Genomic DNA, 56,721 nt, shown 5'->3' with positions numbered 1-56,721 from the left:
GGTGGTCAGCAGCGCCTTGGGCAGGAACAGCACCGCCCGGACGCCGCCGTAGGGCGACCTGGTGTCCACGGACACCGAGAAGCCGTAGCGGGCGGCCAGCACGCCGATCACCGCGAAGCCGAACTGCGGCGGGTCGCCGAGCCGGTTGATGTCCAGGTTCTCGCCGCCCTCCAGCCGCTCGACGGCGACCGAGACCTCCAGCTCGTCCATGCCGACACCCGCGTCGTCGATGACGATCGTGGTGCCGTTGTGCGCGGGACGCAGGCTGACCTCGACCGAGGTGTTCGGCTGCGAGTGCCGGGTGGCGTTGTCGAGCAGTTCGGCGACCGCGAGCACCACCGGTTCCACCGCCCGGCTGATCACGTCGATGTCAGGGCCGGTGCCGATCTCGACCCGCTGGTAGTCGCGGATACGGGACTTGGCGCCGCGCAGCACGTCGATCAGCGGCGAGGCCGCGCGCTGCCGGCCTGGCCAGGAGCCGCAGAGCACCGCGATGGCCTGCGCGCGGCGGCCGAACTGCGAGTTGGCGTGGTCGATCTCCATCAGGTCCTGCAGGACGTTGGCGTTGTCGTGCCGGTCCTGCATGTCGGAGATGGACAGCTGCTGCTCGTTCGCCAGCGCCTGGACCGAGCGCATCGCCGCTTTCAGGGTGGCCTTGGCCGACTGGTCGGCCCGCACTCTTGCCTTCTCGACGGTGCCGACGAAGCGGTGCACGACCTGGTCCATCCGGTCCGCGAAGGCGGACCCGGCGAGCCGCGGATCGCGCAGCCCCTGCTGCGGCCGCCGGCCGCCCAGCTCCACGGCGGGCAGCCGGACGTCGACCAGGTGCGCGATCTCCGCCTCGCGGGCCCGCACGTCCGCCTCGCGGTCGTGCAGCTGGCGCTGGGTGGCGGCGAGCTGTTTGCGGAGGCGGGCCGACACGACCGCCTGCCGGACCCACAGGACGAGGGCCGCGAGCGCGACGACGGCGACAGGCCAGAACACCACACCCGATATGTGACTTGTCATCAGATCCTCAGGAACTCGGGGAGGCCGATCAGACCGGGGCAGCCCATCGGATCCCGGCACGTACGGGACGCACCGGAATGCGCACAACGGTCGGCGTGGTCAAAACCCGACGCGCGCGCCCGCCGTGGGAAGGGATTGCCTGATCATCCTAGCCATCCGACGGAGGGACAAGAGCACTCTGGTGGAGGAGTTGTGACGTCTCGTCAGGCGCTCCGCGCCCCCGTACGGGGACTCCTCGCAGGTCCGCGCGATCGCCGGGGGCGCAATTCCCGCACGGCGCCGGGCGCGCGACGGGCGGATTCCGCTGGACTTCTCCCCGCCGCCCGCCGCTTTTGGGCTCATTCGCACTCTTTCCCGTGCCGTTCACGGCCTGCGCGGCGGGCCGGCCGGAACCGCGGGCCCCTCCCCACCGCGGCCGCTCCGGCACCCGGCGCGGGGTCCGGCGGGCGGTCAGGGAAGTTGATACGAACCTCAAATTTCATATCCCACGTGCTCGATCGACCACAAGAATTTACACCCACAGCGGAATCGGCCGCCGATGAACCGTTGATCCTCCTCGGGTGCGTCGCTACGATTGCCGCGACAGCTGGCCGGAGAGAACCTCTGACCCAGGTCATAGAGATCCAGTGCGCCACCGGAAAGCGGAAGCAGCAACTCCGCTGACTGCCGGCGAATGCGTCGCCGATGCCTCGACCAGGCATCCGGCGCCCCGGATGAGCAGGCAGAAGCCATCGACGCTGTCGATGTCCGATGCCCTCTCCGCGGTGCGGGTTCGGCGGCCCGTCCTTTCACGAACAATGCATTTCGCCTCTCACCGGTTGACGGGGAAAGGCGGGCGAGGACGGTGCCGATTCCTCACCGGCGCGCAGGAAAAGAGCCGGCTGGGTCTCCGTGAGGTCCGCAGAGCCGATCGGCCGTTCGCCGGGTGAGCCTCCCGCCACCGGCGGACGGCCGGTCGCTGTGCTCCGCGACTCGGGGCCGGTGATCGCGCTCGCGCCCCTGCCGGGGAGGTCGGCGAGACGGCAGGGCGGGCAGCGGCCCACGGCCGGCGGGCTACTCGACGGCCGCCTCGACCGCGTCCGCGAAGCCGGGGTTGCTGAGCAGGATGCCGCCGTCCACCGGGAGCGTCACGCCGGTGGTCCAGGCCGCGTCGGGCGACGCGAGGAAGGTGACGGCGCCGGCGATGTCGGCGGGCTCACCGATCCGGCCGAGCGGATAGAGCGGCGCGGCTGCGGCCAGCACGGACTCCTTGCCCTCCCAGGCCGGCGTCCGGATGGTCCCGGGGGCCACCAGGTTGACCCGCACACCGCTGGGAGCGGCGTGCACCGCCAGCGTGCGCGTCAGCGACATCAGGCCCGCTTTGGCCGCGCTGTAGGAGTGGTTGCCGAAGTAGGAGATGCCGTTGACCGAGCCGATGTTGACCACCGCGCCCCGCCGGCCGGGCGCGGCGGCCAGGTGCGGCAGCGCGGCCCTGGTGCAGCGCATCGCGCCGACCAGGGTGACGTCGAGGTCGAGCCGCCACTCGTCGTCGTCCTCGTCGGTGAAGTCGGGCCGGTGCTCGCCGCACCGGTAGGCGTTGTTGACCAGCACGTCGAGCGTCCCGAAGGCGTCCACCGCCTGCGCCACGGCCGCGTCCACCGACTTGCGGTCGGCGACGTCGCACCCGCACGACTCGGCCCGGCCGCCCGCCGCACGGATCGAGGCGGCGGTCCGCGCGCCCCCCTGCTCGTCGATGTCGGCGATCAGCACTGCGGCACCCTCGGCGGCGAACCGCCGGGCCGTCGCCTCGCCGATACCGCGTGCGCCGCCCGTGACGATCACACCGAAGTCCTCGAAACGTCCTCGCATCCGGTCAGCGTATGCACTCCTTGAGCGCCCTGACCAGGGCCTGGGCGCGCGGGTCCGCGGTGACGTTGCGCTGCATCCCGTTGGTGACGTAGCCGAACCCGATACCCGTACCCGGATCGGCGAAGGCCAGGCTGCCGCCGCGACCCGGGTGCCCGAAGGATCCGGGGGCCAGCAGCGGCGAGGCCGGGCCGTGCAGCATGTAGCCGAGCCCGAAGAGCGTGTTGACCACCAGCACCTGGTCGGGGCCGTCCGACTCCGGCGTCCTGGCGGCGGTCAGCGTCGCGGGTGCGAACAGCCGCGGGCCGTCCTGCACCTCGCCGACCAGCGCCGCGTAGAAGCGCGCGAGCGACCGGGCGGTGGCGATGCCGCCGGACGCCGCCAGCTCCCCCGCCCGATACGCCGGGTCGTTCTCGTCGGGCAGCGGGGTGATCGCGGCGAACGCCCGCCGAGTGAGCGAGTCCGGATCGGCGTAGGCGTCGTGGACCGACTGCTTCGCCCGGGTGCGCAGCCCGCCGGAGACCGCGGGTGGGGGCACCTCGATGTCGGCGATCCTGCCGACCTGTCCCACCCGGTCGGCGGGCAGGCCTATCCACAGGTCGAGGCCGAGCAGCCGGGTGATCTCCTCGGCCACGAAGCGACCGATCGACCGCCCGGAAGCGCGTTGCACCAGCTCACCGGCCAGCCAGCTGAAGGTCTGCGCGTGATAGCCGTGTGCCGCGCCCGGCGTGAAGAGCGGCCGCTGCGCGGCCACCGCGCGCGGCCCCGAGACCCCGTCGAGCGCCTGCTCGGGGGTGAGCGGCACGTCGAGCGCGGGCACCCCGACCCGGTGCGCGAGCACCTCCCGTACCGTCACCCGGTCCTTGCCGTGCGCCTTGAACTCCGGCCAGTACGCCCCGACCGGCGCGTCGAGATCCAGCTGCCCGCGCTGGTGGAGCAGCAGCAGGCAGGCCGACGCGACGCCCTTGGTCGCGGACCGAACGGTCTGCGCGGTGTCCTCCCGCCACGGGCCGCCCCCGTCGGGCGCCGCGGTGCCGCCCCACAGGTCGACGACCTTCCGCCCCTCGCGGTAGACCGCGACTGCCGCGCCCCGGTCCCCGCGCCGGGTGAAATTGCCCGCGAAGGCGGTGCGGACCGGCTCGTACCCCGGCTCCACCGACCCGTGCACCTCGGTGACGTCCATGAATCCGCCCCCCTCCTTGGTCCCGACCGTCTCGACCCTTCCACCTCCATGGTGCACGAGGGGTGTGACAGCCGGGCACCGGCCCGTGGTCCCGCCGCGTGAACGTGCCCGCACCCGGCCTGCCGCGGCCGGGTGCGGGCATGCGGCGGGCCCGCGACGGGACCGCGGTCCGGGTCGGCTGACCCGGTGCGGCCCCGTGCGGGCCCGGTGGGGGGATCCGCTGTTCGCGTACTACGAAAGCGGCGGGTAGGCGTTGGCGATGAGCTGGTGGAACTGGGCCGAGAACCAGTGGCCCGCCAGCGGCGCGTTGGACAGTGCGCCCGTCGCGTTGTTGCCGTTGCGCGCGTTGCCACCGTAGGTCGGGTCGCACATCCGGTCGAAGCCCTTGCCCTCGTCGTTGCTGACGACCTGGCTCGCACCGTCCGACTCACCCGGAGGCTTGACCCACACGTAGGCGTCGATGCCCGTCGCGGGAGCGGCGGTCGGCCGTGCGCCGATGCCCGCACCCGTCTGGTTGCACCAGTTGCCCGCGTGGATGCGACGGTCGATGCGGCCGCCGTTCACGTAGGTGTCCACGCTGGTCGTGGCACCCGGTCCGGTGGGACGGGCAGTGCCGCCCCAGCCGTTGCGGGAGGTGTCGATCAGCATGCCGAGGCTGGAACTGAAGCCGAGCGAGACCAGCTTGTCCCGCAGGCCCTGGGCGTAGGACTGCTCGTCCACGTAGTAGTTCCAGTCCACCCACTTGGACTGCCGCACGGTGGTGCCGTTGACGTTGTCCGTGATCTTGAAGTAGGGCTCGACGGTCGCACCGTAGTTCGCGGTGTTGACGATGAAGCCCTGGACGTCCCCGACGTTGGCGCCGTTCGTCGTGGCGACCTTGTAGAACTCCTGCGCGGCCGGGCCGAGGTTGGTGTCCCAGCCGAGCCAGGCGTGGTGGCCGGCGTCGATGTAGTTGTAGGTGTTGCCGATCGCGCCCAGCTTCGAGAGCGCGTAGCTGACGCCCTTCTCGTAGTTGCCGTTCGCCTTCATCGTCGCGCACGCGTCGGTGGAACCGTCGGTGCCACCCGCGTTGGTGGTCAGGTTGGGCAGCGAGTCGGGCTCGACGATGTTGACGATGCGCAGCCCCGAGTACGCCGAGTTGCCCTCCAGCGCGGCGATCGGGTCGATGTAGTCGGTCTGGTAACGGCCGATGTCCGTCGGGCCCAGCTCACCGTTGGAGGCGAGGGCGGAGCAGTCGCGTCCCGGAAGGTCGTAGATGACCAGTTCGATGGTCAGCGGCTGGCCGGCGGCCTGCTGCACCGCGGCGTCCAGGTGGGCCTTGAGGCCCATGCCGCCGTTCACACCGTTGATCGCGGCGATCCGGTCGAGCCACACAGCGGTCGACTGGTGGGCGATCGAGGAACCGCCGTCCCCGGCAGCCAGCGCGGACCACTCGGAGTTGACGTAGCCCTTGGCGCCCACATACGGGTTGTCGACCCGCTGGCCGGGCGGCGGGGTGGTGCCACCCGTCGAGCCGCCGGTGGTGCTGCCGCCGGTCGTGCTGCCGCCGGTGGTGCTACCGCCAGTGGTGCTGCCGCCGGTCGTGGTGCCACCTGTGGTGGTACCGCCGGTCGTGGTGCCACCTGTGGTGCTGCCACCAGTCGTAGTACCGCCGGTGCTGCCACTGCCACCGCATGCGACACCGTTCAGGGTGAACGCCGTCGGCGAGGTGTTGGTGCCGCTGTACGACCCGTTGAAGCCGAAGGTCGCCGTCCCGCCGGTCGCCACCGCGCCGTTGTAGGACAGGCTGGCCGCGCTGACGGCCTTGCCCGACTGGGTGACGGTCGCGTTCCACGACTGGGTGATCTGCTGGTTGCCGGCGAAGTTCCAGCCGAGCTTCCAGCTGGTCAGCGCCGGGCCGGTGTTGGTGATCGTCACCTGCGTGGTGAAGCCGGTGTCCCACTGGCTCACGTTGTAGGCGACCGAGCACCCGGCCGTGGCCGCCGAGGCGGACGTGGTGCTGAGCGCAGCGGCCACACCGCCTGACGCGACGACCATCAGGCCTGCGGCGAACGCCGCGGTTCTGCGTCGGACTATCGGGACTGCCATGTGCGAACGACCTCCATTGGGGGGATGGGCCTTCGAAGGTGCTCCGAGAGGCCATGGGAGGTGGTGCGGTGATTCATTGTTCGGTTACACGCTCTTAACGTGGGAGCGCTCCCATAGTGCGGAGCCCTCTGGCTCCTGTCAATGCTTGAAGCACGACAACGCGCCCCGCGCCAGGCCGCGTTAGCCGCTGCCCCCGCTATCCCCCCAGGTCACCGCGTCCTTTACCGGGAAAGGCACTCCCCCTACCGGTCCGCGGTGCGGTGATGCCCCAGGACTATGCCGTGGCCAGCGCCGCGGCCCTCCCCGCCGCGCGCCCGGAGAATATGCACCCGCCGAGAAACGTGCCCTCCAGTGACCGATACCCGTGCATCCCGCCGCCGCCGAAGCCCGCGGCCTCCCCCGCCGCGTACAGCCCGCCCAGCGGCTCGCCGCGCCCGCCGGCGCCGGGCCCCGGCGCGCCCGCGGCGCCCGGCGGCAGCAGCACCCGCCCGTCCAGATCGGTCTCCAGCCCGCCCAGCGACTTCCGCGTGAGGATGTTCAGCCGCACGGCGATCAGCGGCCCGGCCTTCGGGTCGAGCAGCCGGTGCGGCGACGCGGTACGTATCAGCTTGTCCCCGATGTAGTTCCGCGCCCCGCGAATTGCCGTGACCTGCAGATCCTTGGTGTATGTATTCGCTATCTCCCGATCCCTCGCCTCGATTTCGCGACGCAACGCGTCCTCGTCGACCAGGCCTTCCCCGGTCAGCGCGTTCATGCCCCGCACCAGTGCACCGAGTTCGCGCTCCACGACGAAGTCGGCTCCGTTCCGCTTGAACGCCTCGACCGGCCCGGGCGCGCCAGGCAACGCGCGTTTGAGCACCTCGCGCACGCTTCGCCCGGTGAGGTCCGGATTCTGCTCGGAGCCGGAAAGGGCGAACTCCTTCTCGATGATCTTCTGCGTGAGGACGAACCAGGTGTATTCATGGCCGGTACGCATGATGTGTTCGAGCGTGCCGAGCGTGTCGAAGCCGGGGAAATAGGGTACGGGCAGCCGCTTTCCCGTCGCGTCGAGCCACAGCGACGAGGGACCGGGCAGAATGCGGATCCCGTGCCTGGCCCAGATCGGATTCCAGTTCTCGATGCCCTCGGTGTAGTGCCACATACGGTCGCCGTTGATCCCGGAGGCGCCCGCCGATTCCGCGACACCCAGCATCAGTCCGTCGACATGCGCCGGGACGCCGGAGAGCAGCTTCTTCGGGGGCGTCCCGAGCCGGTCCGGCCAGGCGGCACGCACCAGGTCGTGGTTGCCGCCGATGCCGCCGCTGGTGACGATGACCGCCTGCGCCCTGAGCGCGAATTCACCCGCCACCTCGCGCGAACTGGCCGTGCCGCGTGCCGCGTCGCTGGCCGCCAGCACCTCACCGGTCACGCCGTCGACGGCGCCGCCGGCGGTGCTCAGGCCGGTCACCCGGTGCCGGAAGCGCAGTTCGACGCGCCCCTGGGCGACGGCCTCCCGCACCCGGCGCTCGAACGGCTCGACGACCCCGGGACCCGTACCCCAGGTGATGTGGAACCGCGGCACCGAATTGCCGGGGCCGGTCGCCAGGAAGCCGCCGCGCTCGGCCCAGCCGACCACCGGGAAGAGCCGCAGACCCTGCTCGCGCAGCCAGGCCCGCTTCTCACCGGACGCGAAGTCGACGTAGGCCTGCGCCCATTGCCGCGGCCAGTGGTCCTCGGGCCGGTCGAAACCGGCTGTTCCCAGCCAGTCCTGGAGCGCCAGCTCCGTACTGTCCTTGATGCGCATCCGGCGCTGCTCGGGTGAGTCCACGAAGAACAGCCCGCCGAACGACCAGAACGCCTGGCCGCCGAGCGACGCCTCCGGCTCCTGGTCGACCAGGATCACCTTCCGCCCGGCATCCGCCAGTTCGGCGGTGGCCACCAGTCCCGCGAGACCCGCACCCACCACGACGACGTCCGCGTCCAGTGCCATCCGCCCGCCTCCTGCTCCCCGCGCCCAATACCCCGACCTACTCGGTGGTAATGCACGTTACGCGAGCCGACCCCGCCAGGTCAGCGCCCCGGCACGACCGCACGCGGCCGCCCCTTCATCGTCGGGTGCCGCGACACGTCCGGCTCATCGGATGATCAGCTGCCATCTCATCTCACCGTCGTGCCACTCGTCCGTGGCGGTCAGCCCGGCCGCCGCGGCCACCGCGGCGGACGCCAGGTGGTCGGGGTGGACATGCGCCACCACCGCCGTCACCCCCCGCGTGCCGAGCCAGCCGACCAGCCCGCGTGCGGCCTCGGTCGCGATCCGCCGTCCCTGCCACGGCGTGCCCACCACCCACGCGATCTCCGCCCGCTCGCCGGCGACCGTCGCCTGCACCGTCCCGGTCAGACAATCCGCGGAACGCAGCCGCACCACCCAGTTGCACCACGACACCCCGGGGTCGCCCGACCCGGCGACCAGCCGCTCGTACCGGGCCCGCAGCTCCTCCGCGCTCTGCGGGGCGCCCCCGATGAAGGCGTGCAGCGCCGGGTCGTCCAGCACCCGGGCCATTTCCCCGGCATGGTGCGCGGCCAACGGCAGCAGCGTCAGCCGCCGCGTCGTGATGACCTCCGCTGCCACGTCCTGCAACCCTGCCTCCCGGTCACCGGCGCCCGACGATGACCGCCGGGCCTGGACGGGACCGTACGCCCCCGCCGCCGTCGCGGCCGCGCCGCCCGGCGGCCGGCGGGTGTGCGGGGGCACTCCGGGGGCGCACAGGGGTGAAAAGTTGCTGGCGTTGCGGGCGCCCCGAACCATGGGTGGGGTGAGCGACGGCGCGTACCTCAGGTTCCCGCACCTCCACGGCGACATGCTCTGCTTCGCCGCGGAGGACGACATCTGGGTGGCCCCGCTCGGCCCGCCGGGCGGGGCTCCCGGACGTGCGTGGCGGGTGACGGCGGACCGTACGCGGGTCGGGCCGCCACGGCTGTCACCCGACGGGGCGACGATCGCCTTCACGACCTGGCGGAGCCTGGACCCCGAGGTGTATCTGGTGCCGTCCGAGGGCGGCACCTCTCGGCGGCTGACGTACTGGGGCAGCGCAGACACCAGGGTGTGCTCATGGACCCCCGACGGCAGCGTGCTCGCGGTGTCCTCGCACGGGCAGGCGTTCTCCTACTTCACCTGGGCGCACAGCGTGCCCGTCGAATGCGGCCCGGGCGGGCCGCTGCCCTGGGGGCCGGTGTCGGACATCGCCGTGCACGACGACCAGGACGCGGACGGCGAGCGCCGCACCCTGCTGCTGACGGGGACGCCGCCGCACGAGCCGCACGCCTGGAAGCGCTACCGCGGCGGCGCGACCGGGCGGCTGTGGCTGCACGGCGAGCGCCTGGTGCCGGACATCGGCGGGCACCTCGCCGCGCCGATGTTCGTCGCCGGCCGGGTCGCCTTCCTGTCCGACCACGAGGGCATCGGCAACCTCTACTCCTGCCTTCCCGACGGCACCGACCTGCGCCGCCACACCGACCACGCCGACTTCTACGCCCGCAACGCCGCCACCGACGGCGTGCGCGTCGTCTACCAGTGCGCGGGCGACCTGTGGCTGGTCGAGGACCTGACCGCGCCGGACGCGGTTCCGCGGCGCCTCGACATGCGCCTGGGCGGGGCCCGCAGCGGCCGCCGCCACTACCAGGTGCCGTCCGCCGCCAATGTCGACAGCCTGGCCATCGACCCCTCCGGCCGCGCCAGCGCCATGTGCGTCCGCGGCAGCCTGTACTGGCTCACCCACCGGGACGGCCCGGCCCGCACCATCGCCGACGCCGCGGGCGCGCGCGTCCGGCTGCCCGAGATGCTGGGTGACACCGGGCTGGTCGGCTACGTGACCGACGCCGAGGGCGAGGACGGCATCGAGCTGGCCCACCTTCCTGGCCGCGCCTCCCGCGCCCTGAGCCGCGGCCCGCAGTCGGCGGCCGACGCGGCGGTCGCGGCCGTCGCCATGGATGCCGCCCTGGACACCACGGGTCCGTCGGGCGCGCCCGCGGACGCGGCGGCGGACACGGTTCCGGTGGCCGGCGCGCGGTCACGTACGGCGGGGGGCGATGATCGTATTCCGCCGGGCGATGATCGTACGGATGCGGGCGATGATCGTACGGCCAGAACCGGCTCCACCCGCGTGGCCTACGTCGACGGCGTCATCACCGTCGACACCGGTGGCGCCGACACCGGCCCGCCGCCCGGCGACACCTCCGACGCGGTCACCCGGCTGGCCGTGGGCCGCCTCGGCCGCGTCCTGGAGCTGGTCTCGGCGCCGGACGGCCGCACCCTGGCGGTGGCCTCGCACGACGGCCGCCTGCTGCTGGTGACCTCCGGCGTGGCCGCCGACATGTCAGAAGGCGGCGCGACCCGCTACGACGACACCGACACCGATGTCGACACCGAGGAACAGCAACCACCCGGCACGGTGAACGAGCTGATCCGCTCCACCAACGGCCCCGTCCGTGACATCGCCTTCTCCCCCGACTCGGCCTGGCTGACCTGGTCCCATCCCGGCGTCGGCCGCTCCCTGCGCTCGATCAAGATCGCCCGTCTGTCCGACCAGACGATCATCGACGTCACCAACGGCCGCTTCGAGGACGAGCAGCCGGTCTTCACCGGTGACGGCCGCTATCTGGCCTTCCTGTCCTGGCGCGGTTTCGACCCGGTCTACGACGTCCATACCGGCGACCTGTCCTTCCCGCTGGGCTGCCGCCCGTATCTGGTCCCGCTCAACTCGGCCACGCCGTCGCCCTTCGCCCTGCCCGTCGACGGCGGCCCGGTCGGCAGCGCGAGCGGCAGCGGACTCGACCCGGGCGAGAGCGGCGCCGGCAGCGAGGGCCCGGTCGTCGTCGAGGCGGAGGGTCTGGCCAGCCGGGTGACGCCCTTCCCGGTGCCCGCCTCGAAGTACTCGTCGCTCGAACCGGTGCGGGGCGGCCTGGTCTGGATGCGCTGGCCGATCTCCGGCGCCCTGGGCGAGACCTTCGTCAACCCCACCGACCCCTCCTCCCGCCCCAGCCTGGAGTTCTTCAACCTCGGCAAGTCCAAGAAGACCGAACTGGTCCACCACATGGACTGGTACGCCGTCAGCGGCGACGGCCAGCGCCTCGCGGTGTACGACCAGGGGGAACTGGCGGTACTGCCCGCCACCGAACGCGGCGACGACGAGACCACCGTCTATGTCGACATGCGCCGCATCCTGCACGAGGTCGACCCGGGCGCCGAATGGCGGCAGTCGTACGCGGAGGCGGGCCGCCTGATCCGCGACTACTTCTGGGCGCCCGACATGTGCGGTGTCGACTGGCCGGCCGTCCTCGACCAGTACCGCCCGCTGGTGGAGCGGGTCGCCACGCCGGACGAGTTCGCCGACCTGCTCCGCGAGGTGCTGGGCGAACTCGGCACCTCTCACGCCTATGTCGCCGCCGCCCGCCGCAACGAGGGGCCGCCGCACTATCAGCGCCCCATCGGCCTGCTCGGTGCCGACTTCCAGCACAACAAGGACGGCACCTGGACGGTGGTCCGCATCCTGCCGGGCGACTCGTCGGACTCCAAGGCCCGCTCCCCGCTGGCGGGCACCGGGATCCGCGAGGGCGCCCTCCTCACCCACGTCGACGGCCGGCCGGTGGATCCGCACGCGGGCCCCTTCCCGCTGCTCGCGGGGGCCGGCGGCACCACCGTGGAGCTGACCTTCCGCCCGCCCGGCGGCCGTGGCGCGCCCCGCCGCATCGCCGTCGTCCCGCTCATCGACGACCGGCCGCTGCGTTACCAGCACTGGGTCGCCAGGCGCCGCAAGGTCGTCCGCCGGCTCAGCGGCGGCCGGTGCGGTTATCTGCACATCCCGGACCTGGGCGGCTCGGGCTGGGCGCAGTTCAACCGCGACCTGCGCAAGGAGGTCGCCTACGACGCGCTGCTGGTCGACGTCCGCGGCAACGCCGGCGGCAACATCAGTGAGCTCGTCATCGAGAAACTCACCCGCACCGTCCTGGGCTGGGACCTCACCCGCAATGCCCAGCCCGTCTCCTACGCGAGCAACGCGCCCCGCGGCCCGGTGGTCGCCATCGCCGACGAGGCCACCTCCTCCGACGGCGACATGATCACCGCGGCGTTCAAACTCCTCGGCCTCGGCCCGGTGGTGGGCCTGCGCACCTGGGGCGGCGTGGTCGGCATGACCGGCCGCCACCGCCTCGGCGACGGGACGGTCATCACCGTGCCGATGAACGCCGCCTGGTTCGACGCCTACGGCTGGTCGGTCGAGAACCACGGCGTGGCGCCCGACATCGAATGCCTGCGTACGCCGCTGGACTGGGCGGAGGGCCGGCACGGGCAGCTCGACGTCGCCGTACGCACCGCGCTGACGCTGCTCTCCCAGCACCCCGCGGCGACCCCTCCCGACCTCTCCAGCCGCCCGGACCGGGCCAGGCCACCGCTCCCCCCGCGCTCGCACCCGATGTCGCCCTGAGGGGCGTCCGCCGCCTCGGCTGGCCGCCCGCGCCGCGGACGTGGCAGCCTGCCCGCAATGGAGACTCACAGCAGCGGTGGTGCGCAGGCGTCGTGGCCACGGTCGGTGGACGAGGCCCTGGCCGAGCAGGAGCGGATCCGCGGCCTCGCGGATCTCACCTCACCTGGGCCCGCGCCGGGCCGTGTACGGCTGGTCGCCGGCGTGGACGTCTCCTACGCCACGCAAGGCGACGCCCTCGTCGCGGCGGCCGTGGTCCTGGACGCCGGGACGCTGGAACCCGTCGAGGTCGCCGTGGTGGAGGGGACGGTGACCTTCCCGTACGTGCCGGGACTGCTGGCGTTCCGTGAACTGCCCTCCGTGGTGGCGGCGCTGGAGAAGCTGACCCGTACGCCGGATCTCCTGGTCTGCGACGGCTACGGCATCGCGCACCCGCGCCGGGCCGGACTGGCCGTGCATCTGGGAGTGCTGACCGGACTGCCGTGCTTCGGTGTGGCGAAGACGCCGTTCGTTTTCCGCCACCCTGACGTCGGCGAAGCGCGCGGCGCCTCGGCCCCGTTGACGTCGGAGAACGGCGAGGTCGTGGGCCGGGCGGTGCGGACGCAGCCGGGCGTCAAGCCGGTGTTCGTCTCGGTGGGCCACGCGATCGGCCTGGACCACGCCTGCGCCCATACCCTGCGGCTCGCCCCGCGGTATCGCCTTCCGGAGACGACCCGCACGGCCGACCACATCAGCCGCGAGCGACTGCGCGCGATCCTCCGGTAGGAGTCCGCCACCGCAGAGTAGAAGGGGCGCCCCGAAGGACACCCCTTCCCTGTGTCACGGTATTAGCGCGACCATCTCAAGGCGCGACGTCAGCTCCAGTCGTCCTGGGGCTCGTCGGTCGAGTCCTCGCCCATACGCCGACGAGCCTGCTCCTGGCCACGCTGGGCCTGCTCGTCGAGGCGACCGCCGGAGCGCTCCGGGGTCTCCTGCCCGGCGCGCTGCCTGCCCTCGTCGGCCTGCTCGGAGCCCTGACGGCGGGCACCCTTGGCCTTCTCGGCGTACTCGCTCGCCTTGTTCCTGATGTCGTCCATACCGCCCATGATTACTCCTCCTGGAGTGTGTGGGGATGCGGCCTCGACCAGACTTACACGGGGTGACAACCAGCGCATCCCGGGGCAATCAACTGCCAATCACCGCAGGTCAGAGCCACTTGGCCGTTACGGAACGTGATGGTCGGCGGCGCGGGCCGCCTCGTCCGCGGCCCCGCCCGCCCCGACCAGGCCCCGGCGCGTGCCGCCCTGCCGGGCCAGCGCCGGTGCCGCCCGCCGCATCTCCCGCCGCCCGAGCGCGCCGCCGATGACCGACGGCAGCCCGCCCCGTACCGACTGCATGCCGCGCAGCCACCACTGGGCGTAGACATGCGGCGAACGCCGCGCGATGCCCGCGGCGATCCGGTCCACGGCCGGCTCCAGCGGATAGGTGCGGTTGGCCGGCCACGGCAGCCGGCCGCGCAACTCCCGCAGCGCCTCGTCCTGGTCGGCGCCGCGCACCATGTCGGTGTCGGTCCAGCTGAGATATCCCACGCCCACGGTGACGCCCAGGTGGCCGACTTCCGCGCGCAGGCTGTGCGCGAACGCCTCCACCCCCGACTTGCTCGCGCAGTACGCCGCCATCATGGGCGCCGGGGTGAGCGCGGCGAGCGAGGCGATCTGCAGCAGATAGCCGCGGGATTCCAGCAGCGCCGGCAGGAAGGCTCGGGCGGTGGCGATGCTGCCCAGCAAGTTGACCTGGATGACCCGGTCGAAGGCGTCGGGGTCGGAGTCGAGGAAGGGACCGCCGGTCGCCACACCGGCGTTGGCCACCACGACGTCGATCCGGCCGAAGTGCGCGAGCACGTCGGCGGCGACCTGCGCCATGGCGGCGCGGTCGGTGACGTCGGCGGTCCAGCAGGCGGCGTCGTCACCCAGCGACGCGGTGACCTTCTTGAGTTCGTCGGGCTCCAGCCCGACCAGCGCCAGCCGGGCGCCGCGTGCGGCGAGTTTGCGGGCCAGCAACTCGCCGACCCCGCGGGCGGCGCCGGTCACCACCACGACCTGTCCGCGTACCGATGTCGGGCTCATGCGCTCTTCTCCTCTGCCAGGGGGTCGCCTTGTCCCGCGCCACCGTCGCTGTCGGCTACGGGAAGCGGCGCGGCTTCGTCGGCGGCGAGCGACCGGATGACGGACGCCACAGCCGCCGGGTCCTCGATCGGCGTCATATGGCCGAGGCCTGGCAGTTCGGTCAGGCCGACGCAGCGCGGGAGCGCCGCCGCGATGCCGCGGGAGTGCACCTTCGGGGTGAGCTTGTCGTGGGTGCCGACCAGGACGGCCGTCGGCGCGTCCACCGCGGCGATCTCCGCGTCCAGGTCGAGGACGGCCAGCACCCGCCCCCAGGACGCCCGTTGCCTGGCCTTGCACGCCTGCACGATCCGCGCGGTGAACGCCGCCTGCTCCCTGGTCGGGGCGGTCCCCAGGACGCCGTAGGCGAAGGCGGCGCGGGACATCGGGGTGACGGGCCCGAGCGGCAGCCGCGAGGTCAGCAACTGCCGGTGGAAGACCCGTCGCAGCCAGCGCGGCGAGAACCGCGGCGGCAGGACCTCGGTCATACCGAGCAGCCGCCCGCTGCCGGTGCTGGCCAGCAGCACGGCGGACGTGCGGCTGCGTACGGCTGCCCGCCCGGATGCCGCCATGATCGTCATACCGCCCATGGAGTGCCCGGCGAGCACCGCCCGTTCGCCCTCCCGCAGCGTCGCTTCCAGTACGGCTTCCAGATCATCGGCCAGTACGCCGGTGCTGTAACCCTTGCGGGTGAGCGGTGCCGCGCTGCGACCGTGGCCGCGCTGGTCGTAGGCGATCACCCGGAAATCGGATGAGAGCAGCCGTACCACCGGCGCCCAGAAGAGGATCGAACACGTCCAGCCGTGCGCGAGGACCACCGTCGGACCGTCGGTGCGGCCGAATTCCTCGACATGGATACGGGTTCCGTCGGCCGACGCCACCTGCAGCGTCCGCCGGGCGGGCACCGCCTCGTAAGGGAGCGTCATGACGCGACCTCCGCCCGGATCGTACGATCGTCGCCCACCGGCGGCGCGTCACCCGTGGCGGGAGCGATCAGATCGTATTCCGAGATCCTCAGCTGCCTGGTCGCACGGCGGAACTCCGCCGTGGTGCCCGGCCATGCCGTGGTGTTGCGCCCGTTCGCGTCCAGATACCAGCTCTTGCAGCCGCCGGTGTTCCAGACCGTGCGGGCGGCACGGCGCTGCATCTCCTCGTTCCACGCGCGCACTGCCGCGGGTTTCGCGTCCAGTGCCGCGGCGCCGGTCCGCGCGAGGGTGCGCAGGTAGTCGGCGACGTAATTGAGCGACGATTCGATCATCAGGATCATCGAGCTGTTCCCCAGGCCGGTGTTGGGTCCGATGATGAGCAGCAGGTTGGGGAAGCCGTCGACCGTGCAGCCGCGTAGCGCCGCCATGCCGCCCTTCCAGTGCTCGGCCAGCGTGCGCCCGTCGGCGCCGACGACCCGGTCGCCGATCGGCAGGTCGGTGACATGGAAGCCGGTACCGAAGACGATGGCGTCGACCTCCCGCTCGGTCCCGTCCGCGGTGACCACCGACGACCCGCGCACCTCGGTGAGGGCCGAGGTGACGACCTCCGTATTGGGCTGCGCGAGCGCCGGGTAATAGGTGTTGGACAGCAGGATCCGCTTGCAGCCGATGGTGTAGTCCGGGGTGAGCCGGGCACGCAGCGCCGGATCCTTGACCGACCGCCGCAAATGGCTGCGGGCGATGCGTTCCGCGGCCTTCATCAGGCCGGGCCGCTTGACGAAGGCGCCCACCTGGAACTCCCTGATCAGCCAGAGCAGCCCGCGCCTGGCCTTGGCGGTGCTCGGCACCCGGTCGTGCAGCCAGCGCTCCGCGCCGCTCACCGGCCGGTCGACGCGCGGCATCACCCACGGCGGTGTGCGCTGGATGACCGTCAGACTGCCGACCTCGGGCTGGATGGACGGCACGATCTGGACCGCCGACGCCCCGGTGCCGACCACGGCGACGCGCTTGCCCTTCAGGTCGTAGTCGTGGTCCCAGCGCGAGGAGTGGAAGACCCTCCCGGGGAAGTCCTCGATGCCGGGGATGTGGGGGGTCTTCGGGTCCGACAGCGGGCCGGTCGCCGATACCAGGACCTCGGCGGTCCAGTTCCCCGCTGTGGTGGTCACCTCCCAGCGCCGCGCGGCACCGTCCCAGCGCGCCCTGGTCACCTCCGCGCCGAAACGCAGATGCGGACGCAGTCCGAAGGTGTCGGTGACGTGCTCCAGGTAGGCCCGGATGTGCTGCTGCCCGGAGAAGGCGCGCGGCCAGTCCGGGTTGGGGGCAAAGGAGAACGAGTAGAGGTGCGAGGGCACGTCGCAGGCGCATCCCGGGTAGCTGTTGTCGCGCCAGGTGCCGCCGACGGCGTCGGCCCGCTCCAGGATCACGAAGTCGGTGATCCCCTCGCGCCGCAGTCTCACCGCGGCTCCCAGACCGCCGAATCCGGAGCCGATCACCGCCACCCGCACGTGTTCGGGCTTGTCGTCGCCCATGGCACCGCCCTTCCCTTCCGCCGGCCTGTCCACAGCCGGGGACCGCAACCGGTCCCGCGCCCGCCGTCCACCATGCCATTAATCACTGGCATTGTTGGGACTCTAGGGCACCGCAGGTTACCTGCGGTAGGGGGCGGGCCGAATTCGCCTCCCGACCCCTTGCCCGACGCGCTGCCCGGGCCATGCGCGGGAGGCGCTCGCCATGCGCCGGGCACGGGCGGCGCGCGGAGCGGCGATGTGCGCCGCCCGCACGAGAAACGCGGTCAGATGTCGGACAAGGAGCGCCGCACCAGGATGAGGCCACTTACGCCAGCACATAGGCTGGGCGGGTGAACGACCGCGTGGACGACACAGGCACAGCGGATTACGCCGGCGCACGCTCCGGCGGACAGCCCGGCGCACGCGAATACCGGGTCGAGGAGCTCGCGGAAGCGGCCGGTATACCGGTCAGAACCCTGCGCTTCTACCGCGAGCGCCGCCTGCTCCCGCCGCCGCGGCGCGACGGTCGTATCGCCTGGTATTCCGACAGCCATCTCGCCAGACTGCGGACGATCGCCGCACTGCTGGAACGCGGCCACACCCTCGGCGGCATCGCCGAGCTGATCACCGCCTGGGAGAACGGCCGCACGCTGAACGGCGTCGCCGAACTCCTGGGGGTCGGCGACACCCTCGCCGCCCCCTGGTCGGACGAGACTCCCGTCGTCCTGACGCCACAGGAACTGGCCGACTACTTCGGCGAGGACGCCAGCCCGGAGAATCTGACCGCGGCCCTGGAAATCGGTTACATCTCCGTCGCTGGTGAAAGCGCACTGCACACCAGCCGCCGCCTGCTCGACGTGTCGGCCGCGCTGGTACGCGAGGGCGTACCGCTGGCCGCGGTCCTGGCCGCGGGCCGCGAGGTGCGCGGCCACGTCGACGCCATCGCCGAAGTCTTCACCCAGGTCGTCAAGACCCACGTCCTGGGACCGCTGGACGACGTGGCCCCCGAGCAGGCCCAGCGCATCTCCGACGCCATGCAGCGCCTGCGCCCACTGGCCAAGGACATCGTCGACGCCGAGATGTCGCTGGCCATGGAGCGCCGGGTGCGCACCGAGATCGACGGGTGGCTGCGCCGCCAGGCGGCCGCCACGGGCCCCGGGGCCGGCCCGCCGCACCCGGAGGTCTCCGACGCACGCCAGGTCCCGCAGCGCCCGGACAGGGACGACTGACGCCCGCGTATCGCGAGCGCCACGCCCGGCGACCTGCAAGAGTGGAAAACAGCGACCCCTGGGAGGTGTCCCCCGTGCAACAGCCCCACGACGCCAGCGCGGAGCAGGCCATACTCGACCGCATCAGCAAGATGGTCGCCGACGAGAAGGTCCTTCGCGACCTGCTCGCCGACGCCGGACCCGAAGGCGCGGACGAACGCGAACGCCTGACCGCACTGGAACACGAACTCGACCAGTGCTGGGACCTGCTGCGGCAGCGCCGCGCCCTGTCCGAGGCGGGCGAGGACCCCGGTTCCGCCCGCGTCCGCCCCTCATCGACGGTGGAGGGCTACCGCTCGTGACGAATTCCGGCGCAATGGACGACGGCGCGACGGTGAGCGTGGCCGACGCACCGCAGGCCCACCGCTACGAGGCCAGGATCGGCGACGACCTGGCCGGTACGGCCTCCTACATGCGGACACCCGACTTGATCGCTTTCGTGCACACGGAAGTCGACGACGCCCACGAGGGCCGCGGTATCGGGTCGGCGCTGGCACGTACCGCCCTGGACGACGCCCGCGCCCAGGGGCTGCGGGTGGTGGCGATCTGCCCGTTCATCTCCGGATGGATCGACAGGCACCCGGAATACGCCGATCTGCAGTTCGTACCGGAGAGCAGCGTCTCCGACTGACAGCCCGCACCGCGCTCCCACTTCGATGTCGTTTTCTCGCCAGACCAGGACGGTGACGAGGAGCGATGCTGGTGGGGTGCATACGGACTTCGACGCCTGCGTACGTGCCGTCCAGTCGAAGGACGCCCGATTCGACGGGTGGTTCTTCACGGCGGTGCTGACCACCCGCATCTACTGCCGGCCGAGCTGCCCGGTGGTGCCGCCCAAGGTCGAGAACATGACCTTCTACCCGAGCGCCGCCGCCGCGCAGCAGGCCGGCTTCCGCGCCTGCAAGAGGTGCCGGCCCGACGCGAGCCCCGGCTCACCGCAGTGGAACGAGCGCGCCGACCTGGTCGCCCGCGCCATGCGGCTGATCGCCGACGGCGTGGTCGACCGCGACGGCGTTCCCGGGCTCGCCACCCGGCTCGGCTACAGCGCCCGCCAGGTCGAGCGCCAACTGCTCGCCGAGCTCGGCGCGGGACCGCTCGCCCTGGCCCGCGCCCAGCGCGCCCAGACCGCGCGGCTGCTGATCGAGACCACCGCCATGCCGATGGGCGAGATCGCCTTCGCCGCGGGCTTCGCCAGCATCCGTACCTTCAACGACACCGTCCGCGAGGTCTTCGCCCTCGCGCCCGGCGAGCTGCGCGCCAGGGTCGCCAAGGGCCGCCCCGCGGCCACCGCGGGCTCCATCGCGCTGCGGCTGCCCTTCCGCCGCCCCCTCACCCCGGACAACCTGTTCGGCCACCTCGCGGCCACCGGGGTCCCCGGCGTCGAGGAGTGGCGCGCCGGCGCCTACCGCCGCACCCTGCGGCTGCCGCACGGCGCCGGGATCGTCGAGCTGCGGCCGGAAAGCGATCACATCGGCTGCCGGCTGTGGCTCACCGACTGGCGCGACCTCGCCCAGGCCATCAGCCGCTGCCGCCGGCTGCTCGACCTGGACGCCGACCCCCTGGCGGTGGACGCGCCGCTCGCGGCCGACCCGGTGCTCGCGCCGCTGGTCGCGAAGTCTCCGGGCCGCCGCGTGCCCCGGGTCACGGACGGGGCGGAATTCGCCGTCCGCGCGGTGCTCGGGCAGCAGATCTCCACGGCTGCCGCCCGCACGCACGCCGGGCGTCTGGTGGCGGCTTACGGCGAGCCCGTCGAGGACCCGGCCGGCGGCCTGACCCACCTCTTCCCGTCCTCCGCCGCGCTGGCCGGTCACGATCCGGCGGAGCTGGCGATGCCGCAGACCCGCAGGGACACCCTGGCGGCGCTGCTGGGCGCCCTGGAGGGCGGCGACCTCGACCTGGACGTCGGCAGCGACTGGCAGCGCGCGCGGGCGCAGCTGGCGGCACTGCCGGGCTTCGGGCCGTGGACGGTCGAGACGATCGCCATGCGCGCGCTCGGCGACCCCGACGCCTTCCTGCCGACCGACCTGGGCGTCCGCCACGCCGCCCGCGACCTCGGCCTGCCCGCCACACCGGCGGCACTGACCCGCCATGCCGCGGCCTGGCAGCCGTGGCGTGCCTACGCGACGCAATACCTGTGGGCGACGGGCGATCATCCGATCAACGTCTTGCCCACCCACCACCCTCAACCGGAAGGCGCTTCACGATGACGACGGCGGCTCGTACGACCACGGCTGCGACCCTCACCGCAGCCGCTCATACGATCATGGACAGCCCGATCGGCCCGCTCACCCTCGTCACCCGTGAGGGTGGCCTGGCGGGCCTCTACATGACGCAACACCGGCACATCCCGTCGCAGGACACCTTCGGCCCGCAGGTCGCCGTCACCGACGTCCCGGTCCTCGCCCGCACCGCCGAGCAGCTGACCGCGTACTTCGCCGGTGAGGCCACCGACTTCGACATCGACTTGTCGACAACCGGCACGCCGTTCCAGCGTCGGGTCTGGGCGGGCCTGCGCGACATCCCCTACGGCGAGACCGTCTCCTACGGCGAACTCGCCGCAGCCCTCGGCCAACCCACCGCCTCCCGGGCGGTCGGCCTGGCCAACGGCAGGAACCCGATCAGCATCATCGTGCCCTGCCACCGGGTCGTCGGCGCCGACGGCAGCATGACCGGCTACGGCGGCGGCCTGGAGCGCAAGCGCTGGCTGCTGAGCTTCGAGCGCGGCGCCCAGCAGCCCGTTCTGAGCTGACCTCAGCTCCGCGCGGCACAGCGTCGCAGGTCCCCGGGAGCGGGGCGTCAATCCGACGCCCCGCAACTCACCCCTCGGCCAGGGCGGCGGTCATCGGCTCATGTGACGCGCCGAGATCGCTGCCGCGGTCACCGCCGTTGCTCGCGGAGCCGCCCGACCGCCGACGCCACCAGCCGTAACCGGCCAGCGCGACGAGTCCGAGCAGCGACACCCCGGCGACGGCCTCACCCTGGTGCAGCCCGGGCGGGGTGAAGGAGCAGGAGATGGACGTGGCGCTGCCGTCTGCGGGCAGCGGCACGGCCAGCAGCCCCAGATACGACCGTCCGGCGTGGACGCCGCCGTTACCCGCGGAGCACTGCCACCCGGTGATGGCCGGCGCCGCGACCACGGCGAATCCTCGCGAACCCTGCGGCAGTTGCGCGCTGATCCCGTCGTCCGTGACGTGCTCCGAGGTCGCGGCGGCCGCAGCGATCTGGCGTTCGGCGGTTGCCAGCTTGCCCATGTTGAGGCAGCCGACGGCGTCGGTGCCGAACGTGCTGGTCTCCAGGACGCGCATCGACAGCGACACATGACCGCCGGCCGGCACGTCGCCGACATGCTCGGCCGCGGCGCGCCGGGACGTCAGGCGTCCCGTGAAGCGGATGTTGGGCCCGCCGGGCACCTGCACATGACTGAACACGCTCGGCGTGTACAGGTAGACCTGATCACCCGCCGGGCAGTTCGCTTCGAGCTTGTAGGTGCTCCCCTTGGGGTCGGCGTAACCGCCCGCCACATGGAAGCGGTCGCCGTCCGGCGGTATCAGGTTGCCGTGCCCGTCGTGCAGGGTGATCGGGCCCGGCGTGTCGTAGACGGTGTGGCCGAGCAGCAGTTCCTGGTTGCGGTAAGGCGAGTCTCCGTAGTGCGCTGCGGGCTGGGCGGGGTGCACTGTGACCAGCGGCGGCACCTGCTGCCGGGTGATCGTCGACGGGATCTTCGTCTGCGGATTGCCGGGCTCGTGCGGGTCCAGCGGCTGGTGGGACCGCGCGCCGACGGAGAAGATCACATCGGTGACCGGGCTGTCGAGACTCTGCAGCGACCGGCCGTGCGAGGTCCAGCCGCCACCGAGCGAGGCCAGCGTGTAGGTCCATATGTCAGGCGTCAGGCTGCTGTAGTACGCGGCTCCCTGCCCGCCGACCATGAGCGGGTCGTTGGCGACGGTCTGCTCGCGACCCGGGTCGGTGCGGTAGTCGGGCCAGCTGTCGGCCGAGGCGATCGCGGCTTCCTGGGAGTCCTGGCGGCTGCCCCACGGGGCGTAGTCGTCGATGAGTTCGATGCGCTTACGGTCCGACCAGGCGTTGGTGAAGGCCGACTGTCCGATCTGCACACCGATCAGGGCGACGACCGCGACCACCACCAGAACCCTGCTCCGCACCAGCTCCGCTCGCCTCAGCAGCAGCAGTGCGCCGACCGCCAGGACCAGGCCGACGCCCAGCAGCGGGTATGTGCCACGGCTGATGACACCGTCATCGGCCCCGACCGCTGCCACCACCGCCACGACGCCCATGACCCCGACGCCCCAGGCGATCTGCCGCAGCTTCGGCAGGCCGTGCGCGAGTCCGATCCAGGCCGCGATGATCATCATCCCGCTGAGCACGAAGGTCTGCCGGAAAGCACTGCCGTTGGGAGTGGCGAACGCGTGCCACGCCAAGTGCGTCGGCTTCCACTGCATCGACACCGTCACCGCGAGTACAAGCCCCGTCCACACCAGCCGCGTCCGCCGCGGCACGTTCGGATGGAAGGGCAACACGAAGGCGAGCAACAGTGCGGCCGTGTCGAGATACAGCGCCGGCGTGGCAAAGGTGAACGTACCGGGCAGCAGACGACCGAAGATGTCCGACCAGGCCACGGGGTGGAACTCCTGGACCGAGCCCGGGTACGCCAGCTTCGTGCCCTTGACGATCGTCAGCAGCAGCGGGGCGGTCAGCCCGATACCGATCACCATGGACCGCGACGCACGGCCGATCGACGTCAGCCAGTCCCGCCGGGTCGCGCCGGGCTCCATCAGCAGCAGGGCGATCAGCACCAGGGCCGATCCGAGCGTGGCCATGTACGCGATGTAGAAGTTCGCCGTCCAGCCGAGCGCGACCACGACGACGGACAGGAAGGGCCGCCGCCCCGTCCGCGCCCATTCCACGACCATGCAGAAGAGCGGGAAGGCGATCAGACCGTCCAGCCACATGGTGTTGTACGACCCCGCTGCGACCGTCCAGCCGCACATCGCGTATGACGCGCCGAGCAGCCCGGCGGCCCACCAGTGCCCGCGCCGCAGCGTCAGCAGCAGACATGCCATGGCCGCTGCCGCCGCACCGATTTTCATCACCGTGATGACGTAGACGGCGAGGTCGATGCGGTCCCGCGGGAAGACCCCGACCAGCAGGGCGAACGGGCTGGAGAGGTACGTGCCGAGGTCCGGCAGGAAGCTGGTGCCATAACCGGACTGCCAGTTCAGCAGCAGCCCGCCGTCGGCTTTCCCGTGCAGCAGGTCCCACAGATGCGCGTGGTAGGGGACGAACTGGTTACCGAGGTCATTGATGCTGCGGGTGTGCTTCCCGAACGGGTAATTGTGCGCCAACGCATCGCCGACGCAGAAGGCGAGCACTGCGGAGAACGTGCCGAGCAGCGCCGCCCGCAACCGGTTGGTAGCGCCAAGGGGGGATTGCTGTACGGCCATCTGTAGATATCCCCCGCTGCCCGATCCTGGTGATGTCGCCAGATCGTAGGCAGGTATGCCCATCGGTATGGTGGCGACCATTGGGCGAGCAGGTGAACAGGGAGCGCCCTGCAGGTGGTCCGCGCATCAAGTACGGATCCATACGACTGGGCGCCCACCCGATCGGGTGAGGGATCAGTCAGATCATCGCCGGCTCATCCCAGCGGTGTACGCCTCCGGTGACGACCGCATACACGGGACCGTCACGGTGACTTACGACAAGCCGAGGGCAGGGACCACCACGGCGTCGATGAATCTGTGGCTGTACTCAGGGTCGGCGTCGATGCCCTCGAGAATGGGGCGTGCCATCGCGCACCCGAACAGCATGTGGGGGATGTAGTTGCTCGCCGGGTTGTCGGCGGCCAGCTCGCCACGGTCCACGGCGCGCCGCACCAGGACGCGGAAACTGTCCAGCTCCGGTTCGATCAGCAATTCCCGCAGGGCACGGAAAAGGTCTTCGTTCCGGAAGGCGGCATGCGCGAGTCCGCGCATGAGCTCCTGGTCGCGCTTGGACTCGTCCTCGTCGTGGCACCGGATGAGCTCGTGCAGGTCGCCGACGATCGAACCGGTGTCGATGTCCGCGAGCGAGACCGGCTTGGAGTGCCGCAGTGCCGTCGCGACGAGTTCCGGCTTGCCCTTCCACTGACGGTAGAGGGTGGCTTTGCTCGAGCGCGTACGGGCGGCGACGGCGTCCATCGTCAGTGCCTCGTAGCCGACCTCCCGCAGGAGCTCGACCACGGCCTCGTACAGCTCCCGCTCGCGCTCGGGGGTCAGGCGGGTACGACGCCCGGCGGATGCCTGAGCTGTCATGTCCTGTCCTCCGAATCCTCTGCTTGGCGGGCACAGCGTAGGACCGCGTCCTGTGAGCGGCCGCCCTCGCCGGATGCGACGCGCCGAGCCCACCATCGAAACGATGTCGTACACCTAGAGAGTAGACGACCCACGATCGAAACGCCACCGTTTCGATCGTGGGGTCGTATCACTCACCCGCAGCGCAACCGCGCAGACCGCCGGGCGGCACACCCCGACGTACATTGCGCAGGCTTCCGAAAAGTCACCCGTACGGTGCCGCCCAGCACGTCGGGACGACGGCGACCGCCTCAGGCCGGCAGCGCGAGAGTGTGGCCGGTGTGTTCGACCTTGGCCCGCAGGTAGCGGACGTTGGCATCGGAGACGTGCACGCCGGTCGGCACCCGCTCGGCCACCCGCGTACCGAGCCGCGCCAACTGCCGCGCCTTGTCGGGATTGTTGCTCAGCAGCCGGATCGCACCCACCCCGAGCGCGTTCAGCATCTGGGCCGCGGCCGCGTAGTCACGCTCGTCCTCGCCGCGGCCGAGAGCGAGGTTGGCCTCGTACGTGTCCATGCCGTCGTCCTGCAGCGCATAGGCGTCGAGTTTCGCGTAGAGACCGATGCCGCGGCCCTCCTGGCGCAGATAGAGGAGGTAGCCGCCGCGTTCGCCGATACGCTCCAGGGCCTCTCGCAACTGCGGGCCGCAGTCGCAACGCTGGGAGCCGAAGACATCGCCGGTCAGGCACTCCGAATGCGGCCGCACGAGCGGCACCGCCGCGTTCTCGTAGTCACCGATGCCGAGTGCCAGATGTTCCTTGCCGTCGACCAGACCGGTGAACGTGAAGACATCCACGGTGGTCGCCCACCCGTCGGGGAACCGCAGCGGAACCCGCACCTTGGTGCGGACACCAGCGGCGGGCGGTACGACGGACACCGCTGCGGGCACTGGACTTGCGTCTGCCGACATATCGACTCCCTCGTAAGATCTTGAAAACTCAAGCTCTTACGACTGCCGGAATATTTCCGCACCAACGAGTGGCGCACGTCACACGCCCGGCCCAACAGGCGCCTGGCGGGCCCGAATCGCACGCCGGAGATCGCAGCGAGCGGTCCTCACACCAGGCAGACATGCGGCTTGCTCGGCACGGCACAAGATCCCGATGACGGAGGAGATCCACACACCCACTGTCCGAGGCGGCGAAGAAGACACACAGCAGAGGCCCAGAAAGCATCTGTGACGGCACGATCGGAAGTAGTCACCGAACCTCACCGCTATAGGACAAGCAAAAGCCCCTAGCGGATTTCACCACTAGGGGCCTTGAGCTGCGGTGGACCTGAGGGGATTCGAACCCCTGACCCCCTCGATGCGAACGAGGTGCGCTACCGGACTGCGCCACAGGCCCTTGCAACGAAGGAAACTCTAGCATCCCGGCACGGGTGGTCGTGAACGCGATATCGGCTGGCAGGAGGGCTACTCGTTCGCCGCACGCGGGCGGTCCGGGTCCGCGTACTGGTCGAAGAGCGGGGTCCGGGTGGTACGCGGACGGGGATGTCCCGTGGGCGCCACAGGAGGCGCGGTGGGCTCGGGGGAAGGCGTCGTGCCCGACCGGGCCGAGCTCCAGGTGTCGGGCGCGCCGAGGTCGACGCCGCCGCTCGTGCGCGGAGCCACCGGAGCCGTGACATAGGTGGGCAGCGGCACTGGTACGGGGTCCCAGCCGTCGTCGGCCGACTGCTGGGCGCGCTGCTGGTCGACCCACTCGGCGTGGTCCGTCTGCTCGACCAGCGCCCTGCGGTCGGCCGTACGCGGCGACGGCGCGGGCACCACGGGTACGGGCGGCGCGGCGTCCTCGGCGGGCGCGGCAGGCAGCTCGGCACGCCCACGGTCCTGGCGGGCGCGGTCAGGTCGCGCACGCAGGCGCCTGGCGGCTTCCGCGGCATGGCGCTGGTCCAGGCGCACCTCGTAGCGCCGGCGCTCCTGGCGGCGCATCTGCCCGATGTAGACCGTCAGCAGAGCGGCCGGGATCACCGGCGCCCAGAGCAGCGCGACACCGCCCACTGCTGCGGCGACGGCGCCGACGGTGAAGACCAGGAAGAGCATCGTGGTCGTACGGCGTCGCCGGGCCAGCACCTTGGCGCGGGGGTCCGGCCGGGCCGCACCGGGGGCTGCCGTACGGTCGCGGCCGCCGGCGGGGCGCACCTCGGTCGCGGGCACAGCAAGGCCGCGGACGTCAACGACGTCCGCGGGGTCGAGGTCGTCGTCCTCGACGTCGCCGTTACCGGGCTCGACGTTCTCAGCTCGCGCTTTCGCGACACGCCGCTCCATCGCCGCCCGCCCGGACAGCAGCCGGATGGCGGTACTGAAGCGTTCCGTCGGACGCGCTTCGTTGAGCTCGTCCTGCCTACGGAGCCACATCGGCACCAGGTAGGCAGCCCAGGCCCCGACGATGACTGCGTAGATGAGGCCACTACTGCTCACGCGCTACACGGTAGGGGGAACGGAGACACGCCATACGGAATTTGGCCCGGTGTGTCGCACGATCTGGCTGATAAGCCGAGATTTTTTTGCGATAGGCTTCATTTTCGAACAATTGTCTTATTTTTGAGATGCACCGGGCTTCGCCTGACGCCAGCGGCTGAGCAGCCCCTCGGGTACTTCCTCGGCGGTCAGCGCGTAGACCAGGTGGTCACGCCAGCCGCCGTCGATATGGAGATAGCGCGGGCGGAGCCCTTCCTCGCGGAAGCCGAGCTTTTCCGCGACCCGGCGGCTCGGTCCGTTCTCGGGTCGAATGCACACCTCGACGCGGTGCAGTCCGACCCGCCGGAAGCAATGGTCGACGGCGAGCGCGACGGATGTCGGCATCACCCCGCGGCCGGCTACTGCCTCGTCGACCCAGTAGCCGATGTGCGCCGAGCACATCGATCCCCAGGTGATGCCAGCGACGGTGAGTTGGCCGGCCAGGCGGCCCTGGTAGTCGATGACGAACGGCAGCATGCGGCCGGCGCTCGCCTCGTTGCGCAGATGGCGCACCATTTGTCGATATGTGGGCCGCTGCGCGATATGACCGGGCGGCGCGGGCGGCACGGTCGCCTCCCAGGGGCGCAACCAGTCGCGGTTGCGCCGGTTGACTTCACGCCAGGCCCGTTGGTCGCGCATCCTGATCGGGCGGAGGGTGATGTCACCGTCCACCAGTTCCGTCGGCCAGGACCCGTTCAGCTCGGTCTCCCAGGGACTGATGGTTTCGAAGGTGCGGAAGTCGGATGATCGCCGCCCCGAATCTGATCAACGGCGTGCGTCAGCAGAGGGGTGAGCACCGCCAGCCCGTCCTTGACGCCGCCGGTCGACCCGGGGAGGTTCACGACCAAGGTGCGCCCCGCCACCCCGGCGAGACCGCGGGAGAGCGCCGCGGTCGGCACCTTCTCCCGGCCGGCGGCTCGGATCGCCTCCGCGATACCGGGGATCTCGTAGTCCAGCACTTGCCGGGTCACCTCGGGCGTCCGGTCGGTCGGTGAGATCCCGGTGCCCCCGGTGGTGACCACCACGTCGTAACCGGCCGCGGCCGCCGCCCGCAGCGCCTCACCGACGGGCTCACCGTCCAGGACGGCCTGTGGCCCGTCGACGGCGAATCCGAGGTCCTGAAGAGCGGCGACGATCAGCGGCCCGCCGCGATCCTCGTAGACGCCGGCCGCCGCGCGGTTGGACGCGGTCACGGCGAGCGCCCGCATCCCGGTGTGACCGCCGGTCATGACCGGTGCCAGTCGCCGGACTTGCCACCGGTCTTGTCCTCGACCCGCACGTCGGTGATGACCGCCGCCTTGTCGACGGCTTTCACCATGTCGACAACGGTGAGGGCGGCCACGCTGACAGCGGTCAGCGCCTCCATTTCCACGCCGGTGCGCTCGGTGGTCTTCACCGTGGCGATGATCTCCACGGCGTCCTCCGCGACGACAAGGTCGACGGTGACTCCTGAGACGGCCAGCGGGTGGCACAGCGGGACGAGCTCGGGTGTGCGCTTGGCGCCCATGATGCCGGCGATCCTTGCTGTGGCAATTGCGTCGCCTTTGGGCATGCCTGCGCCACGCAACAGTTGAACGACCTCAGGACTGACCAGGACCCGCCCGCTCGCACGGGCGGTGCGTGCGGTCACGTCCTTCGCGGAGACGTCGACCATACGGGCCGCGCCTGCCTCGTCGAGGTGGGGTAGGTGATGCTGCGCGCTGCTCATCGTTCTCCCGGTGCGGTCTCTAGGGCAGACACCGTACCGGCAGCCGCGACTCCCCGCCCCGGGACCCTGCGTGCACCCGGCGGGAGCGCTAGTCCAGCACCACCACATCCACCTCGCTGCCGGCCTCCATCGAGGTCACGGCCTCGGGGACGACGATCAGAGCGTTGGCGTGCGCGAGGGCCGCGACCAGGTGCGATCCGGCGCCGCCTACGGGGGTGACCGAGCCCGACGTCCGGTCGTAGCGGCCGCGCAGGAACTGGCGCCGCCCTTCCGGCGACCCGTCGATCGAGGTCACGCACGCGGCCCGTACGACGTCCCGGTGCACGGATTCGGCGCCCATCAGCGTCCGGATGGCGGGGCGGACGAAGAGTTCGAACGAGACGTAGGCGCTCACCGGATTGCCGGGCAGGGCAAGCAGCGGGATCCGGTCGGGGCCGATCCGGCCGAAGCCCTGCGGTTTGCCCGGCTGCATTGCGAGCTTGCGGAATTCGACGTGCCCGGAACCTCCGCCCGAACTCTCCTCGGTGTCGTTGATCGCACCGCCGAGCGAGGACAGCGCTTCCTTTACGACGTCGTAGGCGCCGACGCTCACACCGCCCGTGGTGACGATGATGTCGGCGCGGACCATCTGGTCCTCGATGGCGGCACGCAGCGTCTCGACCTCGTCGACAACCGCGCCGACGCGAAAGGCGATGGCTCCGGCATCGCGGGCGGCGGCGGTGAGGACGAAGCTGTTGGAGTCGTGGATGCGGCCCGGCAGGAGCTCCTCACCCGGCTGGACCAATTCGCTGCCGGTGGACACGACGACAACTCGCGGGCGGGGCCTGACGGTGACGGTGCCACGGCCGATTGCTGCCAGCAGGCCGATCTGCGGGGGGCCGAGGACCGTGCCGGCAGCGAGCGCGAGCTCGCCCGCCGCGACATCGCTGCCGCGGGCCCGTACGAACTGCCCCTCCTTGGCGCCCTGGTGCACGCGTACCTCGCCGCCGGCGCCGGCCGGGTCGACACTGTGCGCGGCCATGGTGCTGGCCGGTCCGCCGCCGGTGCCGCCGTCGGTCCACTCGACGGGGACGACGGCCTCCGCGCCGGGCGGCAGCGGAGCGCCGGTCATGATCCTGGCGGCCTGACCGGGGCCGACCGCGGGCAGCGCGTCGCTGCCCGCCGCCACATCGCCGATCACTTCGAGGACGGCGGGATGTTCAAGCGTCGCCGCTTCGGTGTCCGCGACACGTACCGCGTAGCCGTCCATGGAGCTGTTCTCGAAGGGGGGCAGCGCCACCGGCACGGTGACGTCCTCGACCAGGACACAGCCCTGGGCTTCGAGCAGTTGCAGCTCGATCGCCTCCAGCGGGGTCAGTTGACCCAGGATGCTGTCCAGGTGTTCGGTGACGGACCACAGCCGGTCGGCGCCATGACTCACTCTTGCATCTCCTCGGTGACGTACGAACGCAGCCAGGCCCGGAAGTCCGGCCCCAGATCTTCACGCTCGCATGCCAGTCGGACAATCGCACGGAGGTAGTCGCCACGGTCGCCGGTGTCGTACCGGCGGCCGGTGAAGACGACGCCGTGTACGGGGCCGCCGGCGTCGTCCCGGTGGCAGAGGTCGCGCAGCGCGTCGGTCAGCTGGATCTCGTCGTTCCGGCCGGGAACGACCTTCCTGATGGCGTCGAAGATCGCCGGGTCCAGGACGTATCGGCCGATGATCGCGTAATTGGACGGCGCCTGTTCTGGCTCAGGCTTCTCGATCAGATCGGTGACTCGTACGACATCACTGTCGGTGGTGGGCACTATGGCAGCGGCACCGTAGAGGTGGATCTGCTCGGGTGCGACCTCCATGAGTGCGATCACGCTGCCGCCGTACTGCGCCTGCACGTCGATCATCCGGGCGAGCAGCCGGTCGCGGGGGTCGATCAGGTCGTCGCCGAGGAGCACGGCGAACGGCTGGTCCCCCACGTGCGGTTCCGCACACAGCACCGCATGGCCCAGGCCCTTCGGGTCGCCCTGGCGCACGTAGTGCATGGTGGCCAAGTCGCTCGACTCGCGCACCCTCGCGAGCCGGGACTTGTCACCCTTGCGGGTGAGCGTCTCCTCCAGCTCGTAGTTGCGGTCGAAGTGATCTTCCAGCGGGCGCTTGTTACGACCGGTGATCATAAGAACGTCGGACAACTGCGCCGAGACGGCTTCCTCGACCACGTACTGGATCGCCGGTTTGTCCACCACAGGGAGCATCTCCTTGGGTGTGGCCTTCGTCGCCGGCAGGAAGCGGGTGCCGAGGCCGGCTGCTGGGATCACAGCCTTGCTGATCCGGGTACGTGTCTGCGTCATGCGCTACACCATAGCGTTCGCCTATGCGCGGAAGATGAGGTACCGATCCATCACAGCTGGTATACAACGGTCGTGGATGGTATGAGCGGGATTCGGACGCAGAAAGCGAAGCTCCGGGCACAAATCCTGCGCACCAGAGCAGCGTTGACCGCCGACGAGCGTGAGGCCGCGGCAGCCGCGCTGATGGAGAGGGTACGCGCCCTGCCTGGTCGCCCTGACACGGCGACCGTTGCCGCGTACGTCTCCATGGGCACGGAACCCGGCACACGCCCTCTCATCGGCGCCATGCAGAACGCGGGGAGCCGCGTGCTGCTGCCGGTCCTACTGCCCGACAACGACCTGGACTGGGCCGAATACCGCAGCCCCGACGCCCTGGTACGCACCGAACGCGGGCTGTTCGAGCCGACGGGCCCGCGGCTCGGGCCTGACGCCGTCACGCAGGCCCGGCTGATATTGCTGCCCGGTCTTGCCGCGGACGCTCACGGAGTGCGCCTGGGCCGCGGCGGCGGCTCGTACGACCGCGTGCTCGATCGCGTCGAGAGAGCCGGCACGCGCCCCGAGGTCGTCGTACTTCTCTACGCGCACGAGGTGATCGCGTCGGTTCCGAAGGAACCGCACGACCACCTCGTGGACGCCGCGATCACCCCTGAGGGGCTGCATCGCTTTCGCTCGTGACGTCTGCCGTCGCAGTGACCCGGCATCCGGGCAGATCTGCGATTCCCCGCACCATGTACGCCGGGTTACGGGGTCAGCGCCATCTTTGCCTTGGCTTCCTGGTCCACGCGCTCATCGGAGAAATACCAGGGCAAGAGCTCGTTGTCGGCCCATTTCTGGGTCTGGTCGGTGTAGTGCGGGTCGTATGCGTGGCCTGAGGCCCCGGTGAGGTTGATCCACCTGGACTTGTCGAAGTCCTGGAGGTTGACGATCATCCGCATGGAGGGCACCCAGTTGACGTCGTATCCGCCCGCCGCGTTCCAGCCGGTCGCGTCCACCGCGGCCTCGCCGCCGCTGAGCTGCCACGGACCTCGGTTGAGTAGCCACTTGATCACGCCCGGGCCGTCCGTGCCGAGGGTCTGGTTCTTCAGGTCGAGCTTGTGCAACCGACCCCAGCTCCAGGTGTTTATGTCCTTGCCCAGATTCGCGGTGAGCTCATAGCGGGCGTCCTTCATGGCCTGCTCGAGCAATTCGTCACGGGTGCTGTGGTGGGCCTTGTTCGTGTCCGTGCCGAAGAAGGCGGTGGTGGACATCGTCCACCAGGCGTTGGTCTGGTCGGGGAGGATGTCGCGCATCACCTCGAACCAGCGGTCACCGCCGTCCGGCTGCGCCTCGGCAGGGTCGCGCTCGCCGCATTCCTCGACGGTGTCGACACCCTTGCCGTCGAGATTGTCGACCGGCCCTGTCTGGCCGACGGGTGGCACCCGCAAGCACTGGCCCTCGGGGCGCAGCTCCTTCGGCAGCTTGTTGCCGAAGGCGAGCTTCAGCACATTGCGCCACACTGCGTTGAAATACGCAGCGGCGGCGGAGTCGGCGTCCTGGTTGTAGTCCCAGCCTTCGAGCAGTTTCTGTGCGTTACGCACATAACTGTTCTTGTCGTTAGAAATGTCGACTTTCAGGAGGTACGGAACGAGCAGCTTGGCGATCTCGCTGCTGTCGTCGCCCTGCATCGCCTGCATGTCGTCCATCGAGACCTTGCCGCCGTCCTTGATCTTGGAGGCGATGAGGTCGTTGATGCGCTGGCTGCGGGTGCCGTATCCCCAGTCCTGGGTGAGCAGGAACGGATACTTGCTCTGGTCGATGACCGCCTGATTCGCCGTCACGATGTACCCGCGAGGGGGGTTGTACTCGTACGGCATGGACTTGAACGGGATGCTCTTCTTTTCCCAGTCGTAGTGCGAGTCCCAGCCGGGCACCGGATAGGTGCCGTCGTCGTCGGTCGCGCGGATCGGCACCTGCCCGGGTGCCTGGTAACCGATGTTGCCCTTGACGTCGGCGTAGATCAGATTCTGCGACGGGACCGCGAAGTCGGCCGCGGCGTCACGGAAGTGGTCGAAGTCGGTCGCCCTGTCGAGTTCGAAGACGGCATCCATGGTCTTCGAAGGAGTGAGTGCCGTCCATTTGAGGGCGACCGCGTATCCGGCGTTGACACCGCCGGGGGCATCCGTGACTGGTGCGGTCTGCCCCACGTCACGGATCTCGTCGCTACGGTCGGAGATGAGCGGACCGTTGTTGGTGCTCCGTACGGTGATCACGCGGTTCTTGCCGCCCGCGACCTTGATGACTTCCTTGCGCGTCGTGAACGGCTTCTGCTTGCCATCGACGAGGTAGGTGCTCGCGGTCACCTTCTCCAGGTAGAGATCGGTGACGTCCGCTCCCAGGTTGGTCATGCCCCAGGCGATGTCCTGGTTGTGGCCTATGACGACTCCAGGCATACCGGAGAAGGTGTAGCCGACCACGTCGTAAGGACAGGCGTTGTTCACCGTGCGGCAGTGCAGACCCATCTGGTACCACAGCGAGGGCAATTGCGGCGCCAGGTGCGGGTCGTTGGCCAACAGCGGTTTGCCCGTGGTGGTGTAGGCGCCGGACACCACCCACGAGTTGGAGCCGATGCCGCTACCGGTCGGGCCGAGCATCGCCGGCATCTGGTCGATGATCTGCGAGATGCCCGCGAGCTGGCTGTCGACGGTGCTGCTCAGCCCCTGCGGACCGGACGAGTTCGCCGGGGCGTAGTCACCGGTGACCGAGTCGACGGAGCCCGCGTCGACGATCGGCTGATTCCGGTCGTAGGGGTAGGCGGGATAGAGCTGCTTGATCTGCGCCTGGCTGAGGCGGCTCGTCATGAGCGCACGATCGATTTCGTCCTGCATGTTGCCGCGCAGATCCCACGCCATCGCCTTGAGCCAGGCCACCGAGTCGACGGGCGTCCACAGCTCAGGCTTGTAGTGGTTGGTGAGCTTCAGCGCTGCGTACTCGACGGAGAGGGCGGCGCCACTGTGGTCGTTGAGGTATGCGTTGACGCCGTCACTGTAGGCCTTCAGGTACTCCTTGGTGGTGGCGTCGAGCTTGGTGTTGTACTCCTCCTGCGCGATGCCGTGCCAGTTCAGGGTGCGCAGGAAGGCGTCCGTCTCGACCTGCCCCTTGCCGAACATCTCCGACAGCCGCCCCGACGTGAGATGGCGGCGCACGTCCATCTCGTAGAAGCGGTCCTGCGCCTGGACGTAGCCCTGGGCGCGGAAGAGGTCCTGCGGGGTGTCCGCGTAGATCTGCGGGATGCCGTAGGCGTCACGCTTGACGTCGACCGGCGCGGACAGACCGTCGAGCTTGAGCGAGCCGGATGTCTGTGGGAACGAGGCACGCACCGTACTGACGCTCCAGTACGAGCCGAAGCCGATGCCCGCCACGAGCAGCAGCACGATCGTGATCACGATGTAGCGGACGCGGCGGGACTTCTTCCGTGCGGGCATCGCTGTCCTTCGAGGGGCAGGGCGGACCAGATGATCAAGGTGCTCGTTGTGCAAGGGCAACCATAGGCGCATGCCTTGTGGGGCCAGGACTCGGAGTCCGGCCAGCCATAAGGTGGACCATGCAACGTCAAGAGAAGGTAAAATATTAGACTAGGCAACAAAGTTGAAAGGATCGGGCCCCTGACTGTCCACCACCTGAATGAGATCCTGCTGGTCGGCGCGGCAGTGCTGCTCGTCGCCGTCGTGGCCGTCCGCCTGGCCTCCAGGAGCGGCTTGCCGACCCTGCTCATCTATCTCGGCATCGGCGTCGCCATCGGACAGGACGGCGTGTTCGGCTTCACCTTCGACGACGTCGAGCTGACCCAAGTGCTCGGCTACGCCGCACTTGTGGTGATCCTCGCCGAGGGCGGACTCGGTACGAAGTGGCATGAGATCAAACCGGTGATGCCCATCGCCGCCGTCCTGTCGACGGTCGGCGTCCTTGTGAGCGTGTTCATCACCGCTGGCGCGGCACATTACGCGGTGGGGCTCGACTGGCGGCAGTCGCTGATCATCGGAGCGGTGGTGTCGTCGACCGACGCCGCCGCGGTGTTCTCCGTGCTGCGCAATGTGTCGCTGCCCAAGCGGGTGACCGGGGTGCTGGAGGCCGAGTCCGGATTCAACGACGCGCCCGTCGTGATCATGGTTGTCGCTTTCTCCGCGACCGGGCCCATCGACTCCTGGTACTACCTGCTCGGCGAGATCCTCCTTGAACTGACGATCGGGGCCGCCGTCGGGCTCGCCGTGGGCTGGGTCGGCGCCTACGGGCTCAAGCACGTCGCCCTCCCGGCTTCCGGCCTCTACCCGATTGCCGTGATGGCCATCGCGGTGGCTGCCTACGCGGCCGGCGCCATGGCGCACGGCTCCGGCTTTCTCGCCGTCTACATCGCCTCGCTCATTCTCGGTAATGCGAAGCTCCCACACCGGCCGGCGACCCGGGGCTTCGCGGAGGGGCTGGGCTGGATCGCCCAGATCGGCCTGTTCGTGCTGCTCGGCTTGCTGGTGACGCCGCACGAGTTGGGTGACGACGTCGTGCCCGCTCTGATCATCGGCCTGTTCCTCACCGCGCTCGCACGGCCCGCGGAGGTCGTGATCAGCCTGTTGCCCTTCCGCATCCCGTGGCGCGAACAGGCGCTGATGTCGTGGGCGGGGCTGCGCGGGGCGGTACCGATCGTTTTGGCCACCATCCCGATGGTCACCGGGGTGGGTGACAGTCGCAGGATCTTCAATATCGTCTTCGTACTGGTGATTTTCTACACCCTGGTGCAGGGCCCGACGCTGCCGTGGCTGGCGCGGCGGCTCCATCTCGGCGCGGGCAGCGGCCCGGCGGATCTGGGTATCGAATCGGCGCCTCTCGAGCGGCTGCGCGGTCATCTGCTCTCCGTGGCCATTCCGGAGGGTTCGCGTATGCACGGCGTCGAGGTGAACGAGTTGCGGCTTCCGACCGGGTCCGCGGTCACCCTCGTCGTGCGAGACGGCGCCAGCTTCGTGCCCCTGCCGTCGACGACCCTGCGGCGGGGTGACGAGCTGCTCGTCGTCGCCACCGACCCGGTGCGGGACGCCGCGGAGGACCGTCTGCGGGCCGTCGGACGCGGTGGCAAGCTCGCGGGCTGGCTCGGGCAGCGCGAAGGGCAACGCCAGGTGTGAAAACGCCAGGGTGAAGGAGCGATCGGACCAGGACGAGGCGCCGGCAAAGCCGCGTAGCATGGTGCGGTATTTGTCGAGCACAACCTCTGTCTGACGCAGAGCCGGCGCGGAACACCGCGCTGAGCGGACGGCTCTCGGCGTGATGGCACGGCTTTGCACCGCCACCGCGCTACCAGACAGCAGAAAGACCAGGCTGTGGCATCCACGGTGCCCACCTCCCCGTCCACCTTGCCTTCCCCGGAGGACAGCACTGCCCGAGCGCCGGGTTACCGGCAACTGCTGGGCACGCCGGGAGTATGGGCGTTCGTCCTCCCGGGGTTCGCCGCACGGCAGCCCTTCGCGATGCTCACGATCAGCATCGTGCTCCTCGTTGAACACACCACAGGCTCCTTCGGGACGGCCGGAGCCGTTGCGGCGGTGACGGGCGTGGCCATGGCGGTCTGCTCGCCGCGTGGCGGCCGACTGGCCGACCGGTTCGGGCAGCGCGCAGTCCTGGTGCCCGGCATCGCCTTGCATGCCGCCTCCGTCAGCGCTCTAGTGGCGCTTGGACTGGCGCACGTGCCCGTCTGGGTGCTCTTCGCGGCGGCGGTGCCGACCGGGGCGACCGTGCCGCAGATCGGACCGATGGTGCGTTCGCGCTGGGCCGTGACCCTGGACGGCCTCTCTCCCGGCAGGTCGCCGCTCATGCAGACCGCGGCGGCCTTCGAATCGGTGACCGACGAGTTCACCTTCGTCATCGGACCGGTTCTCGCCACGGCACTGTGCACGGGAGTGCACCCGGCGGCCGGGCTCATCGCCGAGGCAGCGCTGACGCTTGCGGGAGGAAGTCTTTTCGCTGTGCAACGGAAGACCGCCCCCGTCCCGCACCGCATGGGCGCAGGCAGCGCTCGGCGCAGCGCGTCGGCGTTGTCCATCCCTGGCGTCCGCGCGCTGGTCATCGCGTTCCTCGGCATCGGTGCCGTTTTCGGCGGCATGCAGGTGTCGATCACCGCATTCACCAAGGAAGCCGGTCACCCGGGCCTCAGCGGCGTGGTCTACGGCATCTTCGCGGCGGCCAACATGCTGGCGGGCGTGGTCTACGGCGCCGTCACATGGCGACGCAGCCCCCGCCTGCGCCTGCTGGCCGCATACACGGCATTGGCACTCGCCTGCGGGCCACTGTGGGCCGTGCAAGCCCTGCCGGTGCTCGGCGTACTCGGCCTGGTGGTCGGGCTGTGCATCGCGCCGGCGCTGATCACCGGCTACACCTTGGTAGACGCGCTGGTGCCGTCCTCCGCTCGGACCGAGGCCTTTACCTGGCTGACAGGCGCCGTCGCGCTCGGGCAGGCGGCAGCGGTCACCGTCGCGGGTCTGCTGGCCGATCGCGCTGGAGCGCATGCCGGCTTCACCGTGCCCCTGACCGGCACAGTCGTCGCGCTCGTGATGCTCGTGGGGCTGCGCCGCCACCTGGTGCCGGGGCAGCGGGGTGTAGTGGCGTCGGGTGTGATCGGTCACCGTCGGGGGGTCACGGTGGACTGACGCACGGAAATGCTGCACTATTGAGCGTCGTTAGCACTCATTGAGTGAGAGTGCCAGGAGGAGCTAGTGCCGACGTATCAGTACCAGTGCACCGAGTGCGGCGAGGGCCTTGAGGTGGTGCAGAAGTTCAGCGATGACGCGCTGAGCGTGTGCCCCAACTGCAGCGGACGACTGCGCAAGGTGTTCTCCGCCGTGGGCGTGGTCTTCAAGGGCTCCGGCTTCTACCGGACCGACAGCCGCAGCTCCTCGTCCAGCACCGCGCCTGCTGCCAAAACCGGCAGTGCGGGCGCGGACAGCAAGTCGGGGGGAAGCTCGGCATCGGGCTCGTCCGAGTCCTCCTCGTCGAGCTCGTCCGGCTCGTCGTCCACGTCGAGCAGTTCGTCGGCCGCCTGAGGCCATTGGCAACGAACTGCCGCATCCGCTGAACCCTACGAACCTCCGTCGCTTGGACGACGGGGGTTCGTCGTGTTCCCCGCCCGGCCTAAGGTGATCATCATGGTGCAGAGCAGCGACGCGACCCAGGAGCAGGCCGAGATCGGCGTGATCGGCGGGTCGGGCTTCTATTCATTCCTAGACGACGTGACCGAGATCACGGTCGACACCCCCTACGGGCCGGCCAGCGACTCCCTCTTCCTCGGAACCGTCTCCGGCCGCCGGGTGGCGTTCCTGCCCCGGCACGGCCGCGACCATCACCTGCCACCGCACAAGATCAACTACCGGGCGAACCTGTGGGCGCTGCGCTCAGTCGGAGTCCGTCAGGTCCTCGGCCCGTGCGCGGTCGGCGGCCTGCGCGCCGAGTACGGTCCCGGCACCTTGCTCGTGCCCGACCAGCTCGTGGACCGTACGAAATCGCGAGCGCAGTCGTACTTCGACGGAGAGGCCCGGTCGGACGGCCAGGTGCCCAATGTCGTGCACGTGACATTCGCCGACCCTTACTGCCCGGTAGGCCGGAAGGTCGCGGTGAACACAGCTCGGGCGACCGGGTGGGAAGCCGTGGCCGGCGGGACCCTTGTCGTTGTGGAAGGACCTCGCTTCTCCACCCGCGCGGAATCGTTGTGGCACGCGGCCCAGGGCTGGTCGGTGGTCGGTATGACCGGTCACCCCGAGGCGGTCCTGGCTCGGGAGCTCGGCCTCTGCTACACGTCCCTGACGCTGGTCACCGACCTCGACGCGGGTGCGGACACCGGCGAGGGCGTCGCCCATGAGGAAGTCCTGGAGGTCTTCGCGGCGAACGTGGGGCGCATGCGGGACGTGCTCTTCGAGGTGATCGGAGCGCTGCCCGGCAACGACGAGCGCAAGTGCCTGTGCGTGGAGGCGCTGGGCGGACAGGATCCGGGCATCACGCTGCCGTAACCGGCGGCCGCCTCGGCGTCCACCTGGACCTGGAGCAGGCTGACGATTCCGCAGTTATCCACAGGTGCGGAGTTATCCACAGGGGCCGGCCGCGGTGCCTTCGATCTGCGCGATGGTGGGGGCATCGACCGAATATCCGGTCGATGCCCCTTCCATCCGGTGGTGATTCCTCATGCGGACATCCGCGCCCGCCCCAGTTCCGGCCGCTGCTTCCGGACGCTTCGATCTCTCCCTTTTCTCACGGCCGGCCGCCGCTCAGCCAGAGCCGCCACCGTCCTCGTCTCTGGCCGCCCCGGAGCCGTACACGCCTCCTCGCTGCACGGTCCCCCTCTTCCCTCCGATCAGGGCCGGAAGACGCGGTGGCCGGCGTCTGTTCCCCCGCCCGTCTCGGCTCAGGCGCAGGCCCCTCGTGGTCGGCCTTGCCGTGGTGGCTGCCGCTTTGGCGGTGTCGGCAACCCATGGCTCCCCGCCGCATAGGCCGGTGACCGTACGAGATCCCGCGACGCATGCTCCGGCGGCGGGCCGTGGAGTCCGCGACGCCGCAGACGAGATCGTCAAGGCGCCGGTGCGGATCACCGATGCGGCCGCGGTACGGCTGCTGCAGCCTGGTGACCGGGTGGACGTGCTCGCAGCCGCGCGGGTGGTGGCGTCCGCGGTGCCCGTGGTCGCCGTTCCGGAGCAGCCCGATGGGCAGGTCGCGCCCGCCGCCTCGGCGGAAAGCGACCTGCCGTCCGCCGCCCCGGACGCCGGAACCGCGGGTGGAGCACTGGTCGTCCTCGCCGTGCCCCGACGTATCGCAGCCGCACTGTCCGGCGCCGCCGTGTCGTCGCCGCTGGCGGTGTCACTGTGCTGAATCACCCCTTCGTGAAAGGCGATTGGACAGGTCGACCCCGGATTGCCTTCTATAGCGGAATTGTCCATTCCGCTAGGCCGGCAGCAGGGAAGAGGAACGTCAATGAGCAGCGCGGGCAAGCGGAGCCTGCTGGCGGACCTCAAGGAATTCGTCTTGCGGGGGAACGTGATCGACCTGGCGGTCACGATCGTTATCGGGGCCGCGTTCAGCAGCGTCGTGAATTCCGTGGACAACGGACTCATCAACCCGTTGGTTGGTGCCTTCGGTACGAAGGACCGCGCTGGCTATTCGTCCTGTCCCAAGGGCCCATGCGGGGTCAACGACAAGGGCGACGTAACCAACGGTATCCACATCCTGTGGAGTTCTGTGCTGAGCGCGGCGCTCACGTTCCCGATCACCGCCGCGCTCGTGTACTTCCTGATGGTGCTTCCGATGGCCCGCTACCTGGCGCGTCGCGCGGCACGGCATCGGCCGGTGGAGGAAGTGGAACCGGTGTCAGAGGAGGCGGAGGAGACCATGGTGCTTCACGACATCCGCGACGCGCTGGTGGCTCCACGATCGGGTGGCACGGGCTGATCGCAGAAGGGACCGCGCGGATTCAGAGGTGGTGCGGCGGCTTCTCGCTGAGGAAGCGCGTGAAGTCGTCGTCCCCCGAGCCCGCCGCTGATTCACCCCAGCCGCGATCGGTGTCGTCCGAGGACGGGCGGTCTAGTGGGTCGTCGAAGACGAGCCCGGTGGTCGCGGGTGTCGCACGCGGCGCTGCCGCGGCATCGGCCGGCGCCTCCGACCGGTCAGCCGAGGGATCTGGCAGGCCATCGGAGTCGGATCCGGATCCGGTGCGCGCACCGGGGTCGGCGGACCCGCCTGTGGCTGAGGTGGGCTCGGAGTCCGCGACGCTGCTCATGCCGCAAGCGTACGGTGCCACGCCAGGTCGCCGGGCCGCCCCGGCACCCAAGCGAGTGGGGGGAGATACCCCAAGTGTCCGTTTGACGCAGCAGGACGGATATACCTGGCCCCATGCACGCACCAGAACCACCACAGCAGGCCGGCGCTCCTCCCCATCCGCTGACGGAGGCGGACGTCGACCGAAGCGACCCCGCGTACCGCCGCTGGTTGAGCGAGGCCGTGGGGAAGGTCCAGGCGGACGCGAACCGGTCCGCCGATACCCATTTGCTGTCCGTGCCGCTGCCGACGCAGTGGGGAATCGACCTCTATCTGAAGGACGAGTCGACCCACCCGACCGGGTCCCTGAAGCACCGCCTGGCCCGTTCGCTGTTCCTGTACGCCCTGTGCAACGGCTGGATCCGCCCGGGGCGGCCGGTGATCGAGGCGTCCAGTGGGTCGACGGCAGTGTCGGAGGCCTATTTCGCGCGGCTGATCGGTGCCCCCTTTGTGGCCGTGATGGCCCGCGGGACCGTGCAAGCGAAAGTGGATCTCATCGAGTTCCACGGTGGCCGATGCCATCTGGTGGACGACCCGGGCCAGGTGTACGGGGCGGCGACCCGGCTGGCGGCAGAGACCGGCGGCCACTACATGGACCAGTTCACGTACGCGGAGAGGGCGACGGACTGGCGAGGCAACAACAACATCGCCGAGTCGATCTTCCGCCAGTTGGCGGCCGAACGTCACCCGGTGCCGGCTTGGATCGTGGCGACCGCGGGGACCGGGGGGACGTCGGCGACTCTCGCCAGGTATGTACGTTATGCGCAGGCGACCACCGGCATCTGCGTGGCGGATCCGGAGAATTCGGCGTTCTTCCCGAGCTGGCGGGACGGCGACCCGACGGCCACCACCGCCACCGGCTCGCGGATCGAGGGGATCGGCCGCCAGCGCGTGGAGCCGAGTTTCGTGCCGGGCGCCATCGACCGCATGATGCGGGTCCCGGACGCGGCGTCGATCGCGAGCGTGCGGGTCCTTGAACGACTGCTCGGCCGCCGCGCGGGTGCTTCCACCGGCACGGGGCTGTGGGCCGCGTTCCGGATCATCGCGGAGATGCGCACGCGCGGCGAGCACGGCAGCGTCGTCGGGCTGCTGTGCGACCCGGGTGAGCGCTATCTGGAGAAGTACTACGCGGACGGCTGGCTCGCGGCACAGGGCATCGACATCGCGCCCTACGTGGAGCGGCTCGAGGGGTTCTTGGTCACCGGCTTGCTGGAACCCGCGGGGTCGCCGGGCACCCCCTGAGTCGGGCACGGCAGGCCGACGGTGGTGGTCCGGAGGTGGCCCCGCTCACCGAGGTGGTCGGCGTGGCCGGGTTCCCGGCTACGGATACCAGTGCGGGCCGGCGGTGCGCAGGCCGGCGGCCCGTTCAGACGCCTGCCGCACCGAGCAGTAGGCCCACCGCGTAGGTCACGGCCATAGCGATCGCGCCGCCGGCCACGTTGCGCGCGATGGCGGGGCGTGCTGGTGCGTTCCCGAGCCGGGCACTGATCCAGCCGCAGGCGGTCAGCGCGGCCAGCACGGAGAGCACGGTGACTGTCAGTCGCCATTCGTGCGGTGGCAGCACGATGGCCAACAGGGGCAGCAGCGCGCCCGCGGTGAAGGAGATGAAGCTGGCCCAGGCGGCGTGCCAGGGGTTGGCGAGCACGTCCGGGTCGATGCCGAGTTCGACGCGGGCGTGTGCGCCGAGGGCGTCGCGGGCGGTCAGTTGCTCGGCGACCTGGTGTGCCAGGTCGTGGGTGATGCCGAGGCCCTCCAGCAACCCGGTGAGCTCTTCCAGCTCGGCCTGTGGAGTGGAGGCGAGTTCTTCGCGCTCCAGGGCGAGGGCGGCCTGCTCGGAGTCCCGCTGGGTGCTCACCGACACGTACTCCCCCGCGGCCATCGACAGCGACCCCGCCATCAGCCCGGCCAGCCCCGCGGTCAGGAGCGCCGATCGTGAGCTGGTGGCGCCGGCGACACCCACGACCAGGCCTGCGGTGGAGACGATGCCGTCGTTGGCTCCGAGGACGGCGGCGCGAAGCCAGTTCAGCCGGGTGCTCAGCCCTTCGTGGTGCGGCTCGTCGGGGTGCGGCCGCGGGCCGCCTCCCGCCTCGGCGTCGACGCTGTCGTCAGTCATGTCAGGAAGAGTCTCACCCCCTCTGGCCGGGCAGGTCGAGCGGCACCCGTGTGGTGAATCCGGCCGGGCGGGGTGGGCGGGACAGGCCGAACCCCGGCGCGGGGGGGATGCACCGGGGTCCGGGTATGTGGGGCCGGTCCGTATGCGGACCAGCGTTGTGGAATTGTCAGGCGGCTTCGTAGTCCAGGCCGGTCGCGCGGGCCATCCGCTTGAGATCGGCGAGCGCGTGCTTTTCGATCTGGCGGATGCGTTCGCGGGTCAGACCGTGCTCCTTGCCGACCTCGGTCAAAGTGCGCTCGCGGCCGTCCACGATGCCGTAGCGGGCCCGGATGATGGAGGCGGTGCGGTCATCGAGCCGGTCGATCAGTCCGTCCAGCTCCTCTCGGCGCAGCATCACCAGCACCGAGTCCTCCGGGGACGGCGCTGCGCCGTCCTCGACCAGGTCACCGAATTCGGTCTCGCCCTCGGCGTCCACCGACATATTCAGCGACACCGGATCACGTGCCCAGTCCAGCACGTCCGAAACGCGTTCCGGAGTAGATGCCAGTTCCTTGGCGATCTCGGCGGGCTCGGCATCGCGGCCATGCTCGCGGTTGAACTCGCGCTGCACGCGCCGGATCCGGCCCAGCTCCTCGACCAGGTGTACCGGCAGCCTGATGGTGCGGGACTGGTCGGCGATGGACCTGGTGATGGCCTGCCTGATCCACCACGTCGCGTAGGTGGAGAACTTGAAGCCCTTGGCGTAGTCGAACTTCTCAACGGCGCGGACAAGGCCGGCGTTCCCCTCCTGGATCAGGTCGAGCAGCGGCAGACCGCTGCGGGGGTAGCGTCGGGCGACGGCCACGACGAGCCGCAGGTTGGAGCGGATGAAGACGTCCTTGGCGTTCTCGCCCGCGGCCACCAGGGCCTCGAGCTCTTCGCGGCCGATGTCGCCACCCGCACCCGCGGGCAGTTCGGGGTCGGCGGCGAGGATACGCTCGGCGTAGACGCCTGCTTCGATGTCCCTGGACAGTTCGACCTCGCGGGCGGCGTCGAGCAGCGGCGTACGCGCGATCTCGTCCAGGTACATGCCGACGAGGTCGCGGTCGGCTACTTCCCCGCCTGCGGCGCGAACGCTGCTGGTCCCGCCTGCGTGACGACGGGCGACGGCACGGGTTGCCATGCGTGCTCCCTTTACGAAGGTGCGGTCGGTCTCTGTCGGACCAGGTGCGGTCACAGTCGGTGCGTGGAGTTGCTGGCGCAGCCGATCTGTTGGCTGCCGTAGCTCTACGGCTCTGCTGTGCGCTTTCCCCGTCCGCTCGGGATAACGACTGGAATCCGGACACAATTCCCATGTCGTCACCTATTTTTTATGATCATGCAGTACCCTGTCTCACCACATTGAGAGGTCATGTCATGCCGGAACGCATGGACGTCCAGGTCAGAGCGGGTAACGAGGGCGATCTGGCGGGCCTCACCGACATTTACAACCACTACATCCGTGAGACGCCGATCACTTTCGACGTCAGCCCCTTCACCCCCGACGAGCGCCGCCCCTGGTTGCTCTCCCACCCGGAAGACGGCCCGCACCGCCTCTTGGTTGCTCAGTCGGGCGGTGACGGGCGGATTCTGGGCTACGCGACCAGCAGCCCGTTCCGCCCCAAGGCCGCCTATGCGACGTCCGTGGAGACCACCGTCTACCTGGCGCCGGATGCCAGCGGGCAAGGCGTCGGCACGCGGCTGTACACGGCGCTCTTCGAGGCGCTGGCCGGCGAGGACCTGCACCGGGCGTACGCGGGCGTGACACTGCCCAACGAGGCGTCCCTACGCATTCACCAGCGTTTCGGGTTCCAGCAGATCGGGGTGTACGAGGAGGTCGGCCGGAAGTTCGGCACCTACCACGACGTGGCGTGGCTGGAGAAGCGGTTGAGCTGAGCGGTGCCTCGTCGGCGAAGAGCCGCGGTAGGGGCACCAGTGTTTGAAGGTTCAATCAGGCAGCGCTACCGTCCTCCCGTACGCTTGAACATTCAAGGAGGGCGCCATGACCGCAGCCGCCGTGGAGCGCATGCCCGCGCTCTACCTCTCTCACGGCGCCCCGCCGCTCGCGGACGACCCGGTGTGGCCGGGGCAGCTCGCCGCCTGGGCGGCCGGTCTGCCGCGGCCTCGAGCGGTGCTGGTCATCTCCGCGCACTGGGAGGACGCCCCGCTGGCGATCGGCGCCACCACCACGGTGCCCCTGGTGTACGACTTCTGGGGTTTTCCGGAGCACTACTACGAGGTAACGTACCCGGCGCCGGGCGCGCCCGCGCTGGCCGAGGACGTGCGCAAGCTGCTGCGCCGGGCCGGCAACCCCGTGCAGGACGTACCGGACCGCGGCCTGGACCACGGTGCGTATGTGCCGCTGGTAGAGATGTTCCCCCGGGCGGACATCCCCGTACTGCAGGTCTCGATGCCGACACTGGATCCGGCCGGACTGCTGGAGATGGGCCGCCGGCTCGCGCCGCTGCGGGACGAGGGCGTGCTGATCGTCGGCAGTGGCTTCTTCACCCACAATCTCGCCGCCCTGCGCCATGCCGGCCCCCAGCCGCCGGCATGGTCGGCGGAATTCGACGACTGGGGGCAGCGAGCGCTGGACGCTCAGGATGTCGACGCGCTGCTGGACTTCGAGCACACCTCGCCGGCTGGTCGGCTGGCGCACCCACGAACCGAGCACTTCGCCCCACTGTTCGTTACGCTCGGCGCCGCCGAGTCCGATCTCGGCAGCCAGCGCAGCATCATCGACGGATTCTGGATGGGGCTCGCCAAGCGCTCCGTCCAGCTCGGCTGAACAGGAAGACACCTCACCTCATGCCCCAGCACAAACGACGCATCGCGATCGGCGTGGCCGTCCTGGCCGGCGCTGTGACCCTGGCCGCGTGCGGCTCCGACAGCAAGGAGGACACGGCCGCCACCGCGAGTGCCGCCGGCGGCGACAACAAGCCGGCCGCGTCGTCGGTGAACTGGCCAGCGCCCCCCGACGCCAGCGCGCGGGTGAAGGCGGCGGGGCTGCCGATGCTCGGGCAGGAGGGCCAGGTGCTGCACATCCACAGCCACCTGGACGTGTTCGTGGACGGCAAGGCGGTGACCGTACCCGCCGAGGTCGGCATCGACGTCCCCAAGCAGCAGATCAGCCCGCTGCACACGCACGACACCTCGGGCGTCGTGCACATCGAGTCGCCCGTGGAGGCCGAATTCACCCTCGGGCAGTTCATGACCGAGTGGAACGTGCCGATCGGCAACGACGTCCTCGGCACGTTCAAGACCGGCGGTGGCAAGGAACTGCACGTCTTTGTCAACGGCAAGGAGCAGACCGGCGACCCCGCCTCGATCAAGCTGGCCGCCCACGAGGAGATCGCCGTCGTCTACGGCGCACCGGCCGACAAGGTGCAGGTGCCCTCGGCGTACAACTGGCCGGAGGGCTTGTAGGAAGAACCGCCCGCGGGCTCGTTGCTGCGCGACATCCGGATCTTCGTACGGCCGTCGGTACGACGAAACGACAGATCCCCACTCTTCCGAGCGAACGGAAGCAGCGGGGACCTGTCATCGCTACGACGAGGAACGGTCGCACTGGTCGGCGGTCGTAGCGTCCTACGGTCAGTGGGCGATGACCGGGACCGCGAAGTCGTCGGCCGGCTGGTCGCCGTCGACGCGCTCCGGGCCGCTCTGGACGCCGGCGTTGACCAGGACGAAGGCCAGGACCGAGGAGAGCACCAGGATCGCCGTCGCCCAGTAGATGGCCACGGAGTAACCGTGCACCAGCGACCGGTCGACGAACAGCTCGTGCGTGAGGTCGCCCTTCGCGGCCAGGTGCGCGGACACCCAGGTCGCGGACGCGCTGGTGGCCAGGGTGTTCAGCAGAGCGGTGCCGATGGAGCCGCCGACCTGCTGGGAGGTGTTGACCATGGCGGAGGCGACACCGGCGTCCTCCGGCCGCACGCCGTGCGTGGCCAGGCTCATCGCCGGCATGAAGGCCGTACCCATGCCGAGGCCCATGAGGATCAGGCCCGGCAGCAGCACCGAGGCGTAGGACGAGTCGACCTTGATCTGCGCCAGGATGAGCATGCCGACCGAGGCGACCAGGAAGCCGGGAGCCATCAGCAGCCGCGGGCGGACCCGCAGCATCAGCCGGGTGCCGATCTGGGTGGAGCCGACGATCATGCCGCCGATCATGGGCAGGAAGGCGAAGCCCGACTTGATGGCCGAGTAGCCCAGCACCAGCTGCAGGTAGTAGGTCAGGAAGAGGAACAGGCCGAACATGCCGATGATGGCCAGACCCAGCGACAGGTAGACACCGCCGCGGTTGCGGTCGGTCACGACGCGCAGCGGCAGCAGCGGGGCGGCGACGCGGCTTTCGACGTAGACGAAGGCCGCAAGCAGCAGCACCGATGCCACGAACAGGCCGAGGGTGATGCCGGACGTCCAGCCGTCGCTGTCCGCGCGGGTGAAGCCGTAGACGAGGGCGACCAGACCGGCGCTGACCAGGATGACCCCGGGGATGTCCAGACGGTTGCGGTTGTGGCCCTGGGCCGGCTCGCGGATGACCGTGATGGCGCCGATGACGGCGACCGCGGCGAAGAGGATGTTCACGAAGAGCGCCCAGCGCCAGTTCAGGGCCTGGGTGAGGACTCCGCCGAGGATCAGCCCGACTGCGGCGCCGGCGCCGGCGATGGCACCGTAGATGCCGAAGGCCTTGGCGCGCTCCTTGGCGTCGGTGAAGGTCACCGCGAGCAGGGACAGTGCGGCGGGTGCCAGCAGAGCACCGAAGGCGCCCTGGAGGGCGCGGGCGCCGAGCAGCATCGGGGTGTTCACCGCGGCGCCGCCGATGGCGGAGGCGACGGCGAAGCCGAGCAGGCCGACGATGAAGGTGTTCCTGCGTCCCCACAGGTCCGACACCCGGCCGCCGAAGAGCAGTAGGCCGCCGAAGGCGAGGGTGTAGGCGGTGATGACCCACTGCTTGTTGCCGTCGGAGATCCCAAGGTCGGCCTGGGCGGACGGCAGTGCGATGTTCACGATGGTCGCGTCGAGTACGACCATCAGCTGGGCTATCGCGATGAATATCAGCGCTGTCCAGCGCTTCGGATCGGGCTGAGGTGTTTCAGGCATTGCTGGTCTCACTAATCGGTGCGGAGTGACAGGACGTGGGGACGTGTGTCAGCGAGGGGCCCGGCACCGTACTGCGGCGGTGGATCGGGGCCGGAGTCCTTACCGGTCTTCGGTTCGGCTCCGGCTCTGCTCAAGCGGGATGAGCGGCTGACTCGGGCTGTGCGGGCTCGCGGACGCGGCGAACCCGACTACGCTATAACCCGATTGAAGGGCATTGCGAACGGTTTATGACGGACGGAATTGCAGTTCCTCCAGGGTCGCGGCAGTCCCGACGAGCACCGAGCGCGCGGGCGCGCGGAGACCGTCGAGAAACAGTTGCAGGTGGCGACGGACGAAACGGTCGAAGCCCGCACAGCAGGTGCCCGGTAGTGGCCGGGTGAGCTGCGTCACGGCGGCCATCAGGTCACCGACGGCGATGTCGGTGCGCAACTGGCCGGCGCGCTGGGCGCGTTCGATGAGGGCGCGGATCGATCGTTGCATCTGTTCGACCTGGCTGACGACCGCGGGGTCCTGACGGTCGAAAACATCGGAGAGCAGCGGGCACAGGGCGCCGATCCGCTCATCCGCCGCTTCGAGGACGAAACGGCAGAGCGCGGCGAACGCGTCCGGCTCTACCAGGGCGTCCTCGGCGCGTTTCACTGTACGGGCCACCACTGACAACGTGACCTGACGGATCAGTTCGGCGCGGTCGGTGAAGTGCCGGTAGAGCGTGGCGTTGCCCACGCCCGCCCTGCGGGCCACCTCGTCGAGCGGGACGTCGGGGCCGAGTTCGACGATCGCCTCGCGGGCCGCGGCGATGATGCGTTCGCGGTTACGGGTGGCGTCGGCCCGCAGTCGCACGGCTCGTGGCGGCACGGTGGTCTGCAGGTCGAGCGGCACTGGCGGACTCCCCCCGGTCTGGTGAATGGCATGGGCCGGACATCGCGTGGAGATGGGAAGTCGATCTCCATCCCCACGTCAGCACACTAAACGGGGAGCAGTTCCCCGGATATTTCGGGGTGGCCGCGTGACCTGCGTCACGACCGGGCGGGGGGCGTAGCACCGTTGGGCGTGCCGCTAGGTTATTGAAGCTTCAAGAAGTGCACGTACCATGAACGCCATGACATGGCTGACCGAAGAGGAGCAGGCGACCTGGCGGGCGTTCGTGCACGCCACGACCCTGCTCGAAGATCACCTCGACCGTCAGCTGCAGCGGGACGCCGGTATCCCGCACATGTACTACGCGCTGCTGAGCACCCTGTCCGAGACGCCCGGCCGCAAGATGCGCATGACCGAGCTGGCCCAGCAGACCAAGATCACCCGGTCCCGGCTGTCGCATGCCGTCGCCCGCCTGGAGGGCAACGGCTGGGTACGCCGCGAAAACTGTCCTACCGACCGCCGCGGGCAGGTGTGCGTGCTGACCGACTCGGGCTACGCGGAGCTGGTGCGCACCGCGCCCGGACACGTCGCCGCGGTCCGTGCCGCGATCTTCGACCGGCTCACCGCCGAGCAGAACCTGCGGCTCGGCGAGATCTCGCGCATCCTCGCCGAGGGGTTGCACGAAGCGGACGGCGCGGACGTGCCCTGGCTGCGCTGAAGGTTGCGCGGCGCAGTCAATACCGGGTCCCGCACGTCACCTGCCGGGGTGAGTGTGCGGCATCGGGCCGAGGTCACGGCGTCGCCGGCCGTACGCGTCCGGAGCGCGCCAGCCACCGCCCGTCGTGCCGGCTCACCTCGATCGGACGACCGAAGCACTGCGTCATCCACTCTGCGGTGAGCACCTGCTCCGCCGGGCCGGAGCTCAGCACCCGGCCCTCCTTGAGCAGCAGCACGTGGCTGATCGCCGGTGACAGCTCCTCCAGGTGGTGGGTGACGGTGATGGTGGCCAGCCCCGCTCTGGACGTCGCGAGGCCGTGCATGGCGTCGACGAGGTCCTCGCGGGACGGCAGGTCCAGGGCGTTGAACGGTTCGTCGAGCAGCAGCAGCGACGGGTCGGCCATCAGCGCCCTGGCCACCAGGATGCGGGCGCACTGACCCCCGGAGCAGACGCCGTAGGCCCGCTCGCCGAGCTCCTTGATCTCCAGTTCGGCGAGCAGGGCGGCGGCCCGGTCGCGCACCTGGCTGTCGTACTTGCGCCACAGTGGCTGCACGGTGCCGGTGTGGCCGGTCAGGACCACGGTGTGCGCGGTGGCGTCGAGCGGCACCTTCTGCGCCGAGGAGACCAGGCCGATGTGCGCACGCAGTTCGCGCATGTCGACCCGGCCGAGGCGGTGGCCGAGGACGTCGACCGTGCCGGTGGTCGGGTGCATGAGGGCGCCGATCAGCCGCAGGACCGTGGTCTTGCCCGCGCCGTTCGCGCCGAGCAGCGCCCAGTGCTGGCCGGCGCGCACGGTCCAGTCGATGTCGTCGAGGATCGCCTGGCCGGTGGTGTGGCGACGCACGCTGACGCCGTCCAGTACGGCGACGGCGGAAGGCGCGGCACCTGCCGCGTTGGCTGTCATGGCCGAACGATAGCTGTACCTACCAACTTTATGCCGACCGTTCCCATGATGTGGATACGGCGCCGGCGCGGGTCACATGGCGCCCGGCGGCGCGTCGCCCCCTGGTGCGTTTCCGCCGACGCGCGGCGGGCCGGGCCGGAAGAGCAGGAAGGTGGCCACGGAGCCGAAGACGAAGAATCCGGCCGACCACCAGTACGCGACGGAATAGCTGTGCAGTTGCGCCTGTCCGACCGCGGCCGGCGTCGGGCGGCGGCCGGCCAGGTAGTTGGTGGCCGCGCTCGTGGCGAGGGTGTTCAGCAGTGAGGTGCCCACGGAGCCGCCGACCTGCTGGCTGGTGTTCACCATGGCGGACGCGACACCGGCGTCACGCGGCTTCACGCCAGCGGTGGCGAGATTCATCGAGGTGGCGAAGATCAGGCCCAGGGCGAGCCCCAGCAGGAGCAGCGGCGGCATGACGTGGCCCGCGTACGTGCTGTTGCGGTCCAGCGCCGTCAGCCAGGCCATGGCGCCGCCGGCGAGCAGCATGCCGGTGGGAACGATCGGTTTGGCGCCGAACGACGGCACCAGCACATTGGTCGTCGTCAAGGACGTGGCCACCAGCACCGCCACCATGGGCAGGAAGGCGAGACCGGTCGTGATCGGCGAGTACCCGAGCGTGCGCTGCAAGTAGTACGTCAGGAAGAGGAAGACACCAAACATCCCGGCACCGGACAGGAAGATCGCAATGTACGACGCCCCGCGGTCACGGTCGCCGACCACCCGCATCGGCAGCAATGGATGCGGGGCACGCCACTGCCACCGCACGAAAGCCGCCAGCAGGACCGCTCCGGCCAACAGGAAGCCCCAGGTACTGACGGCGCTCCACGCGTGCCGTTGGGCGTCGGAGAAGCCGTAGACGATGCAGAACAGGCCGCCGGAGACGAGGAGCGTGCCGGGGATGTCGAGGTGGGGGCGGTCGGCCGGGGCGCCGGGACGCAGCAGTCGCATGCCGCCGACGAAGGCGATGACGGCGATGATCAGGTTGACGTACAGGCACCAGCGCCAGTCCAGGTATTCGGTGAGGACGCCGCCGAGCAGCAGCCCCACTGCGGCGCCCGCGCCGGCAATGGCGCCGTAGATACCGAAGGCCTTCGCCCGTTCCTTGGAATCGGTGAAGGTGGTGGTCAGCAGCGACAGGGCGGCGGGGGCGAGCACCGCGCCGAAGGCGCCCTGCAGGGCGCGGGCCATCACCAGGATCTCGAAGTTCGGCGCCCCGCCGCCGATCGCCGAGGCCACCGCGAAACCGACCAGGCCGATCAGGAAGATCCGTTTCCGGCCGACGAGGTCGGCGAGCCGGCCGCCGAAGAGCAGCAGTGAACCGAAGGCCAGGGCGTAGGCGGTGATGACCCACTGGCGGTCGCCGTCGTTGAAGCCCAGGTCCCGCTGGGCGGAGGGCAGCGCGATGGTCACGATCGTGGCGTCAAGTACGACCATCAGCTGAGCGAGGCCGATCACGCACAGTATCCACCAGCGGCGGGCGGGGGGTTCGGAGAAGTCGTCCTGTCCGGAGGCTGCTGATGACTCGGAGGAGCTTCGGGCCATGGCGTGGGTCTCCTTTGCGCTGACGCGCATCTCCCCGGAATTGCCACGCTAGGTGCCGCTCAGCGGACCGCCACGCGGGACACCGCGGCCTTGCGGCCAGGGTGGGGATGCCGGGCAGGGAGGGACGGAATCCACCGCGACCGCCATCGGACGACCGTCCCTGGTGGCGATGACGGCCACGGAGTGTGGTGCTGCACCTGCACAACGATCACTACCGCGGGGTCGAAAGCACTAACGCACCCTCACCCGTTCGGCCTGACCCGGTGGGCGAACGGCGGTCGGCAGGTGTAGTCCCGCGGCCACTCGGGAGGGTGAGCGCCGCCGACACCCGTACGCAGCAGTTACGCGCGCGGCCGCGGCCGCGGGGCCGTTGGCTGGCGGGGAGGCAGTGGCCGCGCCCCGGCCCGGTGAGGGAGGACGCATATGGCGACGAGCGCGGACGGGCCGGCGGGAGACACCCCGCGACCGGCCGGCGAGCCGCTCGGCGCCGATGGACGCGATGAACTGCCTGCGCCGAGCAAAGATTTCTCGACGCGACCACGGTGGCGGATGGTTCTGTCCGCACTGCTGATCACACTGGCAGCCGTGCTCGCGCCGCTCAGCGCCATCGCTGTCTGGGTTGCCGACGAGATGGCGGACACCGACCGCTACGTGGCGACGGTGGCGCCGCTCGCCGGGAATCCCGACGTCCAGGACGCCGTGACCGACCGGGTGACCGACGCGGCCATGGCGAAGATCGACCTCGACTCCCTGCTGTCCAAGGTGGCTCCCGGCGACGAGCAGGACCTCAAAAAGGCCCTCGGCGGCCCGAGTGGGCCGATCACCGGGGCGATCAGGGACCTCGTGCGGCAGACGGTGGCGCGCTTCGTCGCGAGCGACGCCTTCGCCACGCTCTGGGACCAGCTGAACCGCCAGGCGCACGCGGCCTTCACCGGCGCGCTGACCGGTGACACCGACTCTCCGGTCAAGGTCAAGGGCGACGCCGTAGTCCTGGACCTCGCACCGGTCGTGGCGCAGGTCAAGCAGCGGCTGCTGGGACGCGGACTGGGCGTCGCGTCGCTCATCCCGGACGTGCGGACCGACTTCACCCTGGTGAAGTCCAGGGATGTGCAGCGGGTGAGAAACGGCTTCCGGATCCTGCAGGTGGCCGGGAACTGGCTGCCCGTCGTCACAGTGGCACTGGCGGTGGGCGGCGTGCTGCTCGCCGCGCACCGCCGGCGGGCGGTGGCCGCGGCAGGACTGGGCGTCGCCGCGGGATTGGCGGCGCTCGGGATCGGGCTGGCGATCTTCCGGTCCGTTTATCTCGATCATCTGGCCGGCAGCGGGAACGAGGCAGCCGCCGGAGCGATCTATGACCAGCTCGTACGTTTTCTGTGGGCGACCGTGCGGATGATCATCACTCTGGGAGTCGTGGTCGCGCTCGGGGCGTGGCTGAGCGGCGGCGGGCGCTGGGCAGGGCGCGTCACCGCCGCGTGGGTGAACGGGATCGCGGCGGTGCGGCAGTCGGTCGGGATCACGACGATCGGGCCGGTCGGGCCGTGGGTGCACCGCCACCGCCACCTGCTGCGGTGGACGGTTGTCGCCGGCGCGGCGCTCGCGCTGCTGCTGTGGCCCTACCCGACCGCGCGGGTCGTCATCTGGATCGCGGTGGTGGCGGTCGCCGTCCTGGCGGTCGTCGAATTCCTCGACGCCCGGCGTCAACCGGGCGCCGCAGGGGTGACTTCCGCGTAGCGGCGTCCCGCCGGCTCACTCCTTCGGGGCGAGGTCGGCGAGCTGCCGGTCGAACGGCGTGAACGTTTCCTCGGGCCTCGGGCGGGACGCCGGGCGTGCGGTGACCTGGGCGGCCAGTTCCGCCGCGGCACGGTCGATGCGCTGGGCGAGGGTGTCGTCGCCCGCTGCTCCCCAGTCCTCGGTCGCCGCATACACCGCCGTGGGCATCACGACCGCCCGCAGGTAGCTGAAGAGCGGCCGCATGGCGTGTTCCAGGACCAGGGAGTGGCGCGCGGTGCCGCCGGTCGCCGCGATCAGCACCGGAGTACCGGCCAGAGCATCTTTGTCGACAATGTCGAAGAACGACTTGAACAGGCCGCTGTACGACCCGGTGAAGACTGGGGTGACCGCGATCAGGCCGTCGGCGGCGGTGACCGCGTCGACGGCGTCGCGCAGCTGCGGGCCGGGGAAGCCGGTGACCATGTTCTGGGCGATCTCGTTGGCGATGTCGCGCAGCTCGACGACAAGCACCTCCACCTCCTCGCTACCGCCGGAATTGTCGACATCGCCGTCCGTGATGTGCTGCCGCGCCGCCGCGGTCAGCCGGTCGGCGAGCAGCCGGGTGGAGGAGGGTCGGCTGAGGCCGGCGGTGATCACGACGAGGCTCCTGGTCATGCGTCGACCTCCTGGGAGTCGCGGCGGGCGAGCAGCCCCTGGTGGGTGGGGCCTTCCGGTACGTTCGCCGGACGGCCCTTGGCGAATTCGCGGCGCAGGACGGGGACGACCTCCTCGCCGAGCAGGTCGAGCTGTTCGAGCACCGTGCGCAGCGGCAGTCCCGCGTGGTCCATCAGGAACAGCTGCCGCTGGTAGTCGCCGAAGGACTCGCGGAAGGCCAGCGTCTTGTCGATGACCTCCTGCGGCGACCCGACGGTCAGCGGCGTCTGGTCGGTGAAGTCCTCCAGGGACGGCCCGTGACCGTAGACCGGGGCGTTGTCGAAGTACGGCCGGAACTCGCGGACGGCGTCCTGCGAGTTCTTCCGCATGAACACCTGGCCCCCGAGCCCGACGATCGCCTGCTCGGGCGAGCCGTGGCCGTAGTACGCGTAGCGCTCGCGATACAAGCCGATGAGCTTCTTGAAGTGCTCCTTCGGCCAGAAGATGTTGTTGGCGAAGAAGCCGTCACCGTAGTACGCGGCCTGTTCGGCGATCTCCGGGCTGCGGATGGAGCCGTGCCACACGAAGGGCGGGACGGCGTCCAGCGGGCGCGGGGTGGAGGTGAAGGACTGCAGCGGTGTGCGGAACTTGCCGGCCCAGTCGACCGCGTCCTCGCGCCACAGCTTGTGCAGCAGGGCGTAGTTCTCCACGGCCAGCGGTATGCCCTGCCGGATGTCCTTGCCGAACCAGGGGTAGACCGGTCCGGTGTTGCCGCGGCCCATCATCAGGTCGACCCGGCCGTCGGCCAGGTGCTGGAGCATCGCGAAGTCCTCCGCGATCTTGACCGGGTCGTTGGTCGTGATGAGCGTGGTGGACGTCGAGAGGATCAGATGATCGGTCCGCGCGGCGATGTAGCCGAGCATGGTGGTCGGCGAGGAGGGGACGAAGGGCGGGTTGTGGTGCTCACCCGTCGCGAAGACGTCCAGCCCGACTTCTTCGGCCTTCTGCGCGATGGTGACCATCGCCTTGATCCGCTCGTGCTCGCTCGGCGTCCGTCCATTCGTCGGGTCCATGGTGACGTCACCGACTGTGAAGATTCCGAACTGCATCTCACCCACCGTCCAATTGGTTGACTCTTCAACCACTCGAACGAAGGGTACTCCCCAGCTATTCCCCGCCGCCGCTCAGCCGCCCGGACCCGCCTCCGCGGGCGGCCCGGAGGGCGCGGTGCCCGATCCGTGGAAGGCCACAGGGCCGACGTTCTGAGCCTGGACCACCCCGTGCTGGACGCCACCGCTGACGGTGTTGTTCACGATCGACGTCGCCTCGCGGGTCCGCACCGGCTCCAGCTCGGCGAGCAGCCGGCGCAGCTCCTCGGCGGCCGCCGGGTCCGCGCGGAGCGTACGGCGCAGCCGCGTACGCCACGCGGCCTCCACGTCGCCCGCCGCGAGGTCGTCGTCGGCGCCCCTGGCGGCGGCCAGCTCCTGGCGGGACTCCTCAAGCTCGGCGTCCACCGGGCCGGCCTCGCCGCCCCGGGCGAAGAACCGCGCGAGCCGGCCGCGCGCGTGGGCCCAGGCGTCCGAGGCCATCAGCCCGACCAGCGTCGTAGCCCCCGAGGTCGCCAGCGCCGCCAACTCCGCCTCCACCGTGCTCCCTTCCCGCCCGCGGCCGGGTCCGCCCGCGCGCCGTCCCACCGTAGGGCCGCCCGCGCGCGGCCGTGCCGCTCTTGCCTTCCCCCCGCAGAACACTGCGAACCCTCCCCGCACCCCGGCACCTCCACGCCGCTCGCCGCCCATCCGCTACCCTGTCCTTGGCCGCCGTCCGCGGCAGGCCAGGCCCCTTGCCAAGGCCGGACGACGCCTTTTTCCGAGCGCGCTCGTCCACGTCGTCCGCAAGCCCGGCCCCAGTAGCTCAGGGGATAGAGCACGGCTCTCCTAAAGCCGGTGTCGCAGGTTCGAATCCTGCCTGGGGCACAAACCGAAGTAGCTCTG

Annotated in this window: 50 protein-coding genes and 2 tRNA genes (1 of these 52 running past the window's edge); 21 read left to right on the top strand and 31 right to left on the bottom strand. The window is 70.3% G+C overall.

The genetic code is table 11. The annotated features are described in order from the left end of the window. From OG702_RS22660 to OG702_RS22635, 6 genes are all read right to left on the bottom strand, one after another. Positions 1–1,008: the 5' portion of an ATP-binding protein gene (locus tag OG702_RS22660; RefSeq protein WP_327290746.1), read on the bottom strand. 423 nt of this gene lie to the left of the window's left edge; 1,008 of the gene's 1,431 nt are visible here — the first part of the coding sequence; the start codon lies at positions 1,006–1,008; its stop codon lies off the left edge, out of view. A 1,053-nt stretch (positions 1,009–2,061) separates the two neighbouring features. Beyond that, positions 2,062–2,856 (bottom strand): SDR family NAD(P)-dependent oxidoreductase, encoded by a 795-nt coding sequence (locus OG702_RS22655; protein WP_327290745.1) that lies wholly within the window; start codon positions 2,854–2,856, stop codon positions 2,062–2,064. Between the two features lie 4 nt (positions 2,857–2,860). Next, positions 2,861–4,036, bottom strand: a complete 1,176-nt coding sequence (locus tag OG702_RS22650; RefSeq protein ID WP_327290744.1) for a serine hydrolase domain-containing protein — start codon at positions 4,034–4,036, stop codon at positions 2,861–2,863. A gap of 231 nt (positions 4,037–4,267) precedes the next feature. Further along, positions 4,268–6,124: a glycoside hydrolase family 6 protein gene (locus tag OG702_RS22645; RefSeq protein ID WP_442814507.1), complete on the bottom strand. Its 1,857-nt coding sequence runs from the start codon at positions 6,122–6,124 to the stop codon at positions 4,268–4,270. A 274-nt stretch (positions 6,125–6,398) separates the two neighbouring features. Next, a complete protein-coding gene (locus tag OG702_RS22640; RefSeq protein ID WP_327290743.1) occupies positions 6,399–8,093 on the bottom strand; it encodes an FAD-binding dehydrogenase in 1,695 nt (564 codons plus the stop codon). 144 nt (positions 8,094–8,237) lie between these two features. Next, entirely contained in the window at positions 8,238–8,741 is a 504-nt protein-coding gene (locus tag OG702_RS22635; protein WP_327290742.1) for a GNAT family N-acetyltransferase, read from the bottom strand. Between the two features lie 166 nt (positions 8,742–8,907). Here OG702_RS22635 and OG702_RS22630 point away from each other — a divergent pair, with 166 nt between their 5' ends. Both OG702_RS22630 and OG702_RS22625 read left to right on the top strand, forming a co-directional pair. After that, positions 8,908–12,582, top strand: a complete 3,675-nt coding sequence (locus OG702_RS22630; protein ID WP_442814505.1) for a S41 family peptidase — start codon at positions 8,908–8,910, stop codon at positions 12,580–12,582. Between the two features lie 57 nt (positions 12,583–12,639). Then, positions 12,640–13,344 (top strand): endonuclease V, encoded by a 705-nt coding sequence (locus OG702_RS22625; protein WP_327290740.1) that lies wholly within the window; start codon positions 12,640–12,642, stop codon positions 13,342–13,344. A gap of 89 nt (positions 13,345–13,433) precedes the next feature. Here OG702_RS22625 and OG702_RS22620 read toward each other — a convergent pair whose 3' ends face one another. From OG702_RS22620 to OG702_RS22605, 4 genes are all read right to left on the bottom strand, one after another. Further along, complete coding sequence (locus OG702_RS22620; RefSeq protein ID WP_327290739.1) at positions 13,434–13,664, bottom strand: hypothetical protein; 231 nt, start codon at positions 13,662–13,664, stop codon at positions 13,434–13,436. A 117-nt stretch (positions 13,665–13,781) separates the two neighbouring features. Continuing rightward, on the bottom strand, positions 13,782–14,684 hold the full coding sequence (locus OG702_RS22615; protein WP_327290738.1) for an SDR family oxidoreductase: 903 nt from the start codon (positions 14,682–14,684) through the stop codon (positions 13,782–13,784). After that, complete coding sequence (locus OG702_RS22610) at positions 14,681–15,646, bottom strand: alpha/beta fold hydrolase (protein ID WP_327290737.1); 966 nt, start codon at positions 15,644–15,646, stop codon at positions 14,681–14,683. Before OG702_RS22610 ends, OG702_RS22615 begins: the two co-directional genes overlap by 4 nt. Beyond that, positions 15,643–17,175, bottom strand: a complete 1,533-nt coding sequence (locus OG702_RS22605) for a flavin-containing monooxygenase (RefSeq protein WP_327290736.1) — start codon at positions 17,173–17,175, stop codon at positions 15,643–15,645. Before OG702_RS22605 ends, OG702_RS22610 begins: the two co-directional genes overlap by 4 nt. 341 nt (positions 17,176–17,516) lie before the next feature. On the opposite strand from OG702_RS22605, the gene OG702_RS22600 reads away from it, so the two are divergent. The 5 genes from OG702_RS22600 to OG702_RS22580 all read left to right on the top strand — a co-directional run bounded on the left by OG702_RS22600 (position 17,517) and on the right by OG702_RS22580 (position 21,171). Beyond that, the gene (locus OG702_RS22600; protein WP_442814728.1) at positions 17,517–18,383 is read left to right on the top strand and encodes a MerR family transcriptional regulator; all 867 of its coding nucleotides are present in this window, start codon (positions 17,517–17,519) and stop codon (positions 18,381–18,383) included. Between the two features lie 74 nt (positions 18,384–18,457). After that, a complete protein-coding gene (locus OG702_RS22595) occupies positions 18,458–18,724 on the top strand; it encodes a DUF2630 family protein (RefSeq protein WP_327290734.1) in 267 nt (88 codons plus the stop codon). A 14-nt stretch (positions 18,725–18,738) separates the two neighbouring features. After that, on the top strand, positions 18,739–19,053 hold the full coding sequence (locus OG702_RS22590) for a GNAT family N-acetyltransferase (protein ID WP_327293329.1): 315 nt from the start codon (positions 18,739–18,741) through the stop codon (positions 19,051–19,053). 76 nt (positions 19,054–19,129) lie between these two features. Next, the gene (locus OG702_RS22585; protein WP_327290733.1) at positions 19,130–20,629 is read left to right on the top strand and encodes an AlkA N-terminal domain-containing protein; all 1,500 of its coding nucleotides are present in this window, start codon (positions 19,130–19,132) and stop codon (positions 20,627–20,629) included. Continuing rightward, positions 20,626–21,171, top strand: a complete 546-nt coding sequence (locus tag OG702_RS22580; RefSeq protein WP_327290732.1) for a methylated-DNA--[protein]-cysteine S-methyltransferase — start codon at positions 20,626–20,628, stop codon at positions 21,169–21,171. Before OG702_RS22585 ends, OG702_RS22580 begins: the two co-directional genes overlap by 4 nt. Before the next feature lie 67 nt (positions 21,172–21,238). On the opposite strand, the gene OG702_RS22575 is transcribed toward OG702_RS22580, so the two are convergent. From OG702_RS22575 to galU, 10 genes are all read right to left on the bottom strand, one after another. Then, complete coding sequence (locus OG702_RS22575) at positions 21,239–23,881, bottom strand: YfhO family protein (RefSeq protein ID WP_327290731.1); 2,643 nt, start codon at positions 23,879–23,881, stop codon at positions 21,239–21,241. 252 nt (positions 23,882–24,133) lie between these two features. Then, entirely contained in the window at positions 24,134–24,730 is a 597-nt protein-coding gene (locus OG702_RS22570; RefSeq protein ID WP_327290730.1) for a TetR/AcrR family transcriptional regulator, read from the bottom strand. Between the two features lie 290 nt (positions 24,731–25,020). Further along, positions 25,021–25,677, bottom strand: coding sequence for a GTP cyclohydrolase II (locus tag OG702_RS22565; protein ID WP_327290729.1), 657 nt, complete (start codon positions 25,675–25,677; stop codon positions 25,021–25,023). A gap of 362 nt (positions 25,678–26,039) precedes the next feature. Beyond that, positions 26,040–26,113, bottom strand: a tRNA-Ala gene (locus OG702_RS22560). 68 nt (positions 26,114–26,181) lie between these two features. Further along, entirely contained in the window at positions 26,182–27,186 is a 1,005-nt protein-coding gene (sepX, locus tag OG702_RS22555) for a divisome protein SepX/GlpR (protein WP_327290728.1), read from the bottom strand. Between the two features lie 117 nt (positions 27,187–27,303). Continuing rightward, complete coding sequence (locus tag OG702_RS22550; RefSeq protein ID WP_327293328.1) at positions 27,304–27,924, bottom strand: GNAT family N-acetyltransferase; 621 nt, start codon at positions 27,922–27,924, stop codon at positions 27,304–27,306. Then, positions 27,921–28,454, bottom strand: a complete 534-nt coding sequence (locus OG702_RS22545) for a MogA/MoaB family molybdenum cofactor biosynthesis protein (protein ID WP_327290727.1) — start codon at positions 28,452–28,454, stop codon at positions 27,921–27,923. The genes OG702_RS22550 and OG702_RS22545 overlap by 4 nt, the downstream gene beginning before the upstream one ends. Continuing rightward, on the bottom strand, positions 28,451–28,933 hold the full coding sequence (moaC, locus tag OG702_RS22540; protein WP_327290726.1) for a cyclic pyranopterin monophosphate synthase MoaC: 483 nt from the start codon (positions 28,931–28,933) through the stop codon (positions 28,451–28,453). The genes OG702_RS22545 and moaC overlap by 4 nt, the downstream gene beginning before the upstream one ends. Before the next feature lie 88 nt (positions 28,934–29,021). Beyond that, positions 29,022–30,389, bottom strand: coding sequence for a molybdotransferase-like divisome protein Glp (gene glp, locus OG702_RS22535; RefSeq protein ID WP_442814727.1), 1,368 nt, complete (start codon positions 30,387–30,389; stop codon positions 29,022–29,024). Further along, entirely contained in the window at positions 30,350–31,258 is a 909-nt protein-coding gene (gene galU / locus OG702_RS22530) for a UTP--glucose-1-phosphate uridylyltransferase GalU (protein ID WP_327290724.1), read from the bottom strand. Before galU ends, glp begins: the two co-directional genes overlap by 40 nt. Positions 31,259–31,339: 81 nt before the next feature. Here galU and OG702_RS22525 point away from each other — a divergent pair, with 81 nt between their 5' ends. Then, positions 31,340–31,933, top strand: a complete 594-nt coding sequence (locus tag OG702_RS22525) for a 5-formyltetrahydrofolate cyclo-ligase (RefSeq protein WP_327293327.1) — start codon at positions 31,340–31,342, stop codon at positions 31,931–31,933. Between the two features lie 65 nt (positions 31,934–31,998). Here the strand turns inward: OG702_RS22525 and OG702_RS22520 are convergent, their stop codons facing one another. Then, a complete protein-coding gene (locus OG702_RS22520) occupies positions 31,999–34,719 on the bottom strand; it encodes a penicillin acylase family protein (protein WP_327290723.1) in 2,721 nt (906 codons plus the stop codon). A gap of 144 nt (positions 34,720–34,863) precedes the next feature. Between OG702_RS22520 and OG702_RS22515 the strand changes: the two genes are divergently transcribed. From OG702_RS22515 to OG702_RS22490, 6 genes are all read left to right on the top strand, one after another. Continuing rightward, positions 34,864–36,405 (top strand): potassium/proton antiporter, encoded by a 1,542-nt coding sequence (locus tag OG702_RS22515; protein ID WP_327293326.1) that lies wholly within the window; start codon positions 34,864–34,866, stop codon positions 36,403–36,405. A 228-nt stretch (positions 36,406–36,633) separates the two neighbouring features. Further along, positions 36,634–37,923, top strand: a complete 1,290-nt coding sequence (locus OG702_RS22510) for an MFS transporter (protein ID WP_327293325.1) — start codon at positions 36,634–36,636, stop codon at positions 37,921–37,923. 66 nt (positions 37,924–37,989) lie between these two features. Next, positions 37,990–38,316: an FmdB family zinc ribbon protein gene (locus OG702_RS22505; RefSeq protein WP_327290722.1), complete on the top strand. Its 327-nt coding sequence runs from the start codon at positions 37,990–37,992 to the stop codon at positions 38,314–38,316. 102 nt (positions 38,317–38,418) lie between these two features. Further along, on the top strand, positions 38,419–39,276 hold the full coding sequence (locus tag OG702_RS22500) for an S-methyl-5'-thioadenosine phosphorylase (protein WP_327290721.1): 858 nt from the start codon (positions 38,419–38,421) through the stop codon (positions 39,274–39,276). 481 nt (positions 39,277–39,757) lie between these two features. Then, positions 39,758–40,129 carry a hypothetical protein gene (locus tag OG702_RS22495; RefSeq protein ID WP_327290720.1) on the top strand — a complete coding sequence of 124 codons (372 nt, stop codon included), beginning with the start codon at positions 39,758–39,760 and terminating at the stop codon, positions 40,127–40,129. A 102-nt stretch (positions 40,130–40,231) separates the two neighbouring features. Further along, positions 40,232–40,705, top strand: coding sequence for a large conductance mechanosensitive channel protein MscL (locus OG702_RS22490; protein ID WP_327290719.1), 474 nt, complete (start codon positions 40,232–40,234; stop codon positions 40,703–40,705). A 22-nt stretch (positions 40,706–40,727) separates the two neighbouring features. On the opposite strand, the gene OG702_RS22485 is transcribed toward OG702_RS22490, so the two are convergent. Next, positions 40,728–41,033: a hypothetical protein gene (locus OG702_RS22485; protein ID WP_442814504.1), complete on the bottom strand. Its 306-nt coding sequence runs from the start codon at positions 41,031–41,033 to the stop codon at positions 40,728–40,730. 113 nt (positions 41,034–41,146) lie between these two features. Between OG702_RS22485 and OG702_RS22480 the strand changes: the two genes are divergently transcribed. Further along, positions 41,147–42,313: a PLP-dependent cysteine synthase family protein gene (locus OG702_RS22480; RefSeq protein ID WP_327290718.1), complete on the top strand. Its 1,167-nt coding sequence runs from the start codon at positions 41,147–41,149 to the stop codon at positions 42,311–42,313. 124 nt (positions 42,314–42,437) lie between these two features. Here the strand turns inward: OG702_RS22480 and OG702_RS22475 are convergent, their stop codons facing one another. Both OG702_RS22475 and OG702_RS22470 read right to left on the bottom strand, forming a co-directional pair. Continuing rightward, a complete protein-coding gene (locus tag OG702_RS22475) occupies positions 42,438–43,184 on the bottom strand; it encodes a VIT1/CCC1 transporter family protein (protein ID WP_327290717.1) in 747 nt (248 codons plus the stop codon). A gap of 166 nt (positions 43,185–43,350) precedes the next feature. Next, positions 43,351–44,346 carry a sigma-70 family RNA polymerase sigma factor gene (locus tag OG702_RS22470; RefSeq protein ID WP_327290716.1) on the bottom strand — a complete coding sequence of 332 codons (996 nt, stop codon included), beginning with the start codon at positions 44,344–44,346 and terminating at the stop codon, positions 43,351–43,353. Positions 44,347–44,579: 233 nt separating this feature from the next. Here OG702_RS22470 and OG702_RS22465 point away from each other — a divergent pair, with 233 nt between their 5' ends. From OG702_RS22465 to OG702_RS22455, 3 genes are all read left to right on the top strand, one after another. Next, positions 44,580–45,098 (top strand): GNAT family N-acetyltransferase, encoded by a 519-nt coding sequence (locus OG702_RS22465; RefSeq protein WP_327290715.1) that lies wholly within the window; start codon positions 44,580–44,582, stop codon positions 45,096–45,098. A 106-nt stretch (positions 45,099–45,204) separates the two neighbouring features. Next, positions 45,205–45,990, top strand: a complete 786-nt coding sequence (locus tag OG702_RS22460) for a dioxygenase family protein (RefSeq protein WP_327290714.1) — start codon at positions 45,205–45,207, stop codon at positions 45,988–45,990. 20 nt (positions 45,991–46,010) lie between these two features. Further along, entirely contained in the window at positions 46,011–46,628 is a 618-nt protein-coding gene (locus tag OG702_RS22455) for a hypothetical protein (protein WP_327290713.1), read from the top strand. 168 nt (positions 46,629–46,796) lie between these two features. Here the strand turns inward: OG702_RS22455 and OG702_RS22450 are convergent, their stop codons facing one another. Together OG702_RS22450 and OG702_RS22445 are read right to left on the bottom strand one after the other, a co-directional pair. Continuing rightward, on the bottom strand, positions 46,797–48,305 hold the full coding sequence (locus OG702_RS22450) for an MFS transporter (protein WP_327290712.1): 1,509 nt from the start codon (positions 48,303–48,305) through the stop codon (positions 46,797–46,799). A 225-nt stretch (positions 48,306–48,530) separates the two neighbouring features. Continuing rightward, positions 48,531–49,184, bottom strand: a complete 654-nt coding sequence (locus OG702_RS22445; protein ID WP_327290711.1) for a TetR/AcrR family transcriptional regulator — start codon at positions 49,182–49,184, stop codon at positions 48,531–48,533. Positions 49,185–49,395: 211 nt separating this feature from the next. On the opposite strand from OG702_RS22445, the gene OG702_RS22440 reads away from it, so the two are divergent. Then, complete coding sequence (locus OG702_RS22440; protein ID WP_327290710.1) at positions 49,396–49,881, top strand: MarR family winged helix-turn-helix transcriptional regulator; 486 nt, start codon at positions 49,396–49,398, stop codon at positions 49,879–49,881. Positions 49,882–49,954: 73 nt separating this feature from the next. On the opposite strand, the gene OG702_RS22435 is transcribed toward OG702_RS22440, so the two are convergent. Both OG702_RS22435 and OG702_RS22430 read right to left on the bottom strand, forming a co-directional pair. After that, positions 49,955–50,785, bottom strand: a complete 831-nt coding sequence (locus tag OG702_RS22435; protein ID WP_327290709.1) for an ABC transporter ATP-binding protein — start codon at positions 50,783–50,785, stop codon at positions 49,955–49,957. A 72-nt stretch (positions 50,786–50,857) separates the two neighbouring features. Then, positions 50,858–52,366 (bottom strand): MFS transporter, encoded by a 1,509-nt coding sequence (locus tag OG702_RS22430; protein WP_327290708.1) that lies wholly within the window; start codon positions 52,364–52,366, stop codon positions 50,858–50,860. A gap of 549 nt (positions 52,367–52,915) precedes the next feature. Between OG702_RS22430 and OG702_RS22425 the strand changes: the two genes are divergently transcribed. Then, positions 52,916–54,097, top strand: a complete 1,182-nt coding sequence (locus OG702_RS22425; RefSeq protein WP_327290707.1) for a hypothetical protein — start codon at positions 52,916–52,918, stop codon at positions 54,095–54,097. Positions 54,098–54,112: 15 nt separating this feature from the next. On the opposite strand, the gene OG702_RS22420 is transcribed toward OG702_RS22425, so the two are convergent. The 3 genes from OG702_RS22420 to OG702_RS22410 form a co-directional block, all read right to left on the bottom strand. Further along, positions 54,113–54,751, bottom strand: coding sequence for an FMN reductase (locus tag OG702_RS22420; protein WP_327290706.1), 639 nt, complete (start codon positions 54,749–54,751; stop codon positions 54,113–54,115). After that, positions 54,748–55,839 carry an LLM class flavin-dependent oxidoreductase gene (locus OG702_RS22415; protein ID WP_327290705.1) on the bottom strand — a complete coding sequence of 364 codons (1,092 nt, stop codon included), beginning with the start codon at positions 55,837–55,839 and terminating at the stop codon, positions 54,748–54,750. The genes OG702_RS22420 and OG702_RS22415 overlap by 4 nt, the downstream gene beginning before the upstream one ends. A 75-nt stretch (positions 55,840–55,914) precedes the next feature. Further along, on the bottom strand, positions 55,915–56,376 hold the full coding sequence (locus OG702_RS22410; RefSeq protein WP_327290704.1) for a hypothetical protein: 462 nt from the start codon (positions 56,374–56,376) through the stop codon (positions 55,915–55,917). A gap of 254 nt (positions 56,377–56,630) precedes the next feature. Between OG702_RS22410 and OG702_RS22405 the strand changes: the two genes are divergently transcribed. Continuing rightward, positions 56,631–56,703: transfer RNA gene (locus OG702_RS22405), tRNA-Arg, on the top strand. The last annotated feature ends 18 nt before the right edge of the window (positions 56,704–56,721 follow it).

The sequence above is a fragment of the Streptomyces sp. NBC_01198 genome, from assembly GCF_036010485.1.
In the GTDB taxonomy this organism is placed as follows: Bacteria; Actinomycetota; Actinomycetes; order Streptomycetales; family Streptomycetaceae; genus Actinacidiphila.
The sequence above is the reverse complement of the archived record's forward strand: the minus strand, read 5'-3'. Positions and strand labels throughout refer to the sequence as shown.

Coding starts and splice junctions, on each gene's coding strand:
- OG702_RS22655 (WP_327290745.1), bottom strand. CDS start 2,856: ATGCGAGGACGTTTCGAGGACTTCGGTGTGATCGTCACGGGCGGCGCA.
- OG702_RS22650 (WP_327290744.1), bottom strand. CDS start 4,036: ATGGACGTCACCGAGGTGCACGGGTCGGTGGAGCCGGGGTACGAGCCG.
- OG702_RS22645 (WP_442814507.1), bottom strand. CDS start 6,124: ATGGCAGTCCCGATAGTCCGACGCAGAACCGCGGCGTTCGCCGCAGGC.
- OG702_RS22640 (WP_327290743.1), bottom strand. CDS start 8,093: ATGGCACTGGACGCGGACGTCGTCGTGGTGGGTGCGGGTCTCGCGGGA.
- OG702_RS22630 (WP_442814505.1), top strand. CDS start 8,908: ATGGGTGGGGTGAGCGACGGCGCGTACCTCAGGTTCCCGCACCTCCAC.
- OG702_RS22625 (WP_327290740.1), top strand. CDS start 12,640: ATGGAGACTCACAGCAGCGGTGGTGCGCAGGCGTCGTGGCCACGGTCG.
- OG702_RS22620 (WP_327290739.1), bottom strand. CDS start 13,664: ATGGGCGGTATGGACGACATCAGGAACAAGGCGAGCGAGTACGCCGAG.
- OG702_RS22615 (WP_327290738.1), bottom strand. CDS start 14,684: ATGAGCCCGACATCGGTACGCGGACAGGTCGTGGTGGTGACCGGCGCC.
- OG702_RS22610 (WP_327290737.1), bottom strand. CDS start 15,646: ATGACGCTCCCTTACGAGGCGGTGCCCGCCCGGCGGACGCTGCAGGTG.
- OG702_RS22605 (WP_327290736.1), bottom strand. CDS start 17,175: ATGGGCGACGACAAGCCCGAACACGTGCGGGTGGCGGTGATCGGCTCC.
- OG702_RS22590 (WP_327293329.1), top strand. CDS start 18,739: ATGGACGACGGCGCGACGGTGAGCGTGGCCGACGCACCGCAGGCCCAC.
- OG702_RS22580 (WP_327290732.1), top strand. CDS start 20,626: ATGACGACGGCGGCTCGTACGACCACGGCTGCGACCCTCACCGCAGCC.
- OG702_RS22575 (WP_327290731.1), bottom strand. CDS start 23,881: ATGGCCGTACAGCAATCCCCCCTTGGCGCTACCAACCGGTTGCGGGCG.
- OG702_RS22570 (WP_327290730.1), bottom strand. CDS start 24,730: ATGACAGCTCAGGCATCCGCCGGGCGTCGTACCCGCCTGACCCCCGAG.
- OG702_RS22565 (WP_327290729.1), bottom strand. CDS start 25,677: ATGTCGGCAGACGCAAGTCCAGTGCCCGCAGCGGTGTCCGTCGTACCG.
- OG702_RS22545 (WP_327290727.1), bottom strand. CDS start 28,454: ATGACCGGCGGTCACACCGGGATGCGGGCGCTCGCCGTGACCGCGTCC.
- moaC (WP_327290726.1), bottom strand. CDS start 28,933: ATGAGCAGCGCGCAGCATCACCTACCCCACCTCGACGAGGCAGGCGCG.
- galU (WP_327290724.1), bottom strand. CDS start 31,258: ATGACGCAGACACGTACCCGGATCAGCAAGGCTGTGATCCCAGCAGCC.
- OG702_RS22525 (WP_327293327.1), top strand. CDS start 31,340: ATGAGCGGGATTCGGACGCAGAAAGCGAAGCTCCGGGCACAAATCCTG.
- OG702_RS22520 (WP_327290723.1), bottom strand. CDS start 34,719: ATGCCCGCACGGAAGAAGTCCCGCCGCGTCCGCTACATCGTGATCACG.
- OG702_RS22500 (WP_327290721.1), top strand. CDS start 38,419: ATGGTGCAGAGCAGCGACGCGACCCAGGAGCAGGCCGAGATCGGCGTG.
- OG702_RS22490 (WP_327290719.1), top strand. CDS start 40,232: ATGAGCAGCGCGGGCAAGCGGAGCCTGCTGGCGGACCTCAAGGAATTC.
- OG702_RS22485 (WP_442814504.1), bottom strand. CDS start 41,033: ATGAGCAGCGTCGCGGACTCCGAGCCCACCTCAGCCACAGGCGGGTCC.
- OG702_RS22480 (WP_327290718.1), top strand. CDS start 41,147: ATGCACGCACCAGAACCACCACAGCAGGCCGGCGCTCCTCCCCATCCG.
- OG702_RS22475 (WP_327290717.1), bottom strand. CDS start 43,184: ATGACTGACGACAGCGTCGACGCCGAGGCGGGAGGCGGCCCGCGGCCG.
- OG702_RS22470 (WP_327290716.1), bottom strand. CDS start 44,346: ATGGCAACCCGTGCCGTCGCCCGTCGTCACGCAGGCGGGACCAGCAGC.
- OG702_RS22465 (WP_327290715.1), top strand. CDS start 44,580: ATGCCGGAACGCATGGACGTCCAGGTCAGAGCGGGTAACGAGGGCGAT.
- OG702_RS22460 (WP_327290714.1), top strand. CDS start 45,205: ATGACCGCAGCCGCCGTGGAGCGCATGCCCGCGCTCTACCTCTCTCAC.
- OG702_RS22455 (WP_327290713.1), top strand. CDS start 46,011: ATGCCCCAGCACAAACGACGCATCGCGATCGGCGTGGCCGTCCTGGCC.
- OG702_RS22450 (WP_327290712.1), bottom strand. CDS start 48,305: ATGCCTGAAACACCTCAGCCCGATCCGAAGCGCTGGACAGCGCTGATA.
- OG702_RS22440 (WP_327290710.1), top strand. CDS start 49,396: ATGAACGCCATGACATGGCTGACCGAAGAGGAGCAGGCGACCTGGCGG.
- OG702_RS22435 (WP_327290709.1), bottom strand. CDS start 50,785: ATGACAGCCAACGCGGCAGGTGCCGCGCCTTCCGCCGTCGCCGTACTG.
- OG702_RS22430 (WP_327290708.1), bottom strand. CDS start 52,366: ATGGCCCGAAGCTCCTCCGAGTCATCAGCAGCCTCCGGACAGGACGAC.
- OG702_RS22425 (WP_327290707.1), top strand. CDS start 52,916: ATGGTTCTGTCCGCACTGCTGATCACACTGGCAGCCGTGCTCGCGCCG.
- OG702_RS22420 (WP_327290706.1), bottom strand. CDS start 54,751: ATGACCAGGAGCCTCGTCGTGATCACCGCCGGCCTCAGCCGACCCTCC.
- OG702_RS22415 (WP_327290705.1), bottom strand. CDS start 55,839: ATGCAGTTCGGAATCTTCACAGTCGGTGACGTCACCATGGACCCGACG.